Source organism: Streptomyces luteosporeus (genome assembly GCF_039532865.1).
Taxonomy (GTDB): Bacteria; Actinomycetota; Actinomycetes; order Streptomycetales; family Streptomycetaceae; genus Streptomyces; species Streptomyces luteosporeus.
Genome location: NZ_BAAASL010000010.1, coordinates 6428 through 64098, shown reverse-complemented (window position 1 = coordinate 64098; position 57671 = coordinate 6428). Strand labels below are relative to the sequence as shown.

47 protein-coding genes (1 of these 47 cut by a window edge) are annotated in these 57671 nt (G+C 73.1%); 26 read left to right on the top strand and 21 right to left on the bottom strand.

Going from position 1 to position 57671, the window contains the following annotated elements:
* The 5 genes from ABD361_RS15120 to cutA form a co-directional block, all read right to left on the bottom strand.
* Window positions 1-527: the start of a CRTAC1 family protein gene (locus tag ABD361_RS15120; RefSeq protein WP_344435753.1), read on the bottom strand. 1420 nt of this gene lie to the left of the window's left edge; only the first 527 of its 1947 coding nucleotides appear in the window; it begins with the start codon at window positions 525-527; its stop codon lies beyond the left edge, outside the window.
* Window positions 528-764: 237 nt separating this feature from the next.
* Window positions 765-1718 (bottom strand): DUF1702 family protein, encoded by a 954-nt coding sequence (locus ABD361_RS15115; RefSeq protein ID WP_344435752.1) that lies wholly within the window; start codon window positions 1716-1718, stop codon window positions 765-767.
* Window positions 1719-2122: 404 nt separating this feature from the next.
* Window positions 2123-2782: a winged helix-turn-helix transcriptional regulator gene (locus ABD361_RS15110; protein ID WP_344435751.1), complete on the bottom strand. Its 660-nt coding sequence runs from the start codon at window positions 2780-2782 to the stop codon at window positions 2123-2125.
* An 88-nt stretch (window positions 2783-2870) separates the two neighbouring features.
* On the bottom strand, window positions 2871-4526 hold the full coding sequence (locus ABD361_RS15105; protein WP_344435748.1) for an MFS transporter: 1656 nt from the start codon (window positions 4524-4526) through the stop codon (window positions 2871-2873).
* Window positions 4527-4614: 88 nt separating this feature from the next.
* Complete coding sequence (gene cutA / locus ABD361_RS15100; protein WP_344435747.1) at window positions 4615-4977, bottom strand: divalent-cation tolerance protein CutA; 363 nt, start codon at window positions 4975-4977, stop codon at window positions 4615-4617.
* 56 nt (window positions 4978-5033) lie between these two features.
* Here cutA and ABD361_RS15095 point away from each other — a divergent pair, with 56 nt between their 5' ends.
* The gene (locus ABD361_RS15095) at window positions 5034-5345 is read left to right on the top strand and encodes a hypothetical protein (RefSeq protein WP_344435746.1); all 312 of its coding nucleotides are present in this window, start codon (window positions 5034-5036) and stop codon (window positions 5343-5345) included.
* Window positions 5346-5369: 24 nt separating this feature from the next.
* Here the strand turns inward: ABD361_RS15095 and ABD361_RS15090 are convergent, their stop codons facing one another.
* From ABD361_RS15090 to ABD361_RS15065, 6 genes are all read right to left on the bottom strand, one after another.
* A complete protein-coding gene (locus ABD361_RS15090; protein ID WP_344435745.1) occupies window positions 5370-5600 on the bottom strand; it encodes an EF-hand domain-containing protein in 231 nt (76 codons plus the stop codon).
* Window positions 5601-5656: 56 nt separating this feature from the next.
* Window positions 5657-6172: an N-acetylmuramoyl-L-alanine amidase gene (locus ABD361_RS15085; protein ID WP_344435744.1), complete on the bottom strand. Its 516-nt coding sequence runs from the start codon at window positions 6170-6172 to the stop codon at window positions 5657-5659.
* Window positions 6173-6460: 288 nt separating this feature from the next.
* Window positions 6461-6967 carry an ATP-binding protein gene (locus ABD361_RS15080; protein WP_344435743.1) on the bottom strand — a complete coding sequence of 169 codons (507 nt, stop codon included), beginning with the start codon at window positions 6965-6967 and terminating at the stop codon, window positions 6461-6463.
* 289 nt (window positions 6968-7256) lie between these two features.
* A complete protein-coding gene (locus tag ABD361_RS15075; RefSeq protein WP_344435742.1) occupies window positions 7257-8024 on the bottom strand; it encodes an enoyl-CoA hydratase/isomerase family protein in 768 nt (255 codons plus the stop codon).
* Window positions 8025-8112: 88 nt separating this feature from the next.
* Window positions 8113-9321 carry a L,D-transpeptidase gene (locus ABD361_RS15070; protein WP_344435741.1) on the bottom strand — a complete coding sequence of 403 codons (1209 nt, stop codon included), beginning with the start codon at window positions 9319-9321 and terminating at the stop codon, window positions 8113-8115.
* 245 nt (window positions 9322-9566) lie between these two features.
* A complete protein-coding gene (locus tag ABD361_RS15065; protein ID WP_344435739.1) occupies window positions 9567-10790 on the bottom strand; it encodes a L,D-transpeptidase in 1224 nt (407 codons plus the stop codon).
* Between the two features lie 77 nt (window positions 10791-10867).
* Between ABD361_RS15065 and glgX the strand changes: the two genes are divergently transcribed.
* The 4 genes from glgX (at window position 10868) to ABD361_RS15045 (ending at window position 19448) form a co-directional block, all read left to right on the top strand.
* Window positions 10868-13288 (top strand): glycogen debranching protein GlgX, encoded by a 2421-nt coding sequence (glgX, locus tag ABD361_RS15060; protein WP_425583211.1) that lies wholly within the window; start codon window positions 10868-10870, stop codon window positions 13286-13288.
* Window positions 13272-15095, top strand: coding sequence for an ABC transporter ATP-binding protein (locus ABD361_RS15055; RefSeq protein ID WP_344435734.1), 1824 nt, complete (start codon window positions 13272-13274; stop codon window positions 15093-15095). Before glgX ends, ABD361_RS15055 begins: the two co-directional genes overlap by 17 nt.
* Complete coding sequence (locus ABD361_RS15050) at window positions 15092-16885, top strand: ABC transporter ATP-binding protein (protein WP_344435732.1); 1794 nt, start codon at window positions 15092-15094, stop codon at window positions 16883-16885. The genes ABD361_RS15055 and ABD361_RS15050 overlap by 4 nt, the downstream gene beginning before the upstream one ends.
* Before the next feature lie 277 nt (window positions 16886-17162).
* Window positions 17163-19448: a M4 family metallopeptidase gene (locus tag ABD361_RS15045; protein ID WP_344435731.1), complete on the top strand. Its 2286-nt coding sequence runs from the start codon at window positions 17163-17165 to the stop codon at window positions 19446-19448.
* An 85-nt stretch (window positions 19449-19533) separates the two neighbouring features.
* Here the strand turns inward: ABD361_RS15045 and ABD361_RS15040 are convergent, their stop codons facing one another.
* Both ABD361_RS15040 and ABD361_RS15035 read right to left on the bottom strand, forming a co-directional pair.
* On the bottom strand, window positions 19534-20022 hold the full coding sequence (locus tag ABD361_RS15040) for a hypothetical protein (RefSeq protein WP_344435730.1): 489 nt from the start codon (window positions 20020-20022) through the stop codon (window positions 19534-19536).
* 65 nt (window positions 20023-20087) lie between these two features.
* Entirely contained in the window at window positions 20088-22715 is a 2628-nt protein-coding gene (locus tag ABD361_RS15035; RefSeq protein WP_344435729.1) for a glycosyltransferase family 1 protein, read from the bottom strand.
* Window positions 22716-23111: 396 nt separating this feature from the next.
* Here ABD361_RS15035 and ABD361_RS15030 point away from each other — a divergent pair, with 396 nt between their 5' ends.
* The 5 genes from ABD361_RS15030 to ABD361_RS15010 all read left to right on the top strand — a co-directional run bounded on the left by ABD361_RS15030 (window position 23112) and on the right by ABD361_RS15010 (window position 31476).
* A complete protein-coding gene (locus ABD361_RS15030; protein ID WP_344435728.1) occupies window positions 23112-25106 on the top strand; it encodes an alpha-1,4-glucan--maltose-1-phosphate maltosyltransferase in 1995 nt (664 codons plus the stop codon).
* Window positions 25103-26818, top strand: a complete 1716-nt coding sequence (gene treS, locus ABD361_RS15025; RefSeq protein ID WP_344435727.1) for a maltose alpha-D-glucosyltransferase — start codon at window positions 25103-25105, stop codon at window positions 26816-26818. The genes ABD361_RS15030 and treS overlap by 4 nt, the downstream gene beginning before the upstream one ends.
* Window positions 26819-27067: 249 nt before the next feature.
* Window positions 27068-28561 (top strand): maltokinase N-terminal cap-like domain-containing protein, encoded by a 1494-nt coding sequence (locus ABD361_RS15020; protein ID WP_344435725.1) that lies wholly within the window; start codon window positions 27068-27070, stop codon window positions 28559-28561.
* A gap of 53 nt (window positions 28562-28614) precedes the next feature.
* The gene (gene glgB, locus ABD361_RS15015) at window positions 28615-30936 is read left to right on the top strand and encodes a 1,4-alpha-glucan branching enzyme (protein WP_344435724.1); all 2322 of its coding nucleotides are present in this window, start codon (window positions 28615-28617) and stop codon (window positions 30934-30936) included.
* A gap of 63 nt (window positions 30937-30999) precedes the next feature.
* Entirely contained in the window at window positions 31000-31476 is a 477-nt protein-coding gene (locus ABD361_RS15010) for a RidA family protein (protein ID WP_344435722.1), read from the top strand.
* On the opposite strand, the gene ABD361_RS15005 is transcribed toward ABD361_RS15010, so the two are convergent.
* The 4 genes from ABD361_RS15005 to ABD361_RS14990 all read right to left on the bottom strand — a co-directional run bounded on the left by ABD361_RS15005 (window position 31445) and on the right by ABD361_RS14990 (window position 37114).
* Window positions 31445-32287, bottom strand: a complete 843-nt coding sequence (locus ABD361_RS15005; protein WP_344435720.1) for a PhzF family phenazine biosynthesis protein — start codon at window positions 32285-32287, stop codon at window positions 31445-31447. The two genes, ABD361_RS15010 and ABD361_RS15005, sit on opposite strands and share 32 nt — an antisense overlap.
* 18 nt (window positions 32288-32305) lie before the next feature.
* Window positions 32306-32977 carry a 2OG-Fe(II)-dependent halogenase WelO5 family protein gene (locus ABD361_RS15000; RefSeq protein WP_344435719.1) on the bottom strand — a complete coding sequence of 224 codons (672 nt, stop codon included), beginning with the start codon at window positions 32975-32977 and terminating at the stop codon, window positions 32306-32308.
* A gap of 449 nt (window positions 32978-33426) precedes the next feature.
* Window positions 33427-36333: an alpha/beta hydrolase gene (locus ABD361_RS14995; RefSeq protein ID WP_344435718.1), complete on the bottom strand. Its 2907-nt coding sequence runs from the start codon at window positions 36331-36333 to the stop codon at window positions 33427-33429.
* A 169-nt stretch (window positions 36334-36502) separates the two neighbouring features.
* Complete coding sequence (locus tag ABD361_RS14990; RefSeq protein ID WP_344435717.1) at window positions 36503-37114, bottom strand: TetR/AcrR family transcriptional regulator; 612 nt, start codon at window positions 37112-37114, stop codon at window positions 36503-36505.
* Between the two features lie 91 nt (window positions 37115-37205).
* Between ABD361_RS14990 and ABD361_RS14985 the strand changes: the two genes are divergently transcribed.
* A complete protein-coding gene (locus tag ABD361_RS14985; RefSeq protein WP_344435716.1) occupies window positions 37206-38885 on the top strand; it encodes an MFS transporter in 1680 nt (559 codons plus the stop codon).
* A gap of 187 nt (window positions 38886-39072) precedes the next feature.
* On the opposite strand, the gene ABD361_RS14980 is transcribed toward ABD361_RS14985, so the two are convergent.
* Window positions 39073-40398: a cation:dicarboxylate symporter family transporter gene (locus tag ABD361_RS14980; protein ID WP_344435715.1), complete on the bottom strand. Its 1326-nt coding sequence runs from the start codon at window positions 40396-40398 to the stop codon at window positions 39073-39075.
* Window positions 40399-40519: 121 nt separating this feature from the next.
* On the opposite strand from ABD361_RS14980, the gene ABD361_RS14975 reads away from it, so the two are divergent.
* The 7 genes from ABD361_RS14975 (at window position 40520) to ABD361_RS14945 (ending at window position 47778) form a co-directional block, all read left to right on the top strand.
* Complete coding sequence (locus ABD361_RS14975; RefSeq protein ID WP_344435714.1) at window positions 40520-42184, top strand: sensor histidine kinase; 1665 nt, start codon at window positions 40520-40522, stop codon at window positions 42182-42184.
* The gene (locus tag ABD361_RS14970; RefSeq protein ID WP_344435713.1) at window positions 42181-42861 is read left to right on the top strand and encodes a response regulator; all 681 of its coding nucleotides are present in this window, start codon (window positions 42181-42183) and stop codon (window positions 42859-42861) included. The genes ABD361_RS14975 and ABD361_RS14970 overlap by 4 nt, the downstream gene beginning before the upstream one ends.
* Before the next feature lie 83 nt (window positions 42862-42944).
* On the top strand, window positions 42945-44303 hold the full coding sequence (locus ABD361_RS14965; RefSeq protein ID WP_344435712.1) for an extracellular solute-binding protein: 1359 nt from the start codon (window positions 42945-42947) through the stop codon (window positions 44301-44303).
* Window positions 44300-45145 (top strand): carbohydrate ABC transporter permease, encoded by an 846-nt coding sequence (locus ABD361_RS14960; RefSeq protein ID WP_344435711.1) that lies wholly within the window; start codon window positions 44300-44302, stop codon window positions 45143-45145. The genes ABD361_RS14965 and ABD361_RS14960 overlap by 4 nt, the downstream gene beginning before the upstream one ends.
* On the top strand, window positions 45142-45858 hold the full coding sequence (locus ABD361_RS14955) for a histidine phosphatase family protein (protein WP_344435710.1): 717 nt from the start codon (window positions 45142-45144) through the stop codon (window positions 45856-45858). The genes ABD361_RS14960 and ABD361_RS14955 overlap by 4 nt, the downstream gene beginning before the upstream one ends.
* 190 nt (window positions 45859-46048) lie before the next feature.
* Window positions 46049-47263 carry a threonine--tRNA ligase gene (gene thrS, locus ABD361_RS14950; protein WP_344435709.1) on the top strand — a complete coding sequence of 405 codons (1215 nt, stop codon included), beginning with the start codon at window positions 46049-46051 and terminating at the stop codon, window positions 47261-47263.
* Between the two features lie 71 nt (window positions 47264-47334).
* The gene (locus tag ABD361_RS14945; protein WP_344435708.1) at window positions 47335-47778 is read left to right on the top strand and encodes a ricin-type beta-trefoil lectin domain protein; all 444 of its coding nucleotides are present in this window, start codon (window positions 47335-47337) and stop codon (window positions 47776-47778) included.
* A 166-nt stretch (window positions 47779-47944) separates the two neighbouring features.
* Here the strand turns inward: ABD361_RS14945 and ABD361_RS14940 are convergent, their stop codons facing one another.
* Window positions 47945-48526: an HXXEE domain-containing protein gene (locus ABD361_RS14940; RefSeq protein ID WP_344435707.1), complete on the bottom strand. Its 582-nt coding sequence runs from the start codon at window positions 48524-48526 to the stop codon at window positions 47945-47947.
* A 194-nt stretch (window positions 48527-48720) separates the two neighbouring features.
* Window positions 48721-49038, bottom strand: a complete 318-nt coding sequence (locus ABD361_RS14935; protein WP_344435704.1) for a hypothetical protein — start codon at window positions 49036-49038, stop codon at window positions 48721-48723.
* Between the two features lie 148 nt (window positions 49039-49186).
* Here ABD361_RS14935 and ABD361_RS14930 point away from each other — a divergent pair, with 148 nt between their 5' ends.
* A complete protein-coding gene (locus tag ABD361_RS14930; RefSeq protein ID WP_344435703.1) occupies window positions 49187-49999 on the top strand; it encodes a MerR family transcriptional regulator in 813 nt (270 codons plus the stop codon).
* Complete coding sequence (locus ABD361_RS14925; protein ID WP_344435702.1) at window positions 49999-50202, top strand: hypothetical protein; 204 nt, start codon at window positions 49999-50001, stop codon at window positions 50200-50202. The genes ABD361_RS14930 and ABD361_RS14925 overlap by 1 nt, the downstream gene beginning before the upstream one ends.
* 10 nt (window positions 50203-50212) lie before the next feature.
* Here ABD361_RS14925 and ABD361_RS14920 read toward each other — a convergent pair whose 3' ends face one another.
* The gene (locus tag ABD361_RS14920; protein WP_344435701.1) at window positions 50213-51001 is read right to left on the bottom strand and encodes a VOC family protein; all 789 of its coding nucleotides are present in this window, start codon (window positions 50999-51001) and stop codon (window positions 50213-50215) included.
* Between the two features lie 197 nt (window positions 51002-51198).
* On the opposite strand from ABD361_RS14920, the gene ABD361_RS14915 reads away from it, so the two are divergent.
* From ABD361_RS14915 to ABD361_RS14890, 6 genes are all read left to right on the top strand, one after another.
* Entirely contained in the window at window positions 51199-51621 is a 423-nt protein-coding gene (locus ABD361_RS14915; RefSeq protein ID WP_344435699.1) for a CBS domain-containing protein, read from the top strand.
* A 1-nt stretch (window position 51622) separates the two neighbouring features.
* Entirely contained in the window at window positions 51623-52042 is a 420-nt protein-coding gene (locus ABD361_RS14910; protein WP_344435698.1) for a CBS domain-containing protein, read from the top strand.
* Between the two features lie 45 nt (window positions 52043-52087).
* A complete protein-coding gene (locus ABD361_RS14905; protein ID WP_344435696.1) occupies window positions 52088-52846 on the top strand; it encodes a hypothetical protein in 759 nt (252 codons plus the stop codon).
* Window positions 52847-52920: 74 nt separating this feature from the next.
* Complete coding sequence (locus tag ABD361_RS14900) at window positions 52921-53778, top strand: carbohydrate ABC transporter permease (protein WP_344435991.1); 858 nt, start codon at window positions 52921-52923, stop codon at window positions 53776-53778.
* A gap of 187 nt (window positions 53779-53965) precedes the next feature.
* On the top strand, window positions 53966-54748 hold the full coding sequence (locus tag ABD361_RS14895) for an ABC transporter ATP-binding protein (RefSeq protein WP_344435694.1): 783 nt from the start codon (window positions 53966-53968) through the stop codon (window positions 54746-54748).
* A 43-nt stretch (window positions 54749-54791) separates the two neighbouring features.
* On the top strand, window positions 54792-57329 hold the full coding sequence (locus ABD361_RS14890; RefSeq protein ID WP_344435693.1) for an ABC transporter permease: 2538 nt from the start codon (window positions 54792-54794) through the stop codon (window positions 57327-57329).
* The last annotated feature ends 342 nt before the right edge of the window (window positions 57330-57671 follow it).

The following is a 57671-nucleotide window of genomic DNA, read 5'->3' as shown; positions in this document are numbered from 1 at the left end:
CGCAGGAACAGCACCGGGGAGCGGCCCCAGTAGTACACGAGCACGCCCGTGGTGCCGTCCTGGGCGAAGTCACCGGTGACGCAGCCCATCGGGGCCATGGTCCGCGGATCGAAGTCCAGCCCGCGGGGCACGAGGGCGAAGGGCGCGTACCGGCCGCCGGAACCCGGCAGCGGTCGCACGGTCACCGAGTCGTCGCGCGGATCGACCAGGCACACGTCCCCGTCCCGCCCGGTGCCCGCCACGTCCCCGACGGCGGCACTCGCACCGACCGCGGAGATCCACGCGGAGATCCGGCGCAGGCCGGGCTGTATGTGCCGCAGGGTGCGGGCGCCGGGCGGATCGCCGTTGAGGTACTGGGAGGAGAAACGGAAGCGGCCGGCGAGCCGCTCGCGTTCGCCGGCGGACGTGCCGGGCTGCGCGGCGACGACCCCCAGACTGGAGACGATCACCAGGGCGACGACGGGCGCGGCCAGAGCCCGCCACCACGCCCCGCGTTGCGGGGTGCCGCGAGTGTCGGTGCGGGGCATCTTCCCTCCGGGGGTACGGCGACGGGGCTGGTCGGGGGCGGGCTGGTCGGGGGCGGGGAGCGGGGCCCGCGGGGCGGTTGGTGGCGCTGGTCCTCGGGGCCGGTCCGGGAGGGCCGGCCGGTGGGCCGGTCGGTGGGGGCCGGTCCGCACGGCCGGGTCCCCGGCCCGGGTGGCCGGCCTTCGGCCGCCGGCGGGCCGCGACAGGGGCCCCGTGCACCGCCGGCTCCGCCGGCCGTGTCAGCGGGCCGCCAGGGCGCTGCCGCTGATCATGTCGCGCCAGGCGAGGTAGTCGTCCAGGGTGCCGTCGCCGTGCAGTTTGCGCTCGGCCGCCACCGTCCAGTCGGCGGCCGTCGCCATGTCGACGCCCGCCAGCCGCAGCACCCCCCGGTGCGTGTGCTCGGGTACGTGCCCGCCGCGGCGCCGGGCCTCGGCGGCGAAGGCCGCGCCCTGGGCGAGCTCGCCGCGGTGGGGGCCGGCGTGCTCGCGCAGCCGCTCCAGTTCGGCGTCGTCGGCCCCGCCCGCGTACGCCGCGGCCAGGCCCACGCCGCTCCACAGATGGCCGCGGCGGTCGGCCGGGAAGGTCTCGATCACGTCGGCGATCCGCTCCGGATCCGCCGACTCGACGAACCACAGGCTGCGCCCGAGCCCCTGGTGCCGCACGGCCCCGTACGGCGTCGGCGGGCCCGAACCCGCGAGGCGGGCCACGGCCCGGCGGCCGCCGAAGTAACCGCGGGAGAAGCCCTCGCCGTCCAGGGTCAGCCACTGCAGCAGCGGGTCGAGGCCCAGCCTGCCGCGGGCCCCGGGCAACGGCACCCGGGCCAGGGCCCACCCGGCGCCCACGTGCACCAGGTGCACGTACGGCCGGCCGGGCCCGGCGAGCAGGCCGGCCAGCCGGCGGCCCCGGGCGAACAGGAGGCTGTCCAGCAGCGCGCAGGCCATGCCCGCACCCTCGTAGGCGAAGCCCCGTTCACCGCCGTCCAGGGCGGACAGCCGCTCATGGACACGGTTGGTGCCCGTGCTCTCGACGGCCGTGTTGAAGCCGGTGAGGAAGGAGCGGGCATGGCGCTCCAGGACCTTGCGGCTCTCCGGTCTGCCGCAGTGGAAGCCCCGTACGGAGAAGTCGGCCATCTCCTCGGGCAGGCGCAGGCGGCGGGCCCAGCGTGGAGCACCGTCGGCGGGATTTCCGGACATGTGCGGCCCCCGTCCTGTCCTCAAGGGTGCTGCGACGCCGCGGAGTTCGACGGCGCGGGTCGTCGGCCGGACTCGAACACAGTGCGTATTGCTATCAGTTGCCGAAGTGACGGTCAACACACCCGGCGCGGTGTCCTTGAAGTTGCCCGGTGGGGCGCAGCAGCACCTCCCCGATCGCCACGCGCCGCGGAGGCGTCACCACGTGCGCGATCGCCTCCGCGACGTCCTGCGGCCGCAGCGCCCACCCGTCCGGCCCTGCGGGACGATTGCCCACAACCGCGTGCGCCATCCAGCCCGTCCGGCGTTTGAGGACACCGGGCGAAGCCCGGTCCGGGGGGCTGGGGGCTTGCCCCCGGTTTCGGGAAGGGGCGGGGTGGGGGAAAGGCCCGCCGCAGGCTCCCGTGTCACGGGCCCAGGAGGCCCATGAAGTCCACGCAGCGGCGTACCGCCTCCGGTTCGCCTTCGATGCGCAGGCGCCCCGACAGCAGTGCCTCGAACGGCGTGTGCATCTCCGCACCGATGCTCACGAACGTGTGCGCGTCCGTCGTGACGACCAGCGCCGGCTCCTGCGCGGGCCCGCGCCTCGTGACGGCGCGGCCGTCCGCCACCTCGATGTGGAACGTCTCGCCGTCCACCCGGAACTCGTACGCCTCCGCGACGTCCGGCACCGGACGGCCGTGGATCATCGCCTGGACGGCCAGGATGCCCCACGCGGCCCGTACCGTACCGCCGGCCGCGTCGGCCTCGCCGAGGAAGCCCATGCCCCAGCGGGCGAGGGAGAGCAGCGGCTCGCGGAGTTCCTCGCCGCGCGCCGTGAGCCGGTACTGCTTGCCGCGGCCGTCGCCGGGGACGGCGGCCGACTCGATCACCCCGCGCTCGGTGAGCGCCCGCAGCCGGTCGGAGAGCAGGTTGGGGCCGAGCCCGGGCAGGTTGCCGAGGATCTCGTTGAAGCGGGCGGGGCCGATGAGGAGCTCGCGCACGATGAGCAGCGCCCAGCGCTCGCCGACGACGTCGAGGCCGGCGGCGAGCCCGCAGAACTGTCCGTAATGGCGCTTGCCCTTCATGCGGAACCCTCAACTCGCGGCCGTCTCGCTTCACTTGATGGTAGCAACACCTGTGAGCAACCTGGGAGAAGGCGGGTCGCGCGGCCGGTCAGGCGCGGGCGGGCGCCGCCTCGGGGACGACCTCGTCCAGGCGCCGGCCGCGGGTCTCCGGTCCGAACGCGGCGAAGGCCACGGCGGCCAGGGCCAGCGGGACGGCGCCGAGCAACGCCGTGACGCCGAGCGGGGGCACGGTGACGGCGGCGGCCGACAGGGCGAGGATGAGCACGCCGCCGGCCTTGCTGGTGCCCGCGGACCAGCTGGAGCCCAGGGCGCGCAGCGGGGTGGGGTACGCCTCGGAGCTGTAGGCGGCCATGACGGCCGCGGTGGCGCTGATGCCCCACAACGGGACGAGCAGCAACAGCCGCAGACCCAGGCCGTGTCCGGCGGCGGTGGGGCCGAGGGCGGCGAGCGCCACCAGGGCGCCGGCGGTCAGCGCGGACAGGGCGATGACGGTGCGCCTGCTGCTCCACAGCCCGTACAGCAGGGCGGTCAGCACGTTCAGGGGCAGGCTGATCAGGGCGCTGTCGCGCAGGACGCGGTCGGAGGAGACCTCGGTGATGCCGAGCCGGCCGAGGTTGGTGGGCAGCCACATCTGGAAGCCGTACGCCATCAGGCCGGCGCCCAGGGCGAGGACGGTCAGGGCCAGCGTCGGGCCGCGGAAGGCGGCGGCGAACAGCCGGCGGTAGCCGCGGACGGCGCCGGCCGCCGCCTCCTTCGGGGCCCGGTCGGGGGCCCGCACCACGTCCTGCGGGCCCGTCCCCGCCGTGGCGCCGTAGCGGGCCAGGACCTGCCGGGCCTGCTCGGTGCGCCCGGTGGCCAGCAGGTAGCGGGGGGACTCGGGGATCCAGCGGTTGAGAACGATGAGCAGCAGGCCGGTCGGCAGCCCGACCAGCCACAGGATGCGCCAGCTGTAGGTGGGGGTCAGGGTGGCGGCGAGCCAGCTGGTCAGGACGTAGGCGACGGTGACGTTGCCGCCGATGAGGACCATGAGCCAGCCGCGGTGGCGCTGCGGGACGGTCTCGGCGAGGAGGGTGAAGGCGATGGGGATCAGGCCGCCGGCGGCCGTGCCCATCACGAAGCACATGGCGACGTTCCAGGCGAAGCCCGGCATGGCGCCGCACACGGAGGTGGTCGCGAACAGCACGCCGGCCAGCAGGATGGAGCCGCGCCGGCCGATGCGGTCGCCGAGCGGGCCCCACAGGAACGAGCCGGTCATGGTGCTGGTGATGCCGGCCAGCGGCAGCCAGGCGACGGGCACGTCGCCGCCGGGGTGCAGCGGGGAGGCCAGGCCGTACTCGGCGGCCACGCCGGGGGCGACGAAGGACAGCGTCATCGGCTTCATCACGTCGATGGTCACCGCCAGGGACAGCACGGCGAGCAGCGCGGCGTGGGCGGGGCGCAGCGGGGCGTCGTCGAGGGCCCGGACGCGGACGGAGACGACGCGGCGGCGCAGGGCGGCGGCCTGCCGGGGCAGCAGTCCGGCGGTGACGGCGGCGAGGCCGGCCAGGACCAGGCCCATGCCGGTGAGCATGGCGGCGTCCATGGGCATGCCGGCCATGCGGTAGCCCATGTGCCGGGCGTGCAGGTACATGGGCAGGTGGAGCAGGGCGCCGGTGGTGCAGGCGGCGGCGCCGGCCCAGAAGAGCACGGGCCGCGGGAAGCCGCCGCCCGTACCGTACGACCGGTCTCCTCGCGCGTCGGCCATGCCTTCTCCCTTCGCGGCAGCCGTATTCCTAGCAGCGGCCCGGGGCTCCGACAAGGGGTGGCGCCCCGCAGGGGCGCGCGGCGGGAGGTCAGGAGCCGGGGGCGGTCTCCTCGCGCAGCCACGCCAGGTACTCGGCACTGCCGGTGACGACCTCGGTGGCGACGACCTCCGGGACGTCGTAGGTGTGTTCGGCCTTGATGTGTGCTTCCAGGTCCCGGTAGCGGGCGGCGGTGGTCTTGTAGAGCACGCGCCACTCGGTGGCGGTCTCGATCGCGCCCTGCCAGCGGTAGACGCTGGTGAGGGGGCCGTCGATCTGGGCGCAGGCGGCCAGGCGCGCCGCGACGGCGCCGGCGGCCAGGGCCCGGGCCCGCTCGGCGCTGTCGGTGGTGGTGGCGACGAGGAGGAAGGACTCTTCGGGCACGGACTCTTCGGGCAGGGACTCTTCGGACATGGCGCCGACCGTACCGGCCGGGGGCGCTGTCAGTGGTGCCGCGTAGGCTCGCGAGCATGGGTTACGCAGAGCTGCGCGAGTTGCAGAACGCGCTGAGCACCGCCTCGGACATCGCCTTCTCCCTGGGCGCCGAGCCGGCTCCCCATGAGACGGAGCCGCTCATGGAGGCGCTGCGCCGGGCCGTGGCCGCGGCCGGGTCCCTGGGTGCCGGCGCGGGGCCCACGGGCTGCCCGGAGCACCCCCGCGGGCCGGTGGACCCGCTGTACGGGGACAAGGAGGATCCACTGCCGCCGGGCTGGGGCAAGTGCCTGCTGTGCAACGACCGGCGCCGGCGGGCCGGCGGCCGGCGCCGCGGCGGCCGGCACTGACCCGCCCGGCGCCGGCGCGGGGGCTCAGTGGGCGAGGGAGGCCCAGAACTCCTCGAAGGACAGCACGCCGTCGCCGTTGGCGTCGCGCTTGTTGATCAGCGCCTGGGCGACGGTCTCGGTGACGTTGAAGTCGCCGAGCTCGGCCATGACGTGCTTGTACTCGGCGGCGGTGATGAAGCCGTCGCCGTCGACGTCGAAGCGGTCGAACGCCTTGCGCGCCTCGGCCTTGCGGGTCTCTTCGGTGATGTCGGCCATGTGGAGCCTCCCCTTGGATGTGCGAGTGACCGGCACAGATTACTCACGCCGCCTGCTCAGCTCCGCACCAGGCGCAGGTAGCGGTCCCAGTCCCAGTGCGGCCCGGGGTCGGTGTGGGTGGCGCCGGGCACCTCGCTGTGACCGATGATGTGCTCGCGGGTCGCGGGGATGCCGTAGCGGGCGCAGACGGCGGCGGTGAGCCGGGCGGAGGCCCGGTAGAGGGCGTCGGTGAAGTACTCGGGGCGGTCGGTCCAGCCCTCGTGCTCGATGCCGATGCTGCGGGTGTTGTAGTCCCAGTTGCCGGCGTGCCAGGCGATGTCCTTCTCGCGCACGAACTGCCCGATGTAGCCGTCGGCGGAGGCGACCATGTAGTGCGCGGAGACCTTGGCGCGGGGGTCGCGGAAGATCCGCATGGCGTCGCCGAAGGTCTCCTCGGTGACGTGGACGACGACGAACTCGACGGGGTGGGCCGCGGGCCGCGCGGAGACGGTGTAGTTGGCGCTGCTGGCCGGGATCCAGTGGGTCGTGGGGTAGCCGGTCGCCTCGGTGAGGGGGCCCGGGGTCTGGTCCATGACGATGCCCTTTCGCTGGCTCCTGCATAAACATAAGACCTACCGGTCGTTAATTCATGGAATGCAAGGTCCGTGGCGCACCTCACCTTGGAATGCGGAGGTCTCGCTTTGGTCCCGGCGTATTCCTCATGACATAGTCGACGCCAGCGACCCCCATTGACCCGGGCCAGGTCGTGATCGTCGCCGCGCGGGCACACCCCTATTCCCACGCGGCACACCGAAGGGGCCCCGTCCCGCTGCGCCGGCGGACGGGGCCCCTTCGCATGCGCACCGCTCGGCTGCGGACGCTCAGCGCTCGGCCACCCTCATCTCGAACCACGTCGTCTTGCCGCGCGCCAGCAGGTCCACGCCCCACCGGTCGGAGAGGGTGTCGACGAGGAACAGTCCACGCCCGCTGGTGTCCAGCTCGCGCACCGGCAGCAGGCAGGGCAGCCCCCGGGAGGGGTCGCGCACCTCGATGCGCAGCCAGCCGCGCCGGCGCAGCATCCGCAGGCCGAAGAAGCGCGCCCCGGTGTGCCGTACGGCGTTGCCGACGAGCTCGGAGACGAGCAGCACGGCGTGCTCCGCGGTCCGCTCGGACAGGCCCCAGTGGCGCTGGACGACCAGCTGGGTCAGCCGGCGGGCGCCGGCGGCGGACCGCGGGCGCGAGGGCAGCCGGATCTCGCCCAGCGCAGGGTTGCCGTAGAGCTCGAACATCTTGAGCACCGGTTCGTCCGCGACGATCGGCATCGAGCCCGCGGGGTCGGCCGTACCGACGCCCCGACGTGGCTGTTCCGTTCCCTCCAGGCCCGCCATGCCCCCCATCATGGCCGCCCACGCCGCCCGCGGGAGGGGAACACCGGGATTCGATTCCACGGAGGTGACCCTTCCGGGGCCCCTCGGTGACATATGCCAGTGGCCCTGGACCACCCGGCACATCCGGGCTGACCTGCAGCCGAAGGCGCCCCGGAAAAGATCCACAGGGCGCCCGGTCACAGTCGTTCAGAGGGTGGTGCGCCGTGGACGGAATTCCCCCACAAGAGGCAACTTCCCGGGGAACATCCGGTCCGGGCACACCACCCAACAGTCAGCAGTTCAGCCGAAGTCAGACGAATTTTGCCTTCCCCGGACCGTCCTCGACAAAGCTGCGCATTCCGATCTCCCGGTCCTCGGTGGCGAACAGCCCCGCGAACCAGTTGCGCTCGATGGCCAGTCCGGTGTCGATGTCGGTCTCCAGCCCGGAGTCCACCGCCTCCTTGGCGGCGCGCAGCGCGATGGCCGGACCGGCGGCGAGCCGGGCCGCCCAGGCGTGGGCGGCCCCGTGGACCTCCGCCGCGGGCACCACGCGGTCGACGAGGCCGATGGCCAGTGCCTCGTCCGCCTTGACCTGACGGCCGGTGAAGATGAGGTCCTTGGCCTTGGACGGGCCCACCAGCCGCGCCAGCCGCTGGGTGCCGCCCGCCCCGGGGATCAGACCGAGCAGGATCTCGGGCTGGCCGAGCTTGGCGTCCTCGGCGGCGATCCGGTAGTCGGCGCACAGCGCCAGCTCGCAGCCGCCGCCGAGCGCGTAGCCGGTGACGGCGGCCACGACGGGCTTGGGGATGCGGGCGACGGCCGTGAAGGAGTCCTGGAGCCCGCGCGAGCGCGCCACCATGCCGGCGTGGTCCATGTGCTGCATCTCCTTGATGTCAGCACCGGCGGCGAAGACCTTCTCGCCGCCCCACAGCACCACGGCCCGCACGTCCTCGCGGCGCGTGACCTCCTCGGCCAGCTCGCGCAACCGGTCCTGGGTGGCGATGTCCAGCGCGTTCATCGGCGGGCGGTCCAGGCGGATGGTGCCGACGCCCTCGGCTACCTCAAGGTGCACAGTCATGACGCAAGGTTAGCCACGGTTAACGCCGAGCGGCCCGGTGCGTTCGGTCACAGCACCGGGCCGCTCGGCGGCTGGAAGCAGGGTTGCGTCAGGCGGGGTCCTTGACCCAGTCCGCCCAGGGCATGTTCCAGCCGTTGAGGCCGTTGTCGGGGTCGATCGTCTTGTCCTTGGAGTTCTTGACGACCACGACGTCACCGATGAGGGAGTTGTTGAAGAACCACGCGGCGGGCGTGGAGGGGTCGCCGCCGCCGCGCTCGTCGTACAGGCCGACGCAGCCGTGGCTGACATTCTCCGAGCCGAAGGTGGACTCGCCCGACCAGTAGTTGCCGTGCAGGAAGGTGCCGGAGCTCGACAGGCGCATCGCGTGCGGCACGTCCGGGATGTCGTACTCGCCGCCGAAGCCGACCGTGCGGCCGTCCATGCGCGTCACTTCGTACTTCTCGCTGATGACCATCTGACCGTTGTAGGTCGAGTGGCCGGGGGCGCCGGCGGATATCGGCACCGTCTTCAGGGGCTTGCCGTCGCGCTCGACCGACATCTGGTGGGTGGCGGCGTCGACCGTGCTGACCTGGGAGCGGCCGATGGTGAAGTGCACCGTCTTGTTCTGGGTGCCGTAGACGCCCTCACGGCCCTGCACGCCGTTGAGGTTCATCTGCAGCGTGACCTTGGTGCCCGGCTTCCAGTAGTGCTCGGGGCGGAAGTCCAGGCGGTCGTTGCCGAACCAGTGGCCCTTGACCTCCACCGCCGGCTCGGCCGTCACCGTGATGGCGCGCATGACGGCCTTGGGGTCGGTGATGCCGCGGCTGAAATTGAGCGACACCGGCATGCCGACGCCGACCGTGCTGCCGTCCTCCGGCGTGAAGTAGCCGACGAAGGTGTTCTCGGGGGTGAGGGTCGTGAACGTCGCGTGCTTCGCGGACGTACGTCCCTTCTTGTCCTTGGCGATCGCGTCCACCGTGTACTTGGTGGAGGCGCCCAGGTGACCGGTCGGCTCCCACGAGGCGCCGCCGCCGGCGATCTTGCCGTCGACGACGTTGCCCTTGCCGTCGGCGACCTTCACGGACGTCAGGGTGCCCTGCTGTGCCGTCACCTTCAGCGCCCCGCTGGTCGCCACGTCGGTGGCGCCGTCCTTCGGAGCGATGGTCACCACCGCCTGGGACGGGCCGTCGGCGGCCTTGTCGTCCCCGCCCTTGTCGTCCCCGCTGCAGCCGCTGACCAGCGTCAGCACGGCTCCCAGCAACAGGGCGGGCAGCGCACCCCGGCGCACCCGGCGCCCCGATATGGGCTGCACCTTCATGTACGGATCGTCTCCCCTCGAACGGCCCGCAACTGCGCGGCGCCGGAGCGCGGCACACGCGCTTCATCGATAGATAACCACACGCCACCGACCGCGCTGACCGTGCGATTGTCACCGTTCGGTCCCAATGGGACAGGGTGCTGCGAACCGTGCGTCCGCGGTGAAGGCAGTGACCGAAGTGAAGCGTTAGTTTCCGGCCAGGTCAAACTCGCGTTCGCCCCTGTCGCGCCGGGCCTGTCCCGGCGTCAGTCCCCGGCGATCCGGGGGCCGAGCGCCGAACCGGCCCGCCACTGCTCCCAGGTCAGGTTCCAGCCACCGAGGCCGTTGTCCGGCGCGACCACCCGCTCCGGCGAACCGACGACCTCCACCACGTCCCCGACCAGCGTGGATGCATAGAACCACCCCGCCGGGGTGTCCGCGCCGCCGCCCTGGACGTCACGCAATCCGATGCAGCCGTGGCTGGTGTTGCGCGCGCCGAAGGCGTCGGGCGGGGCCCAGTAGTTGCCGTGCAGGAAGGTGCCCGAGCCGGTCAGCCGCAGGGCGTGCGGTACGTCCGAGATGTCGTACTCGCCGCCGAACCCGACGGTGTCCCCGTTCATCCGCGTCACCGGGAACTTGTCGGTGACGACCATCCGCCCGCTGTACGTGTCGGTGCCCGCGGCGCCCGTCGTGACCGGCACCGTGGCCACCGTCCGGCCGTCGCGCACCACCCGCATCGTGTGCGCGGTCGCGTCGACCCGGCTCACCTGCGAGCGCCCGATGGTGAACGCGACGGTCTTGCGCTGGATCCCGTACACCCCCCGCGCGGCGCGCACGTCGCGCAGCCGCAGGTCGAGGGTGACCTGCGTGCCGGGCCGCCAGTAGGTGCGCGGGCGGAAGTCCAGCCGCGAGGGGCCGAACCAGTGCCCCACCACCTCCACCGGCGGCCGGGAGGTGACGCGGATGGCGCGCTCGACGGCCGCCCGGTCGGTGACGGGCCGGCTGAAGCCGAAGGAGACGATCATGCCGGTGCCGACCGTGCTGCCCGGCTCGGGCGCGAAGTAGCCGACGAAGCGGTGCTCGGGCACGTACGTGGTGAAGGTGGTGTGCCGCGCGGTGCGCCGGCCGGTGGCGTCGACGGCCACCGCGTCGACGGTGTAGCGGGCGGCGAGGTCGAGCCGCGGCGCGGCGGGCCGCCAGGCGTGCCCGTCGGCCGACACCGCCCCGGCCACGGGCCGGCTGACGCCGTCGCGCACCTCGGTGACGGTCACCTGCGTCAGCCGGCCGCGCGGCGCCCGCACTTCGAAGGGGTCCCCGGCCAGCACGCCGCGCGCCCGGTCGTGGGGGCTGATGCGCAGGAGCTCGCGCGTCGCCGGGCGGGCGTCGTCCATGAGGGCGGTCTTCGGCGTCACGGTGGCGCACCCGGCGAGCGCGGCCAGCAACGCCGGCAGGGCCAGTCCCCGTGCCGCGCGCGTGAGGGCAAGTGTCACACCGGGCCCAACGACGCGCCCCCCTTGGGGAAACGTCCCTGCACTCGCTTGCTGCGGCCGATCACACGTGTGAGCGCATGGGCGGATCAGGGAAGAACAGGGGGAAGGACCCGGTCGCCGGGCACCCGGCCCAGGGGCCGGCCGGGTGCCCGGCGCGCTATTCGAGAGCCGCCGGAGGCGACAACGTGTCGAGCGCAGCCGAACGAGTGCCGTCCGTCGTCTGGCCGGGCGGCCCCGAGCCGCTGGGCGCCCGCTTCACCGAAGGCGCCGACTCCCCTGGCGGCGTGCCGGGCACCAACTTCGCGCTGTGGGCCGGCGGGGCCGAGGCGGTGGAGCTGTGCCTGTTCGACGACGACGGCCACGAGACGCGGCACCTGCTGACCGAGCTGACCCACGAGGTCTGGCACGGCTTCGTGCCCGGCGTGCTGCCGGGCACGCGCTACGGCTACCGCGTCCACGGCCGCTGGGACCCGTGGACCGGGGCCCGCTGGAACCCCGCCAAGCTGCTGCTGGATCCCTACGCCCGCGCAGTCGACGGCGAGTTCGCCGGCACCGCGGCCGGCGGCAGCCGCGGCGGGCTGCCGGCCGAGGTGTACGGACACGTGCGCGACTGGCCCCAGCAGCACGTCGCCGACACCGTCCGCGACGAGCGGGACTCCGCCCCGCACGTCCCCAAGGGCGTGGTCGTCGGCCGCACGGCGCAGGACCCCGGGGCGCCCCGGCCCGGCACGCCCTGGCCCGACACGGTCATCTACGAACTGCACGTGCGCGGCTTCACCATGCGTCACCCCGGCGTGCCAGAGCCGCTGCGCGGCACGTACGCGGGCCTGGCCCACCCGGCCGCGATCGAGCACCTGACGCGGCTGGGCGTGACGGCCGTCGAGCTGCTGCCGGTGCACCAGTTCGCCAGCGAGGACCACCTGCTGCGCCGCGGCCTGCGCAACTACTGGGGCTACAACTCCATCGGCTACTTCGCCCCGCACGCCGGCTACGCGGCCTGCGGCACCCGGGGCGGCCAGGTCGCCGAGTTCCAGCGGATGGTGCGGGCCCTGCACGAGGCCGGCATCGAGGTCGTCCTCGACGTCGTCTACAACCACACCGCCGAGAGCGGCGAGCACGGTCCCACCCTCTCGCTGCGCGGCATCGACAACCGCCGCTACTACCGGCTGCAGTCCGACCCCCGCCGCTACGCCGACTACACCGGGTGCGGCAACACCTTGCACGTCGTCCAGCCGGGCGTACTGCGCCTGATCACCGACTCGCTGCGCTACTGGGTGACGGAGATGGGCGTCGACGGCTTCCGCTTCGACCTGGCCGCGGCCCTGGCCCGGGCCATGCACGACGTCGACATGCTCTCGCCCTTCCTCGCCGTCATCGCCCAGGACCCGGTGCTGCGGCGCGTGAAGCTGATAGCCGAGCCCTGGGACGTGGGCTCCGGCGGCTACCAGGTCGGTGCCTTCCCCCCGCTGTGGGCGGAGTGGAACGACCGCTACCGGGACGCGGTGCGCGACTTCTGGCGCGGCGCCCTGCCGGACGTGCGGGACCTGGGCTACCGCCTGTCCGGCTCGTCCGACCTGTACGCCTGGGGCGGGCGGCGGCCGTACGCCTCCGTCAACTTCGTCACCGCGCACGACGGGTTCACCGTGCGCGACCTGGTGAGCTACGAGCGCAAGCACAACGAGGCCAACGGCGAGGGCAACCGCGACGGCAGCGGCGACAACCGCTCCTGGAACTGCGGCGCCGAGGGCGAGACGAACGACGGGCGCGTCAAGGCGCTGCGCCGGCGGCAGGTGCGCAACCTGCTCACCACGCTGCTGCTGTCCACGGGCGTGCCCATGCTGGTGGCGGGCGACGAGATGGGCCGCACCCAGGGCGGCAACAACAACGCCTACTGCCAGGACAACGAGACCGGCTGGATCGACTGGTCGCTGGCCGCCGACCCCACCTGGCGGGCCGTCACCGACCTGTGCTCCCGGCTGCTCGCCCTGCGCCGCGCCCACCCGGTGCTGCGCAGCCGCTCCTTCTTCTCGGGCCTGCCGCGCGACGCGGACGGGCTGCGCGACCTGGCCTGGTTCACGCCGGAGGGCACCGAGATGACGGAGGCCGACTGGTACGCGCCGACCGCCACGCTCGGGATGTACCTCTCCGGCCGGGACATCCCGCAGCGGAGCCCGACGGGCGCACCGGTGGTGGACGACAGCTTTCTGGTCGTGCTGCACGCCGGTGCGCGCTCCCTGCGCTTCACCCTGCCGGGGCCGCCCTGGGCGAAGGCGTACGAACTGCTCGTCAACACCGCCCTGGAGGACCAGAGCGGCGCTCCGGGCCTGCTCCGGGAGGCGGGCACCCGCCTCTCCCTGCGCCCCCGCTCGGTGCTGCTGTGGCGGGTGGTGCACACAGCGGACGACCGTGCGGATCCGGACGGAAAACAGGAGACGGCAAACGGGGTGAGCGGACCGGTGGTCGGTCGTACTCTCCCCACTGATGACCGCGACCAGTGAACCGACGGGTGCACCACCGCGCAGGCACCGGCAGGGACATCGCTCCACCGTGCGCTCGCTGCTGCGGCTGTGGCCGTACGTGCGCCCGGTGCGCGGCACCCTGGCCCTCGCCGCCGGCGTCACGGTCCTCGCCTCGTGCCTGGTGCTGGTCATCCCGCTGACGCTGAAGTGGATCGTGGACGGGCCGGTGGCCGCCCGCGACCCCTCGGGCGTGTGGCTCGGCGGGCTGGCGCTGCTGGTGCTGGGCTTCACCGAGGCCGCCCTGTTCGGGGTGCGCCGGGTGGTGGTGGCCCGGCCGCTGGCCCGGGTGGAGGCGGACATGCGGGCCGCGCTCTACGCCCACCTGCAGCGGCTGCCGGTGGCCTTCCACGACCGCTGGCCCTCGGGGCAGTTGCTCTCCCGGGCCACCACCGACCTGATGCTGCTGCGCATCTTCCTCGCCTTTCCGCTGACCTTCCTGCTGGTCAACAGCGTGACCATCGTGGTGGGCTTCGCGATCCTGCTGCAGCAGGACGTCCGGCTGGGCCTGGTGCTGCTGGCGCCGGTGGCCCCGCTGGTGGTGCTGTGCTCGCTCTTCGAGCACCGCTACTCGCGCGCCGCCCGCTCGGCACAGGACCTGATCGGCGACCTGACGACGCTGGTGGAGGAGAGCGTCCTCGGCATCCGCGTGGTCAAGGGCTTCGGCCGGCACCGCAGCAAGCAGCAGGCGTTCACCGCGCTGGCCGAGCGCCTGCGCGGCACCGAACTGCGCAAGGCGGCGCTGCTGGGCGGCCTGTGGGCCGTCATCGTCGTCCTGCCGGAACTGGCCATCGGGGCGACCCTGCTGCTGGGCGTGGTGCGGGTCGGCGAGGGCGATCTGTCGGCCGGCACGCTGGTGGCGTTCCTGTCGACGGCGCTGGCCCTGCGCTGGCCGGTGGAGTCCATCGGCTTCCTGCTGGCCGTCACCAACGACGCGGCCAGCGCCACCGACCGCTACTTCGAGGTGATGGACACCCCCGCGCAGGCCGACGCGCCGGTGCCCGCGGCCCGCCGGGCGCAGCCGCGGCGGCCGGACGGGCTGCGCCTGGAGGGCGTCACGTTCCGCTACCCCGACGCGCCGCCGGCCGCCCCGCCCGTGCTGCGCGGGGTGGACCTGCACGTACGGCCCGGCGAGACCATGGCCCTGGTGGGCGGCACCGGCAGCGGCAAGACCACGCTCACCGCTCTGGTCCCCCGGCTGTACGAGCCCACCGCCGGCCGGATCACGCTCGACGGCCGCGACAGCGCGAGCATGCCCCGCGAGCAGCTGCGCGCCCTGGTCGCCGTGGCCTTCGAGGACCCCACGCTGTTCTCCGCCACCGCCGCCGAGAACGTCCTGATGGGCGCCCGTGGCGCCACGGAGGACGACCTGCTGCGCGCCCTGGAGGTGGCCCGGGCCGGCTTCGTCCACGAGCTGCCGCAGGGGCGCCGCACGCAGGTCGGGGAGCAGGGGCTGAGCCTGTCCGGCGGCCAGCGCCAGCGCCTCGCCCTGGCCCGGGCCATCGTCGGCCGCCCCCGCTTCCTGGTCCTCGACGACCCGCTCTCCGCGCTCGACGTGCACACCGAGGCGCTGGTGGAGGCGGCCCTGCGGGAGGTGCTGGCCACCACGACCGCGCTCGTCGTCGCCCACCGTCCCTCGACCGTCCTGCTCGCCGACCGGGTCGCCCTGCTGTCACGGGGCCGCATCGCGGCGGTGGGCACCCACCAGGACCTGCTGCACACCAACGAGGAGTACGCCCACCTGATGTCCGGGCCCGCACCCGGTACCGACGGCCCGGAGGTGCCATGACCGACCCCGCCGAACGGGACCTGCCGCCCGCCCCCGCGGGCGCCTCCCGCGCCCTGCTGCGCTCGCTGCTGGCGCCCCGGCGCGGCCGGGTCCGCCTCGCGGCGGTGCTGCTGCTCGTCCAGCAGGCCGCGGTGCAGGCCGGCCCGTTGCTGGTGGCGTACGCCATCGACCGCGGCGTGCCCGCGGTGCGCCGGGGCGAGGACGGCCCGCTCGTCGCCGTCGCCGCCGGCTACCTGGCCTGCGCGCTGGCGTCGGGGCTGCTGCAACTGGTCTTCGTGCGGCTGGTCGCCCGCATCGGCCAGGACGCCCTGCTGGACCTGCGCGGCCGGCTCTTTCGCCACGGGCAGGCGCTGAGCATCGACTTCCACGAGCGCTACACCTCGGGGCGGCTGATCTCGCGCGCCACCACCGACGTCGAATCGATCCGCGAGCTGCTGGTCGACGGACTGCAGGAGCTGATCGGCGTCGCCCTGTCGGTGCTGTACGTCTCGGCGATGCTGCTGTACCTGGACGTGCCCACCGGCATCGCGGCCCTGCTGTCCTTCGCCCCGCTGGCCGTGCTCGTGCAGTCCTACCGGCGCCGCTCGATCGTCGTCCACCGGCGCCGCTCCACGGCGATCGCGGCGGTCATCGTGAAGTTCACCGAGACCATGAACGGCATCCGGCCCGTGCAGGCCTTCCGCCGGGAGGCCGTCAACGACGCCCACTTCGAGGAGCTCAACCGCACCCACCAGCGGGCCAACACCGCCACCTCGCTGGCCATGGCCCGCTACGTCGTCTCCTCCCGCCTGGTGGCCAACGCCGCGGTCGCCGCCATCGTCGTGTGGGGCGCCCACCGGGTCGCCGGCGGCTCGCTGGCCCTGGGCGTCCTGGCCGCCTCCGTGCTCTACCTGCGGCGGCTGTACGACCCCATCGACCGGCTGGGGATGTTCCTGAACTCCTACCAGTCCGCGGCGGCCTCCCTGGAGAAGATCGCCGGGCTGCTCGCGCAGCGCCCGTCGGTGCCCGAGCCGGCCGCTGCGCTGCCGCTGCCGCCCCGCCCGGCCGGCCGGCCCGGGCGCGAGGTGGTCTTCGAGGCCGTGGCCTTCGGCTACCGCACCGGCGGCGAGGTGCTGCCCCGCTTCGACCTCACCCTGCGGGCCGGGCAGACGGTGGCGCTGGTGGGCGAGACGGGTGCCGGCAAGTCCACGCTGGCCAAGCTCCTCGCCCGGTTCTACGACCCCACGAGCGGCCGGGTGCTGCTGGACGGGGTGCCGCTGGACCGGCTGGCGGGGGCCGAGCTGCGGCGCGGGGTGGTGATGGTGACGCAGGAGGCGTTCCTGTTCTCGGGCACGGTCGCCGACAACATCGCCCTGGGCCGGCCGGACGCCGGCCGGGCCGAGGTGGAGCGGGCGGCCCGGGCGATCGGCGCCCACGACTTCATCAGCGCGCTGCCCGAGGGCTACGACACCGACGTCCGCAAGCGCGGCGGCCGCATCTCCGCCGGTCAGCGGCAGCTCGTCTCGTTCGCGCGGGCCCTGCTCGCCGATCCGGGGGTGCTCGTCCTGGACGAGGCGACGTCCTCGCTGGACATCCCCGGGGAACGGGCGGTGCAGCAGGCCATGCACACCGTGCTGCGCGGGCGTACGGCACTGGTCATCGCGCACCGGCTGTCCACCGTGCAGATTGCCGACCGGGTCCTGGTGATGGCCGGCGGCCGGATCGTGGAGGACGGCAATCCGGCCGAACTGGCGTCGGCGGGCGGACACTTCGCCGGACTGCACCGTGCCTGGCGGGACAGCCTGGTCTGAGCGCCCGCTATACGAACACCGATCTTTCGCCAACGGACATATTCCGGCCAAGTTGTTGACGCGCTCCTGACATCGGACACATGGCGGTGGCACTCTTCAGCTCACCTGACGCGGGCTCCCCCACATTCCCCACCTCCCCGCGGCGGACAGCTCTACCCACTTTCCCCTGGTGACCTTCCCCCCTCCTTTGTTCTGCCGTGTTCTGCCCGGCCGGTCCTCGCCGTCCGGTCGCCCACCGGCCACGCCCACCGACGTGGCCACCGCAGAAGGAGTCAGAGTGAGACCCACCCCCCATCGCCGCGCCACCGCGACCGGCGCGCTCGTCGCAGCCGCCGCCCTGCTCGCCGTGGGCGTGCAGGCCGGCAGCGCCACCGCCGGCACGGCCACGGCATCCGCCGACACGGGCCGCCAGCTCGTCGCGAAGGCCGACAACGGCGCCCTGCCCGCGAAGCTGACGCCCTCCCAGCGCGCGGAGCTCATACGCCAGGCCAACGGCACCACCGCGCAGACCGCGAAGAAGCTGGGCCTCGGCGCCAAGGAGAAGCTGGTCGTCCGCGACGTCAGCAAGGACGCCAACGGCACCCTGCACACGCGCTACGAGCGCACCTACGACGGCCTGCCCGTCCTCGGTGGCGACCTGGTGGTCGACTCCGCCCCGTCGGGCACGGTCAAGACGGTCGCCAAGGCCAGCAAGGCCCGCCTCGCCGTGGCCACCACCGCGCCCTCGTTCGCCGCCGCGGCCGCCGAGAAGGACGCCGTGAAGTCCGCGCAGGCGCAGGGCTCGAAGGACACCAAGGCCGACCGCGCCCGCAAGGTGATCTGGGCCGCGAACGGCACCCCGGTCCTTGCGTACGAGACCGTGGTCGGCGGTCTGCAGGAGGACGGCACGCCCAACGAGCTGCACGTCATCACCGACGCGAAGAGCGGCAAGAAGCTCTTCGAGTTCCAGGGCATCAAGGAAGGCATCGGCAACAGCCAGTACAGCGGCCGCGTCACCATCGGCACCTCGGGCTCCAGCGGCAACTACCAGATGACCGACACCTCGCGCGGCGGCCACAAGACGTACAACCTGAACGGCGGCTCCTCCGGCACCGGCACCCTGTTCACCGACGCCGACGACGTCTGGGGCAACGGCACCACCAGCGACAAGGCCACGGCCGGCGTGGACGCCGCCTACGGCGCCCAGCTCACCTGGGACTACTACAAGAACGTGCACGGCCGCACCGGCATCCGCGGCGACGGCCAGGGCGCGTACAGCCGGGTGCACTACGGCAACGCCTACGTCAACGCCTTCTGGTCCGACGACTGCTTCTGCATGACCTACGGCGACGGGCAGAACAACGCCAAGCCGCTGACCTCGATCGACGTGGCCGCGCACGAGATGACGCACGGCGTCACCGCCGCCACCGCCAACCTCACCTACAGCGGCGAGTCCGGCGGCCTGAACGAGGCCACCTCCGACATCATGGCCGCCGCCGTCGAGTTCTGGGCCAACAACCCCTCCGACCCGGGCGACTACCTGGTCGGCGAGAAGATCGACATCAACGGCAACGGCACCCCGCTGCGCTACATGGACAAGCCCAGCAAGGACGGCCGCTCCAAGGACGCCTGGTACTCCGGCCTCGGCGGCATCGACGTGCACTACTCCTCCGGCCCGGCCAACCACTGGTTCTACCTGGCCTCCGAGGGCAGCGGCCCCAAGGACATCAACGGCGTGCACTACGACTCGCCGACCTCCGACGGGCAGCCCGTCACCGGCATCGGCCGCGACAACGCCGCGAAGATCTGGTTCAAGGCGCTGACCCAGCGCATGCAGTCCAACACCAACTACACGGGCGCCCGTGACGCCACGCTGTGGGCCGCCGGCGAGCTGTTCGGCGTCGGCAGCGAGACGTACAACAACGTCGCCAACGCCTGGGCCGCCATCAACGTCGGCAGCCGCCTGTCGACCGGCGTCTCGGTCACCAGCCCCGGCGACCAGACCTCGATCGTCAACACCGCCGTCTCCCTGCAGATCAAGGCGAGCAGCTCCACCAGCGGCGCCCTGACCTACACGGCCACCGGCCTGCCCGCCGGCCTGTCGATCAACTCCTCGACCGGCCTGATCTCCGGCACCCCGACCACCACCGGCACCTCCAGCGTGACCGTGACGGTCAAGGACTCCGCCGGCAAGACCGGCACCGTCTCCTTCAAGTGGACGGTCAACGCCACCAGCGGCGGCAACGTCTTCGAGAACACCACCCCCGTCGCCATCCCGGACGCCGGCTCGGCCGTCACCTCGCCGATCACCGTCACCCGCAGCGGCAACGGCTCCGCCGCCCTCAAGGTGGACGTCAACATCAGCCACACCTACCGCGGTGACCTGCAGATCGACCTCGTCGCCCCGGACGGCAGGACGTGGCGCCTGAAGGACGCGGACTCCTGGGACTCGGCCGCGGACGTCAAGGAGACCTACACGGTCGACGCCTCCGCCGTCTCCGCCCCCGGCACCTGGAAGCTCCAGGTCCAGGACCTCTACGCCCAGGACGAGGGCACCATCAACAGCTGGAAGCTGACCTTCTGATCCCCTGATCTTCCGGCTCCTGTGGTCCGGGCGCCGTCCGGGGTGAGCACCGACTCCCCCGGGCGGCGCCTTCTTCATGCGACCTTCATGCGACCTCGAAGACCACCGCGGCGGCCGCGCACACCGGCACCGCGATCAGGAAGCCCCGCGCCAGGCGCAGCGGCAGCCGCAAGCCCGCGGCCCCCTTGCGGGCGGCGGCGCCGAGGGCGAGCATCGGGGCGCCCACGCAGGCCAGGGCGGCCGCGAAGCAGTCCAGCCCCAGCCAGCCGAGGAACGCCTGCGGCGTCACCGAGTAGTACGCGCCCCCGCTGCGGGTCACCGCCACGCGCTCGCCGGGGTCGTACTCCGTCGCGATGCTCGCCCGCACATCGGCGGGCCCGCCGGCGGCGGGACGGAAGGTGCCGCGGCACACCGTCCGGGTGCCGCGGCCGTAGCCGGAGGTGCCGCAGATCTGCACGGCAAGAGTGCCGCGCGTGCCGGCCAGGCCCGTCGAGCGGACCAGGCCGGGCACGGCGAACGCCCCCAGCAGCACCGCCAGCCCCACACAGAACGCCCCGGCGACGCGCACCTTCATCAGTCGTTCCCCGCTTCCCTCGTCCGGACCGCAGGTCACCCTAGAGGGCGCGGGGAACGGCTCCGTCAGCGCATGAGCACGCCCGCCGCCTCGCCCGTGGCGTGGGACGGCACCGCGACCAGGCCGAGCTCCGCGCCGCAGGCCAGGAGGCGGTGCGAGGGCAGGATGCGCACCGTGTAACCGAAGGGGCCGGTGCGGTCCAGCGTCAGCGGGCCCTCGTACAGCCGCCGGCCGTCCAGGCCGGGGGCGCCGGTGGCCTTCAGCGGGAAGGTGACCGTGTGCGCCAGCCGGTCGGCCTCGTCCACCCGGCCCGCGACGGCCTGCACCTCCACGTCGGCGGGGTCCAGCTCGCCGAGGGTGACGCTCACCCGCAGCGAGAGCGTCGCGCCCAGTTCGGCCGTGCCGCCCAGCGGGCCCTCCGAGACGGCCTCGACGTGGTCGACGGCCACCGCCGGCCACGCCGCGCGCACCCGGGCCTTCCAGGCGGCCAGCTCCCGCGAGGCGGCCTCGTCCAGCGCCCGGTGCGCCTCGGCGGCGGGGGCGTAGAGCCGCTCGACGTAGTCGCGCACCATGCGCCCGGCGAGCACCTTGGGCCCGAGGCCCGCGAGGGTGTGCCGGACCATCTCGATCCAGCGGCCGGGCAGCCCGTCGGCGCCGCGGTCGTAGAAGCGCGGCGCCACCCGCTGGGCCAGCAGGTCGTACAGCGCCGCCGCCTCCAGGTCGTCACGGCGCGCGTCGTCCACGGCGGCGCCGTCGGCGGTGGGGATGGCCCAGCCGAAGTCCGGCTCGTACCACTCGTCCCACCAGCCGTCCAGGACGGAGAGGTTCAGGCAGCCGTTGAGGGCGGCCTTCATGCCCGAGGTGCCGCACGCCTCCAGCGGCCGCAGCGGGTTGTTGAGCCACACGTCGCAGCCGGGGTAGAGCTTCTGGGCCATCGCCATGCCGTAGTCGGGCAGGAAGACGATGCGCTGGCGCACCCGGGGGTCGTCGGCGAAGCGGACGAGCTCCTGCACCAGGCGCTTGCCGCTGTCGTCCGCCGGGTGGGCCTTGCCCGCCACGACGATCTGCACCGGGCGCTCGGGGTGCAGCAGCAGCTCGGTCAGGCGTTCGCGGTCGCGCAGCATCAGGGTCAGGCGCTTGTACGACGGGACGCGCCGGGCGAAGCCGATCGTCAGCACGTCCGGGTCGAGGACCCCGTCGATCCAGCCGAGCTCGGCGCTGCCGGCCCCGCGCTCCCGCCACGCGGCGCGCAGCCGCGCCCGCACCTCCTCCACCAGCTGTTCGCGCAGGGTGCGGCGCAGCTCCCAGATGTCGGCGGCGGGGATGTCGGCGACGGTGTCCCAGCGCTGGGAGCCGCCCACGGACAGGGCGTCCTCGGCGCGCCCGGCGCCGATGCGCCGGGCGCCGAGGCGGAAGACCTCGGGCGCCACCCAGGTGGGGGCGTGCACGCCGTTGGTGACGGAGGTGATCGGCACCTCCTCGGCGTCGAAGCCCGGCCACAGGCCGGCGAACATCTCCCTGCTGACCTGCCCGTGCAGGACGGAGACGCCGTTGGCGCGCTGGGCGAGCCGCAGGCCCATGACGGCCATGTTGAACAGGGCGGCGTCGCCGCCGGGGTAGTCCTCGCGGCCCAGGGCGAGCACCCGTTCGGCGTCGATGCCCGGCAGCTCGCCGTCCTCGCCGAAGTGTCGGGCCACCAGGTCGGCCTCGAAGCGGTCGATGCCGGCCGGCACGGGGGTGTGGGTGGTGAAGACGGCGCCGGAGCGCACGCGTTCGAGCGCGGCGTCGAAGTCGGCTCCCTGCACGACCAGTTCGCGGATGCGTTCGAGGCCCAGGAAGCCGGCGTGGCCCTCGTTGGTGTGGAAGACCTCGGGCTCGGCGTGCCCGGTCAGCCGGCAGTACGCCCGCACGGCACGCACGCCGCCGATGCCCAGCAGCATCTCCTGCAGCAGGCGGTGCTCGCTGCCGCCGCCGTAGAGCCGGTCGGTGACGTCGCGCTCGCCGGGCCCGTTCTCCTCGGTGTCCGAGTCGAGCAGCAGCAGCGGCACCCGGCCGACCTGCGCCTTCCAGATGTGCGCGTGCACCGAGCGGCCGCCGGGCAGCGCGAGGGTGACCCGGGCGGGTGTGCCGTCGGCCTCGCGGAGCATGGTCAGCGGCAGCTCGTTGGGGTCGAGCAGGGGGTAGTGCTCCTGCTGCCAGCCCTCGCGGGAGAGGGACTGGCGGAAGTAGCCGTGCCGGTAGAGCAGGCCGACGCCGACCAGGGGCACGCCCAGGTCGCTGGCCGCCTTCAGGTGGTCGCCGGCCAGGATGCCCAGGCCGCCGCTGTACTGCGGCAGGGCGGCGGTGATGCCGAACTCCGGCGAGAAGTAGGCGACGGCGGCCGGCAGCCCGGGCGGCTGCTCCTGGTACCACCGGCGGCCGGTCAGGTAGTCCTGCAGGTCGTCCGCGGCGGCGGCGAGGCGGCGCAGGAAGCGGCGGTCCTCGGCCAGGGCGGCCAGCCGCTCGGCGGGCACCGACCCCAGCAGCCGCAGCGGGTCGCCACCGGTGGCCCGCCAGCCCTCGGGATCGACGGACTGGAACAGCTCACGGGTCTCGGGGTGCCAGGACCAGCGCAGGTTGCGCGCGAGGTCGCTGAGCGGTCGGAGGGGCTCGGGAAGGACGGGACGCACGCTGAATCGACGAATGGCCTTCACGGGTCGAAGGTAGCGGTGCGCGCGCCTTTGGCGGTGGACCTTTCCCCAACCTCGCCCTTCGGCCGTTTCCGAGAGGGCTCCGCAACGAGCCGACCGGGCCGCACAATCGGTGTGCACCGCAGGCGGATTGGCCGCGCCCGTAACTACGCGCGAGTAGTTCACGCCACCGCCGCATGCCGGGCCGGGGCCCGTGGAAGGCTCATCCGGTATACCGAGCAGACCGTCCGTCACCCAGCTGATCGCGTCATATTCCTTTCCTTCCCGCCGCCCGAGTGAACGCGGACAGGAGCCCTCGTGCCCGCACCGTCGCGACCGCAGAGACAGCCGGAACAGCCGATAGAAAGTACAGAACGCGCCAGAGTCGTCCACGGTCCCCCAGCGCCTCCAGGTGATCCCATGATCGGTCGCATTCCCGTCCTCGATCCCGGCCCGCTCGTCGACTGCGGCAGGCGCCCCGTGAAGGCGGTGGTGGGCGAGACCTTCGAAGTGACCGCGACGGTGTTCCGGGAGGGGCACGACGCGGTGGGCGCCAATGTGGTGCTGCGCGGCCCGGCGGGCCGGGGCGGCCCGTGGACGCCGATGCGCGAGCTGGCCCCCGGTACGGACCGCTGGGGGGCCGAGGTGACCCCGGACGCGGCCGGCCGCTGGACGTACACGGTGGAGGCCTGGGCGGACCCGCTCGGCACCTGGCGGGACCACGCGCGCATCAAGATCCCGGCCGGCATCGACACCGAGCTGGTGCTGGAGGAGGGTGCCCGGCTGCTGGAGCGGGCGGCGGCGGGCGTGCCGAAGAACGAGGGCCGGCAGGCGGTCCTGGGCGCCGTCGATGCGCTGCGGGATGCCGCCCGGCCGGCCGCGGCGCGGCTCGCGGCGGCCCTCGCCCCGCAGGTCACCGGGGTTCTCGCCCGGTATCCGCTGCGCGAACTGGTCAGTGCCTCGCGTCCGGTGCCGGTGCTGGTGGAGCGGGAGCGGGCGCTGTTCGGGTCGTGGTACGAGTTCTTCCCGCGCTCGGAGGGCGCCCAGGTGCGCCCGGACCGGCCGCCGCAGAGCGGTACGTTCCGCACGGCCGCCCGGCGGTTGCCGGAGATCGCGGCGATGGGCTTCGACGTGGTCTATCTGCCGCCGATCCACCCCATCGGAACCACCCACCGCAAGGGCCCCAACAACGCGCTGACCGCGGGCCCTTACGACGTGGGCAGCCCGTGGGCGATCGGCTCGGCGGACGGCGGGCACGACGCCGTCCACCCCGACCTCGGCACCCTGGAGGACTTCGACCGCTTCGTGCGCCGGGCCCGCGAGCTGCGCCTGGAGGTGGCGCTGGACTTCGCGCTGCAGTGCTCGCCGGACCACCCGTGGGTGGGCAAGCACCCGGAGTGGTTCCACCACCGCGCGGACGGCAGCATCGCATATGCGGAGAACCCGCCGAAGAAGTACCAGGACATCTACCCCCTGGCCTTCGACGAGGACTTCGAGGGGCTGCTCGCCGAGAGTCTTAGGGTGCTGCGCTTCTGGATGGCCCGGGGCGTGCGGATCTTCCGGGTGGACAATCCGCACACCAAGCCGGTGGTGTTCTGGGAAAAGGTGCTCGCGGACATCGGCCGCACCGATCCGGACGTGGTGTTCCTGGCGGAGGCCTTCACCCGGCCGGCGATGATGCGCACCCTCGGCGCGATCGGTTTCCAGCAGTCGTACACGTACTTCACCTGGCGCAACGGAAAGCACGAGCTGACGGAGTACCTCACGGAGCTCTCGCGGGAGACGGCCGCGACGATGCGCCCGAACTTCTTCGTCAACACCCCCGACATCCTGCACGCCTATCTGCAGGAGGGGGGCCGGGCCGCCTTCGCGGTGCGGGCCGTGCTGGCCGCGACGTTGTCGCCGTCGTGGGGGGTATACGCCGGTTATGAACTGTGCGAGAACACCCCGGTGCGGCCCGGGAGCGAGGAGTACCTGGATTCGGAGAAGTACCAACTGCGGCCGCGCGACTGGGCGTCGGCCGAGCGGGCCGGGCAGAGCCTGGCACCGCTGATCACGACGCTGAACCGGTTGCGGCGACGGCACCCGGCCCTGCGCCGGCTGCGGAACCTGCGTTTCCACCACGTGGACAACGACGCCGTCATCGCCTATTCCAAGCGCACCGGTTCCTCGTGCGTGCTCGCGGTCGTCAACCTCGACCCCCACCACACCCAGGAGGCGACGGTCTCGTTGGACATGCCGGAGCTCGGCCTGGACTGGCACGACTCCGTGCCGGTGCGCGACGAGCTCACCGGAGAGACCTACCACTGGGGCAGGGACAACTATGTGCGCCTCGATCCGGGTCGTTCCCCGGCGCCGGCGCACGTGTTCTCGCTGCGACCGTCCTCACAGATCGGAGGGTCACCCACACCATGATCGTCAATGAACCCGTCCCCGACACCTTCGAGGACACGCCCGCCAAGGACCTGGATCCGGACTGGTTCAAGCGGGCCGTGTTCTACGAGGTCCTCGTGCGTTCCTTCCAGGACAGCAACGGCGACGGCATCGGCGACCTCAAGGGCCTCACCGCCAAGCTCGACTATCTGCAGTGGCTGGGCATCGACTGCCTGTGGCTGCCGCCGTTCTTCCAGTCACCGCTGCGCGACGGCGGCTACGACGTCTCGGACTACACCTCGGTGCTGCCGGAGTTCGGCGACCTCGCCGACTTCGTGGAGTTCGTCGACGCCGCGCACCAGCGCGGCATGCGCGTCATCATCGACTTTGTCATGAACCATACGAGCGACCAGCACGAGTGGTTCCAGCAGTCGCGCACCGACCCCGACGGCCCGTACGGCGACTACTACGTCTGGGCCGACGACGACAAGCAGTACCAGGACGCGCGCATCATCTTCGTCGACACCGAGACCTCGAACTGGACGTTCGACCCGGTGCGCAAGCAGTACTACTGGCACCGCTTCTTCTCCCACCAACCGGACCTGAACTACGACAACCCGGCGGTGCAGGAGGAGATCCTCGCCGCCCTGCGGTTCTGGCTGGACCTGGGCATCGACGGCTTCCGGCTGGACGCGGTGCCGTACCTGTTCGCCGAGGAGGGCACCAACTGCGAGAACCTCCCGCAGTCGCACGCCTTCCTCAAGCGGGTGCGCGCCGAGATCGACGCCCACTACCCCGACACCGTGCTGCTGGCGGAGGCCAACCAGTGGCCGGAGGACGTCGTCGACTACTTCGGCGACTTCGAGGTCGGCGGCAACGAGTGCCACATGGCCTTCCACTTCCCCGTCATGCCGCGCATCTTCATGGCCGTGCGCCGCGAGTCGCGCTACCCGGTCTCGGAGATCCTCGCCAAGACCCCGGCCATCCCCGCGCGCTGCCAGTGGGGCATCTTCCTGCGCAACCACGACGAGCTGACGCTGGAGATGGTCACCGACGAAGAGCGCGACTACATGTGGGCGGAGTACGCCAAGGACCCCCGCATGCGCGCCAACATCGGCATCCGGCGGCGGCTGGCCCCCCTGCTGGACAACGACCGCAACCAGATCGAGCTGTTCACCGCCCTGCTGCTGTCGCTGCCGGGCTCGCCGATCCTGTACTACGGCGACGAGATCGGCATGGGCGACAACATCTGGCTCGGCGACCGCGACGCGGTGCGCACGCCCATGCAGTGGACGCCGGACCGCAACGCCGGCTTCTCCTCCTGCGACCCGGGCCGGCTGTACCTGCCGACCATCATGGACCCGGTCTACGGCTACCAGGTCACCAACGTGGAGGCGGCGATGAGCTCGCCCGCCTCGCTGCTGCAGTGGACCCGCCGGATGATCGAGATCCGCAAGCAGAACCCCGCGTTCGGCCTCGGTTCGTACACCGAACTGCAGTCCAGCAACCCCGCGGTGCTGGCCTTCCTCCGCGAACACGGCGACGACCTCGTCCTGTGCGTGAACAACTTCTCGCGCTTCGCACAGCCGACCGAGCTGGACCTGCGCGCGTTCAACGGCCGGCACCCGGTCGAACTCATCGGCGGGGTGCGCTTCCCCGCCATCGGCGAACTGCCGTACCTGCTCACCCTGGCCGGTCACGGCTTCTACTGGTTCCGGCTCCGGCACACCACGCCCCCCGCCGCCGCCACGTGACCGCCGCCTCGTGCGCGACGGGCCGGGGCGGTCCGGCGCGCACGGCGGTTTCCGCCCGCCACCCGTGGGCACTCGTACTATTCGTACCGCCGCTCACCGCACCACGTCGCACCGCACCGCCAGAGGGCCGTGGGCGCTGACCGTACGGACGATCCTCGCCCGACACGTCCTCGACCGCACACCGGCAAAACCCGCAATCCGGGACACTTTGCCCCATCCGTCGTGTGCCCCGGGGAAAGGACGCGACGCATGTCGGACGCATCACCCCTGCACCGCCCGGCGCCCGCGCGACCCGCGGGCAGCGGCGCCGGCGAGGCGCGCTCACTGATCGCCTCGCTCGCCCCGCTGCTCGAGGAGTGGCTGCCGCGGCAGCGCTGGTTCGCCGGCAAGGGCCGCCCCCTGACCGGCTTCGCCCCCGTCGCCGTCACCGAGCTGCTGCCGCCCGGCCGCGCCGAGAGCCCCGCCTCGCCGGGCCTGCTCCACCTGCTCGTCCGGGCCCGCCAGGGCGCCCCGGGCCGGCCCGCCGGCCCCGGCGACGACTGCTACCAGCTGCTGCTGGGCGCCGCGGAGGCGCTGCCCCCGCACCTGGCCCCGGCCCGCATCGGCCGCCCCGAGCACGGCCCGCTGCGCGGACTGACCGTCTACGAGGGCCTGGCCGACCCCCGGCTGGCCACCCTCCTCCTCGAACGGCTGCGCGTGCCCGGCCGGCTCGGCCCGCTGACCTTCTCCCGCGAGGCGGACGCCGCCGTCCCCACCGGCCTCGCACCCCGGCTGATCGGCGCCGAGCAGTCCAACTCCTCCACCGTCTACGGGGAGCGCCTCATCCTCAAGCTCTTCCGCCGCGTCGGCCCCGGCGTCAACCCCGACCTCGAACTGCCCCGCGCCCTGGCCCGGGCGGGCTGCGCCCGCGTCCCGGCACCGGTGGCCTGGTTCGAGGCGGCTGCCGGCGAAGCGGCTGCCGACGGCACCGCAGAACCCATGACGCTCGGGGTCCTGCAGCCCTACCTGGCCGGCTCCACCGACGGCTGGCGCCTGGCGCTGGACTCCCTCGCCCGCGCTGCCGGCACCGGCTTCGCCGCCGAGGCCCGCGCGCTCGGCGCGGCCGTCGGCGAGGTGCACCTGGCCCTGGCCGAGGCGCTGCCCACGGTCGTGCTGCGCCGCCCCCAGCTGGAGCACCTGGCCGCCGCCATGGGCCAGCGCCTGGACGCCGCCGCGGAGGCCGTCCCCGCCCTGCGCCCGTACCACGCGGCGCTGCGCGAGACGTACGCGCTGCTGCCGGACCTCGGCCGGGCCGGGCGCACCTGGCGCGCCCAGCGCATCCACGGCGACCTGCACCTGGGCCAGGTGCTGCGCACGGCCGCCGACGGCCGCTGGTCCCTGATCGACTTCGAGGGCGAGCCCGCCCGGCCGCTGGCCGAGCGGCGCCGTCCGCAGCCCGTGGCCCGGGACGTCGCGGGCATGCTGCGCTCCTTCGACTACGCGGCCGCCGTCGGCGGCACGGACGGTGGCGCGGACGGCAGCGACTGGGCGACGAGTGCGCGCACGGCCTTCTGCGAGGGCTACGCCGCCGTCCACCACGACCCCGGCGAGGACGCCGGGCTGCTGCGCGCGCACGAGATCGACAAGGCCGTCTACGAGGTGCTGTACGAGGCCCGGCACCGCCCCGACTGGCTGCCCGTGCCGCTGGCCGCCGTCCGCCGCCTCGCCGCCGGACCCCGCGTCACGGGCGCGGCACCGGCATGAGGCGCGATCGTTTCGAACCGCACGAGCTCCACGGAACACCGGAGGGACCGCCCGTGACCGCACGACCGCCGTCCAGCACCCCGCCGCCCGGCCGGCGCGACGGGGTTCCCGCGACCTTCCTGCCCGGCCCGCAACGCCGGGCGGCCCAGCCCCGGCGCGGGCCGTCCGGCGGGGCCACCGTGCGCCGCCCCGAGCCGCTGGACGACGGCACGCGCGAGAAGCTGCTGCAGGGCGCCCACCACGACCCGCACGGCGTGCTGGGCGCCCACCCGGTGCCCGGCGGCGTGCTCTTCCGCGCCCTGCGGCCCTTCGCGCGCTCGGTCTCGGTGGTCACCAGGGGACTGCGGGCCGAGCTGTTCGACGAGGGGAACGGCCTGTTCGCCGCCGTGCTGCCGCTGATCGCCGTCCCGCAGGACTACCGGCTGCACGTCACCTACGACGACAACGAGCTCGAGATGCACGACCCCTACCGCTTCCTGCCCGCCGTCGGCGAGCTGGACCTGCACCTCATCGCGGAGGGGCGGCACGAGCAGCTGTGGCGGGCGCTGGGCGCCGAGCCGATGCGGCACCAGGGCGTGCCCGGCACCCGCTTCACCGTCTGGGCGCCCAACGCCCGCGGCGTGCGCGTGGCCGGCGACTTCAACTACTGGGACGGCACCGGCCACCCGATGCGCTCGCTCGGCGGAACGGGCGTGTGGGAGCTGTTCCTGCCGGGCGTCGGCGAGGGAGCCCTGTACAAGTTCGACATCACCCGCCCCGACGGCACGCACACCCTGCGCGCCGACCCGCTGGCCCGCCGTACCGAGGCACCGCCGGCCACCGCCTCGATCGTGCACGCCTCGCACCACGTGTGGGGCGACGCCGCCTGGATGGAACGGCGCGGCCGGCGGCCCGTGCACCAGGCGCCCTTCTCCGTGTACGAGGTGCACCTGCCCTCCTGGCGGCCGGGACTGACCTACCGGCAGCTGGCCGAGCAGCTCCCCGCGTACGTCAAGGACCTCGGCTTCACCCACGTGGAGCTGATGCCGGTCGCCGAACACCCCTACGGCGGCTCGTGGGGCTACCAGGTCACCGGCTTCTACGCGCCCACCGCCCGGCTCGGCACGCCCGACGACTTCAAACACCTCGTGGACGCCCTGCACCGGGCCGGCATCGGGGTGCTCATGGACTGGGTGCCGGCGCACTTCCCGCGCGACGACTGGGCGCTGGCCGAGTTCGACGGCCGCCCGCTGTACGAGCACCAGGACCCGCTGCGGGCCGCGCACCCCGACTGGGGCACGCTCGAGTTCGACTACGGACGCAAGGAGGTGCGCAACTTCCTCGTCGCCAACGCGGTCTACTGGTGCGAGGAGTTCCACATCGACGGCCTGCGCGTGGACGCCGTCGCCTCCATGCTCTACCTCGACTACTCGCGCGAGGCCGGCCAGTGGACGCCCAACGAGCACGGCGGCCGCGAGAACCTCGACGCCGTGGCCTTCCTGCAGGAGATGAACGCCACCCTCTACCGCCGCTGCCCCGGCATCGTCACCGTCGCCGAGGAGTCCACCGCCTGGGACGGCGTCACCCGCGCCACCCACCACACCGGCCCCGGCGGCTTCGGCGGCCTCGGCTTCGGCCTGAAGTGGAACATGGGCTGGATGCACGACTCGCTGGAGTACATGACCAAGGAGCCGGTGCACCGCAAGTACCACCACGGCGACATGACCTTCGCCATGGTCTACGCCTACAGCGAGAACTACGTGCTGCCCATCTCCCACGACGAGGTCGTGCACGGCAAGCGCTCCCTCGTCTCGAAGATGCCCGGCGACTGGTGGCAGCAGCGCGCCAACCACCGCGCCTTCCTCGGCTTCATGTGGGCCCACCCGGGCAAACAGCTGCTCTTCATGGGCCAGGAGTTCGCCCAGGGCGCCGAATGGTCCGAGGCCCACGGCCCCGACTGGTGGCTCCTCGACCCCTCCTACACCGCCGAAGCCGACCACCGCGGCGTACGCGACCTCGTCCGCGACCTCAACACGGGCTACTGCGCGATGCCGGCCCTGTGGGAACAGGACACCGTGCCCGACGGCTTCCAATGGGTGGCCGGCGACGCCGCCGAGGACAACGTCCTCGCCTTCCTGCGCCTGGCGGCGGACGGCACCCCGCTGCTGGCGGTGTGCAACTTCTCGCCGGTCGTGCGGCACGCGTACCGGGTGGGGGTGCCGGTGGAGTACGGGGTGTGGGAGGAGTGCCTCAACACGGACGACCTCCGGTACGGGGGCAGCGGCGTGACGAACCCCGACCCGGTCAAAGCGGACCGCGTCCCGTCGCACGGGCGCCCGGCCAGCCTGCCCTTGACGCTGCCGCCCCTGGCGACGGTGTGGCTGCGCCCGCTGTAGCCGCCTGCGGCGAGCTGGGGCGAACTCCCTCCGCGGGAGCGGCCGCGGTGGGAGAATCGGGCCGTGCGCGAACGACTCGCCTCCCTCGGCATCACGCTCCCCGCGGTGAGCCCGCCCAAGGGCGTCTACGTGCCCGCCGTCCGCAGCGGCCGGCACGTGCAGGTCTCCGGCCAGGTGCCCATGCGGGACGGCGAACTGATCGCCACGGGACGCGTGGGTGCCGAGGTCACCCCGCGGCAGGCCCGCGAGCTCAGCCGGCAGTGCGCTCTGGCCGCGCTTGCCGCGGTGGACGCGGTGGCCGGCCCGGTCGCCTCCGTGCGTGTCGTCAAGGTCGTCGGCTACGTGTCCTCCGCCGACGGCTTCCTCGACCAGGCCGAGGTCGTCGCCGGGGCCGGCGAGCTGTTCCTGACGGTCTTCGGCGACGCCGGCCGGCACGCGTGCAGCGTCGTGGGGGTCGGGCGGCTGCCGCTGGGCGCTCCGGTGGAGATCGAGGTGCTGTTCGAAGTGGTCAGCGCGGAAGCGGCACCGCGGTTCCGGTGACGGTCACCCCGCTGGAGCGCTGCTCCGGGATGCCGACCTCGATCGTGCTCGGGCGGCCCATGTCGTACCCCTGGTGCACCGTGACGCGCGCCGGTAGCGGCACGAGCCCGAGCTCCCGGAGGTAGCCGCCCAGGGCGGCAGCGGCCGCGCCCGTGGCGGGGTCCTCGACCACTCCCCCCGGGGGGAAGGGGTTGCGCGCGTGGAAGACGACCGGCGTCTGGCGCCAGATCAGGTCGACCGTTGCCCAGTCGTGGCGGGCCATCAGACCGGCGAGGGCACGCATGTCGTAGTCGAGTGCGGCGAGCCGATCGCGGGTGGCGGCGGCGATCACGGGGTGCCACGCACCGGCGTAGGCCGCACGCGGCGGCAGGGTGGGATCGAGGTCGGTGACGGGCCAGCGCAGGGCGTCCAGCAGGTCGGCCAGTGCCTCCTCGGAAAGGGGCGCCGTCTTGGTCGGCACGCTCACCAGGGTGGCGACCACACTGCCTGCCGGGGTGAGGGCGGTCGAGACGCACACCGGCCCGGCGTTCGTCCGCAGGCGCATCTCACCCACGCCGTGCCGCTCGGCGTAGGCGACCGCCGTGGCGATGGTGGCGTGCCCGCAGAACGGCACTTCGGTGCGAGGGCTGAAGTAGCGGATGCGCAGCGTTCCGTCGTCCAGCGGCACCACGAAGGCCGTTTCGGAGAATCCGACCTGCGCCGCGGTCGCCGCCATCGCCGACTCGTCGAGCCCCGTGGCGTCCAGGACGACTCCGGCCGGATTTCCACCGGCCGGGTCGGCGCTGAATGCGACATAGCGCAGGAGATCCATTTTTTCTTGTTGCATCGGTCAACCCCAGGTCAGCAATTCTCCGGTCAAGCTCAGCCCCACGGCGAATCCCAGCGCAATCCGCCGGGCACCCCGGCTGGGCCGTACGGCATGGAAACATCGGGGGTTGATCAGAACAGCTTCGCCCACTTCGGGTGCGAGTTCGACGAATTCGGCGTCCCCGACCACTGCCTCGTCATATCCGTACGAACCCGGGATTCTGAACGCCTCGTCCTCCGGATGCCACAGATGGCGCCAGATCACCGTCTCGCCGCCCGCGCTCGGCACGCTGAGGTAGGCGTTGAAGGCGAACTGGGAGACAAGGGTCGCATCCAGCAGGTCACCGGAGAACTCTCGCAGTGCGTCGTCGAAATGCACCTGGAAGCCCTGATTCGGTTCCCGGGCGACACCGGCGCCCATCGATCGGCCGCCTCGGGTGCCCACCCTGATGCCGCCGGGCCAGTCGGCCCCGAGAGCGGCGCGGCACGTTTCGAACGGGTCGAAGGACAGGCCGAGGGCCGCCCAGTCCTTGCGATGCCGCTCCAGTGCCGTCCAGTAGTCGTCCGTGACCAGGCCGTTCCTGCAGTGGTCGCTCACGCCGACGCCGAAGCGCATGACCGGGGGGTCCACCCGCTTCCTTCCGTAGGCTTCGAAGGCCCTGGTCTCGAGCGCCCCGATCGTCTCCTCGACCACAGGTCGAGGCAGGAAACCGGGAACACGAACGGCAACACAGCGTCCGGCCGCGAGATCCGCGATCCTTTCCCGGGTGAATGCCGTGGCCGTGACAACGCGGAAGAAGGGGTCGCGTAAGGCACCTGGAGTCATACGGATGCCCCGTTTCTCGGCAGTGGCTAGGCGGGGCTCGGGTCGTGCACGGCCCGGAATGCGGTCTTGGCGTCGATTTCCAGCGCCCGGCGATCGGCTCTCATGATTTGCTTGGCAATCCGTCGGGCGATCTCGGACTGCGCCTGCTGGAGCGCGCTCCCCGGGGCACCCCACTGCGGCGTTCGATCGGTGACCGGCTCGGTACGGGACGGCGGCATTGCGGATCTCCCAGTGCTCGACATGTGCTGCATCACACAGAGTCGGGGTGGAGCCATGGTAAGCGCAATCCCCCCTTCGGCGTACGGCTTTCGGCCAGCTCAGCTCTGACCAGGCATTTGCCGCAGAATCTCGTCCAAGTTCTGCTCGACCCGTCGGGTCATGGGGCTCCCCGGCTTCACCCTGCGCAGGTCCTCCAGCAGGTCTCGGAACTCCTGCACCGCCTCGGGCGCGCGTCCCAGTGCGAGGAGGACAGTGGCGAGGGTGTCGCGCAGGTGCATCATCCGCTCCGAGTCCCGCGGCCGGTCGTCGTCCCGCAGCGCGCCGCGGATCTCCTCCTCGGCCTCCTCGTAGCGGTCCTGCTCCAGCAGACTGCGGGCCAGCGTCGAGCGGACGAAGAGCGTCTCGGACGTGGTGGGCGGCCAGTTGTGGCGCCGGCTGATCTCAAGGATGCTCCTCGCCTCCTGCTCCGCCTCCGCCGCGCGGCCGAGCGCGAGCATCGTGCGGGCCAGAGTGTGCCGGACCACCAGGGTGTCCGAGTGCTCGGCGCCCCGTACGTGGTTCTCCACCTGGACGATCGACCGCAGCAGCGGCTCCGCCGCCTCCCAGCGGCCCTGCTCGCAGACGGCCCGCGCGTGCTTGTGCCGGCTCGCCAGGGTGTCGGGATCACTCTCGCCCAGGACCCGCTCGCGGGCGGTGACGACCTTCGCGAACTCCCGCTCCGCGGCCGCGTGGTCCTCGCGCTCGAGCGCGATGCGTCCCTTCTCGTGCCGCAGGGCGAGGATCTCCCGGTCGTCCTCGTGGAAGCCGAAGCGGGCGCATGCGTCCACGACCGGCACCACCAGGTCGTGGGCCGGTACGAGCAGCCCCCTGGTGATGAGGAACCTGGCGGTGAGACGGGTCAGTTCGAGCGCGCCGGAGACCACGCTGCGGTCCTTCAGACCCACTGGTCCCAGCAGGCACGCCCGGGCCACCGCCCTGGCGTGCGGTGCGATCGCCGTCCACAGCGGCCAGCTGGAGGGGTGGTCGGGGTCCCTGCCCTCGGCCGCGTGCAGCAGCATGCGCACGGCCAGGCCGTAGTACTCGGTACGCCGCTGCTGAACGTCCTGGTCCTCGCGGAGCACTCCGTGGACGACCGGGTGCAGCGTCAGCACGTGGGACAGGTCGGGATCGGCCACGTCCTCGCGTTCGTCCGCGTCGACGAGGGCGAAGTCCTCCAGTCCGCGCAGCACGGCCGTGCGCTGCGCCGGGGAGAGACCGGGGAAGAGGGGTGAACGGGCGAGCACCGCGCCGTCGACCAGGCAACGGTAGGGAATCGGCGCGATGTTGAAGCAGGCGAAGACCTTGAGCAGGGGTGCCGCCTGCGGGAGGTCCTGGCGGATCAGCTGGCGCAGGGCGATGCCGTACACCTCCTCGACGATCTCGCGGCCGAGCAGTTCGTCGAGGTCCATCCCGGCGCGGGTACTGCCCGGCGCGGACTCGAAGCGGCGCTTGACCGCCTTGCAGTAGCTGTCGAAGTCACGGACCTCGCCGTCGTCCAGGGACACCTTCCTCCCGGCCTTCCCGCTGACCGCCTTCACCGTGGCCGCCGCCGTCAGGAGGGCGAGGGGCAGCCCGCCCAGCGCCGCCGACAGCCTTCTGGCCTGCTCATTGGTGCCGCCGACGCCCTCCGTGCGCTCCAGCAGCATCGACGCGCCGTCCTCGTCGTCCAGCGGGAAGACCCGGTGCACCCGGCTCCACGGGCCCCACGTCTCCTGGCTTCGCACCCGGCTGGTGACGACGACCAGCCCGTGCTCGCTCTCCGGCTCGCGCAACCACCCGGTGCCGTCGGACACCGGCCCTTCGACGGGACCGAGCTGCTGGGGGTCGTCGGCGTTGTCCAGGACGAGCAACCAGGGTTCCGGTGCGCTGTTGAGCAGATCCCACAGCAGGTCCGTGGCGCTTCCGGGACCGTGCCAGGCACGGTCGAGCTGTGCCTCCGAGGCCCCCAGCTGGCTCGCCACCGCCCGCATGCGGGAACTGATCTGGGAGACGGAGACCCACCAGACCCGTCGGCCCGCGCGGTGGGTGCGGTCGGCGATCTCCAGGGCGAGGCGGCTCTTGCCCGTACCCCCCAGGCCCGCCAGGACGTGCACCTTCTGCGGCCAGGCAGGAGAGGTGATCTGGGCGACGAGACGGTTGTGCTGCTCACCCTTGAGGTTGCCCTCCAGCTTGGCGAAGGGGGGCGCGACCGAGTGCCCGCTGCCCCTCGGCGGGGCCGTCTGCACGGCGGACACCGTGCGGGACTCGGGCCGGGGGCTGCCGGCGGACTGCAGGGCCTTGCGGACGACGAGGTAGACGGCGGCGTCGCGGTCCGCGGGCTGCACGATCGAGGAGTGGTCGCCGGCAATCACGCTGCCGTCGGGGAAGACTCCCCGGGCGACGTAGGGCGGGACGACGTTGTCGCTGGTCCCACCGTATGCCTTCACCGGGATGGGGCATTCCTGCTCGCTGTACCGGCGGGCATGGACGATCCCGGTCAGCACAGCGCGCTGGGCCTCCAGTACATAACGGTCGAACGGGCGCAGCTGACGTTCCTGGGGGTGGCGCCACACGGAGAAGAGCTTGCGCATGGTCAGGAAGAATCCGGAACCCGTATTGGGGCAGGAGAACATCAGGAAGTGCTTGATGCGGGTGAGTTCACGCCCCTTGCCGGCGGCCAGCTTGCGGGAGAGGAACCGCTGGACGACCAGACCACCCTGGCTGTGGGTGACCAGCACGATCGCCTCGGCGTCGGCGAGTGCGGTGTCCAGGTAGGAGCCCAGCTGATCGGCGATGTCGTCGAACTCGCCGATCCGCTTGGTGAGGCTCAACTGCACGACCTTCGAGTCGTATGCGAAGCAGTGGACATCGACCCGGTCCGTGAGCTCGGGGTCGGTGGTGATCAGTTGCCGGAACGCCGACCACGTCTTGGCCGACGAGAACAAGCCGTGCACGAACACCAGGTGAACGCGTATCGGTGCCGCCATCGCAAACCTCCACTGTCGGGCTGCCGTTGATGCGGTGTCGAGCGCAGGGGAGAGCAGTACGGACAGTGGGATCAATCATGCACGAGGGCCGGGTCAAGCGGACCGGAAACCGGCTTGCGGAGCACCCCGTGCGCCCCCTGGCGGTGCTCCTGTCACCCCGGGGAGCGGGTCAGTCGGTGCCGGTGATGCGGGCCACGAGCGCCCTGGCGTCCGTCGCGCGGACGCCCGCCGCCGTCAGTGCCGTGACGGCGGCGCTGCGCCCCGCCTCCGCCGGCGCCAGCACGCCGTCGTTGACGGCCTGCATCAGGCCGAAGAGCACCTGTTCCCGTACGTACGCCAGCGCCACCGCCGGCAACGGTGAGGTGAAGAGGCCCTCGTCCAGCCCCCGCTGCAGCATCGCCGCGCATTCGCGCCGTACCGGTTCCAGCCGCCGGTGGATGCCTTCGACGGTGACGCTGCGCTGGGCCAGGGAGATCAGCAGGCGGTAGCCGTCGGCGATCTCCCATGCCGCCAGCATGGAGCGGGCGAGCGCTTCGGCCGGGTCGGCGGCCGCGCGCAGCGCGTCGGCCTGGGCGGCGGCGACGGTTTCGGCCGCGTCGTCGACGAGGGCGCCGATGAGGGCGTCGCGGCTGGGGAAGTGCCCGTAGACGGTGCGGCGTACGACTCCGGCCGCGCGCGCGATCTGGTCCATGCTCGCGTCCGCGTCGCGCAGGAGCTCGGCGAGCGCGACGTCCATGATGCGTCGGCGATTGGCGTCCGCCCTGCCGGGCCTGGTCTTCATGCCCTCATTTTGCACACTGCCGTGCAGTCCCGTAATTTGCACACCAGTGTGTAATTGCACAGTCGTGTGCAAGTTCCGAAAGGGGTGGCCGATGGGCCTCGGGTTGTCGACTCCGGTCGACGAGATGGACGGTCCGTACAAGCGGCGCTGGGCGGCGCTCGGTGTCCTGTGCATCAGCCTGCTGATCATCGTCATGGCGAACACGTCGCTGACGGTCGCGGCGCCGGACATGGTCCAGGACCTGGGTCTGGGCAGTTCCGACCTGCAGTGGGTCATCGACGGCTACACCGTGCCGTACGCGGCGCTGATGCTGATCCTCGGCGCGGTGGGCGACAAGTACAGCCGCCGCGGCGCGCTCGTCCTGGGTCTGCTGGTCTTCGGCGCGGCGTCCGTGGCCGGTTCGCTGGTGGACAGCGGCAACGGCGTCATCGCGGCGCGTGCCGCGATGGGCATCGGCGCGGCCATGATCATGCCGGCCACGCTGTCGCTGCTGGCGGCGACGTTCCCGCGCGCGGAGCGGGCGAAGGCGATCACCATCTGGACGGCGACCGCGGGTCTGGCGATCGCGGTGGGTCCGCTGGTGGCCGGTGCGCTGCTGGAGGACCACGGCTGGGCCTCGACGTTCCTGATCAACGTGCCGATCGCCGCTCTCGGCATCGTCGGCGCGCTGCTGCTGGTGCCGCCGTCCCGGGCGGCCGGCGAGAAGAAGATCGACTACGTCGGTGGTCTGCTGTCCGTGCTGTGGGTGGGCTCGCTCATCTACATGATCATCGAGGGGCCGCACTTCGGCTGGGGCGCCAAGGCGATCACGGCCGCGGTCGTGGCGGGCGTGGGCTTCGTCTGCTTCGTGCTGTGGGAGCTGCGTCACCCGAGCCCCGTGCTGGACGTGCGCCGCTTCACCCAGCGGGCCTTCGCCGGCTCGACGTCGGCCGTGGCGCTGTTCTTCCTCGCCGTCTTCGGTGCCTTCTACTACCTGACGCAGCACCTGCAGTTCGTCCTCGGCTACTCGCCGCTGGACACCGGTGTGCGCATGCTGCCGCTGGCGGGCGCGGTGTTCGTCGGCGGTGCGCTGACGGCGCTGCTGACGCCGAAGGTGGGCATGAAGGTCACGGTGGCCTGCGGCATGACCGTCGGTACGGTCGCCATCGCCCTGCTGGCCCGGGTCGACGAGCACTCGACGTACAACGACTTCGTGCTGCCGCTGATCATCCTGGGTCTGGCGATCGGCCTGTCCCTGTCCCCCTGCACCAACGCCATCATGGGCTCCTTCCCGGAGGACCAGCTGGGCGTGGGCGGCGCGGTCAACAGCACGTCCATCGAGATGGGCGGTTCGCTGGGCATCGCGATCCTGGGCACGGTGCTGGCCAAGACCTACTCCTCCAACCTCGGTGACGCCGCCGCGAAGGCGGCGGCCGCGGGGGGTCCGAAGCTGCCGGAGAAGGCGCTGTCGGCCGCGCAGGACTCGGTGGGCGCGGGCCTGTACGTGGCCAAGGAGGTCGGCAAGCAGGTCGCGGCGCAGGCCGCGCCGAAGCTCGGCCCGGAGAAGGCCGCGGCGCTGGGCGCCCAGCAGGCGCACACCGTCGTGGAGGCCGTGCACAAGGCGTTCGCGGACGCGGTGGCGCACACCAGCGTCGTCGGCGCGGTGATCCTCGGCGTCGGCACGGTCGTGGTGGCGCTCCTGCTGCCGGGCCGCAAGGCCGCGGCGGCGGCCGCCGCCACCGGCGGGGCCGCGGTGTCCGAGCGCGAGCCGGAGCCGGCCGCCCGCTCCTGACCCGTACGCATCCCGAACCCGGCGCGCCCCCTGACCATGCCCCGACCGTCAGGGGGCGCGTCGCATGCCCGGCCCTCCACCGGTCCACAGGGAAACCCCCACGGCGGGGACCCGGCGGTGCCTTACCGGGTCCCGAAGGGCCGCCGTGGGGGCGTCGGCCCTCGCCGTGGGGGTGGTCTCTACGGGGTCAGTGCGCGTCCGCCCCCAGCGTCGCCTCGTCGAACGGCAGGCGGCCGGAGAGCACGTCCTGCATGCGTCCCGCGTCGATCTCCTTCACCCATGTCCCCACGAGCACCGTGGCCACCGCATTGCCGGCGAAGTTCGTCAGGGCGCGGGCCTCGCTCATGAAGCGGTCGATGCCGACGATGAGGCCGACGCCGTCGACGAGTTCGGGGCGGTGGGACTGGAGGCCGCCGGCGAGGGTGGCGAGGCCGGCGCCGGTGACGCCTGCGGCGCCCTTGGAGGCGACGATCATGAAGAGGAGGAGCGAGACCTGCTGGCCGAGGGACAGCGGCTGTCCCATCGCCTCGGCGATGAAGAGCGAGGACATGGTCAGGTAGATGGCGGTGCCGTCGAGGTTGAAGGAGTAGCCCGTGGGCACCGTGATGCCGACGACCGGCTTGCTCACTCCGAGGTGTTCCATCTTGGCGATGAGCCGGGGCAGCGCGGATTCGGACGAGGACGTCGAGAGGATCAGCAGGAACTCCCGGCCCAGGTACTTCAGCAGCGCGAGGATGTTCACGCCGGCCACCACCCGCAGCAGTGTCCCGAGGACCACCACGACGAACAGCAGGCAGGTGGTGTAGAAGCCGATCATGATCACGGCGAGGGACTTGAGCGCGTCGACGCCCGTGGCGCCGACCACGGCGGCCATCGCGCCGAACGCACCGACCGGCGCCACCCACATGATCATCGCCAGCACCTTGAACACCAGCCGCTGCAGGTGTCCGATGCCGTGCAGCACCGGCTGCCCGCTCTCCCCCAGGGCCTGCAGGGCGAAGCCGACGAGCAGGGCGACGAGCAGGGTCTGCAGGACCTGGCCGCCGGTCAGGGCGGAGACGAGCGTGGTGGGGATGACGCCGAGCAGGAAGTCGGTGGTCGAGGTGTGGGCGCCCTTGGCCTGGGCCTCGCCGGCGTGGCGCAGGCTGTCGGTCAGGTGCAGTCCGCTGCCGGGTTCGAGGATGTTGCCGACGAGCAGTCCGATGGCCAGGGCGACGGTGGACATCAGGACGAAGTAGCCGAGGGCCAGTCCGCCGACCGCGCCGACCTTGGCCGCCCGGCGCACGGAGCCGATTCCGAGCACGATCGTGCAGAAGATGACCGGCGAGATCATCATCTTGATCAGGTTCACGAAGCCGGTGCCGAGCGGCTTGAGCTCGACCGCGACGCCCGGCGCCAGCAGGCCGACCGCGATGCCGGCGAGCACGGCGGCGATCACGGCGAGGTACAGGTAGTGCGTGCGGTCCGGCCGGCGGGTGCCGGCCGCTGTCGCCGGGGGTGACTGCGCTGTCACTTCGGTCTCCGTCCGGTCCGGGTGCGGTGGGGGGTCGCGGAGACTATGCACGGCTGTTGTGACGGCGGTCACCGTTGCGTGCATTACGTTCACAAACAGGCCACCCGGCACACTGTCGGCCATGACCCCCCGCATACGCCTTCCCCGCAGCCTGGCCGGCCGGCTCTTCGCCGTGCAGATCGTGCTGGTCACCGCCGTGGTGGCCGGCTGTGCGGCGCTCGCGTACCTCTCGGACCGCGCCGAGGCGAAGGAGACGGCCCGGCGCCAGGTGACGGCGACGGCCACGGCCGTCGCCGCGTCCCCGGCCGTGGGGGCCGCGGCCCTCGCGCCGGACCCCTCCGGTGCCCTGCAGGCGTACGCCGAGCGGGTCCGGCGCGACACCGGCGTGGACTTCGTGACGATCATGTCGCCGGGCGGTGTCCGCTGGACGCACCCGGACCCGGCCCGCATCGGCGAGCGCTTCCTCGGCCACACCGCCCCGGCCCTGGAGGGCCGCACGTTCTCCGAGACGTACACCGGCACGCTGGGCCCGTCCGTACGGGCCGTGGCGCCGGTGCGGGACGCGGGCAGCGGGCAGGTGGTCGCGCTGGTCAGCGCCGGCATCACGGTGGACGCCATCAGCGCGCAGGTGCGCCGCCAGGTGGTCGTGCTGCTCGCGGTGGCGCTGGCGGTGCTGGCGGTGGGCGGCGCAGGCACGTACGCGCTGGGGGCGCGGTTGCGCCGGCACACCCACGGGATGAACGCCGCCGAGCTCGGGCGGATGCACGACTACCACGAGGCCGCGCTGCACGCGGTGCGCGAGGGGCTGTTGCTGCTGGACGGGCAGCGCCGGCTGGCGCTCGCCAACGACGCCGGCCGGGAGCTGCTCGGCCTGCCGGCCGGCGCGGTCGGGCGCCATGTGACCGCGCTCGGGCTGCCGGACGGCCTCACCGAGGTCCTGCTGGCCCCCGGCCCGCGCGTGGACGAGGTGCACCTGACCGCCGAGCGGATCGTGGTCGTCAACACCTCGCCGGTCTCCAGCGGCGAGCGCCGCGGCACGGTCGTCACCCTCAGGGACCACACCGAACTGCTGGCGCTCTCCGGGGAGCTGGACTCGGTGCGCGGCTTCGCCGAGGCCCTGCGCTCGCAGGCGCACGAGGCCGCCAACCGGCTGCACGCGGTGGTCTCCCTGATCGAACTCGGGCGCGCCGCCGAGGCGGTGGAGTTCGCCACCGCCGAGCTGGAACTCGCCCAGGCCCTCACCGACCGGGTCGTGGCGGCCGTCGCCGAGCCCGTCCTGGCCGCGCTGCTCCTGGGCAAGGCCGCCTGGGCCAACGAGCACGGCGTCGTGCTGGAGCTGACCGACGACACCCGCGTCGACGACGGCCTGCTCCCGCCCGGCCTGCCCGCCCGCGACCTGGTCACCATCCTCGGCAACCTCGTCGACAACGCCGTCGAGGCCGCCACCGGCAGCGGCGCCCACCATGCCGGGCGCGTCACCGTGACGGTGCGCACGGACGCCGCCGCGGGCGAGCTGCTGCTGCGCGTCGGCGACAACGGCCCCGGCATCGCCCCCGAGGCGGTGGCGGAGGTCTTCCGCCGCGGCTGGTCGACGAAGGAGCCGCCGCCCGGGGCGACCCCGGGGCCGTACGGGCGCGGGCTCGGCCTGGCGCTGGTGCGGCAGGCCGCCCGGCGCCACGGCGGCACGGTCGGCGTCGGCAGCTCCCCGTGGGGCGGTGCCGAGTTCACCGTCCGCCTGCCGCTGCGGGCCGCGGCGGGCGCCGCGCGCGAGGAGGTGGGGGCATGAGCCCGATCCGGGTCCTCGTCGTCGAGGACGATCCGGTGGCCGCCGCGGCGCACGCGCTGTACGTGGGGCGGGTGAGCGGGTTCACGGTCGCGGGGGTGGCCCATACGCTCGCGGACGCCGCGCAGTTCCTCAAGCGGTCGGCGGTCGACCTGCTGCTGCTCGACCTCTTCCTGCCCGACGGGCACGGCCTGTACCTGCTGCGCTCGCTGCGCGCCGCCGGTCACGGCGCGGACGTGATCGCCGTGACCTCCGCCCGCGACCTGGCGGTCGTGCGCGAGGGCGTCTCGCTGGGCGTCGTGCAGTACGTGCTCAAGCCCTTCACCTTCGCGACGCTGCGCGACCGTCTCGTGCGCTACGCGGAGTTCCGGGCGGCGGCCGGCGAGGCCAGCAGCCAGGACGAGGTCGACCGGGCGCTGGCCGCGCTGCGCGCCCCGCAGCCGGCGGCCCTGCCCAAGGGGCTGGCCGGGGACACCCTGCAGTCGGTCATCGCCACCCTGCGCGACGCCGGCGAGGAGGGGGTGACCGCGACGGGCGCGGCCGCCTCCCTGGGCATCTCCCGTATCACCGCCCGCCGTTACCTCGAACACCTCGTGAGCACCGGCTGTGCCGTGCGTGCCCCGCAGTACGGCCAGATAGGCCGTCCCGAGCTGCGCTACCGGCGGCTGCCCGGGCGCTGAGCGCGTGCCGTGCGGCCGCGAGGGGAACGTAAGCCTCGACGCCCCGTACGTCCCGGGGCCCCGTACGTGCAGGAGGTCGTGCCGTGCGTACCACCGCCCCCGTGCTCCTCGTCGCCCTCGGTGCCCTCGCCGCCGTCGCCTCGTGCGGGAGCGGGGGCGCGGGGGGCGACCCGGACACCGTCAAGGTCGCCTACCAGCGCAGCACGGACAACAAGGTCCGGCATATGGACGACTTCCTCGCCGCGGTCAAGAAGCAGTTCGAGAAGGAGCACCCGGGCAAGAAGCTGCAGTTGCTGCCGATCCAGGCGTCGGAGAACGACTACGCGGCCAAGATCCAGCAGATGATGCGCTCGGCGAGGACCGCCCCCGACGTCGTGCGCGAGGACACCTTCCGCATCGAATCCGACGTCACCAGCGGCTACTTGAGACCGCTGGACGACAAGCTCGCCGCCTGGCCGTCCTGGGCCCGGTTCCTGCCGGCCGCCAAGGAGTCCGCCCGCGCGGAGGACGGCAGGACGTACGGGGTGCCGGACGGCACCGACACCCGCGGCCTGTGGTTCGACAAGGCGCTCTTCGCGAAGGCCGGGCTGCCCGCCGACTGGGCGCCGCACACCTGGAAGGACGTCCTGGACGCCGCCCGCACCCTCAAGGCGAAGGTGCCCGGCGTCGTCCCGCTGAACGTCTACACCGGCAAGGCGGCCGGCGAGGCCGCCACCATGCAGGGTTTCGAGATGCTGCTCTACGGCACCGGCCCCGACCCGCTGTACGACCCGAAGGCGAAGAAGTGGGTCACCGGCAGCAAGGGCTTCAGGGACTCCCTGGACTTCGTGCGCACCGTCTTCGCCGAGAAGCTCGGCCCCGCCCCCTCCGACGCCCTCGACCCCAACGTCTCCACCGTGGTCGCCGGCGACTGGCTGCCCCACGGGCGGCTCGCCATCGCCCTGGACGGCTCCTGGCTCGGCAAGACCTGGCAGCCGCAGGGCGCCGCGCCCTGGCCGCAGTGGCCGCAGGTCATGGGCCGGGCCGCCTTCCCCACCCAAGGCGGCCGGGCCCCCGGCCGGGTGAGCATGTCCGGCGGCTGGAGCTGGGCGATCGGCGCCAAGTCGGCGAAGGCGGACCTCGCCTGGCAGGTGATCGAGACCCTGCAGACCACCGCCAACGCCACCGCGTGGACGGTGCGGGACGCCCAGATCGCCGTACGCGACGACGTGGCGGCCTCCTCCGCGTACCGCACCGCCCTGCCCGGCACCGACTTCTTCACCGAGCTGGTGCGCGACACCCACCACCGGCCGGCGCTGCCCGTCTACCCGCAGGTCTCGGCCGCGATCCAGGAGGCCATGGAGGCGGTCACCACCGGTGACGCGGACGCGGCGACCGCCGCGCGGCGCTACGACGCACGCCTGAAGGAGATCGTCGGTGCGGCGGGCGTGATCACGCGATGAGGCGCTGGCTGCCCCTGGCCCCGGCGACCACGCTGCTGCTGCTCTTCCTCGCCGGCCCCGTCGGCTACTGCGTCTACCTCGCCTTCACCGACACCCAGCTCACCGGCCAGGCCACCGCCTCCTTCACGGGCCTCGCCAACTTCCGGCGCGCCTTCGGCGACCCGGACTTCCGCAACGCGGTCCTGCTCACCCTCGTCTTCACGCTGCTGTCGTCCGTCGTCGGCCAGAACGGCCTGGGCTTCGCCCTCGCCGCCCTGATGCGCCGCGCCTCGAGGCCCGTACGGACGGCCACGGGCACCGTCGTCGTCGCGGCGTGGGTGGTGCCGGAGATCGTCGCGGGCTTCCTGCTGTACACGTTCTTCGCCCGCCGGGGCACGCTCGACGCGGTCCTGGCCCAGCTCCATCTCCCCGAGCAGAACTGGATGTTCACCCTGCCGATCCTGGCGGTCTCCTTCGCCAACGTCTGGCGCGGCACGGCCTTCTCCATGCTGGTCTACTCCGCCGCGCTCGCGGAGATCCCTGCGGAGGTCACCGAGGCGGCCGAGGTCGACGGCGCCGGCGGCCTGCGCCGCTTCTGGCACATCACCCTGCCGATGCTGCGCCGCTCCATCGGCACCAACCTCATGCTCAACACCCTGCAGACGCTCTCGGTCTTCGGCCTGATCTGGGCCATGACCCGCGGCGGCCCCGGCAACCGCAGCCAGACCCTGCCGGTCTTCATGTACGACCAGGCGTTCTTGAAGTCGCTGATCGGCTACGGCACGGCGGTGGCCCTCCTGCTGCTCCTGGTCGGCGCCCTGTTCTCGGCCGTGTACGTGCGCCTGCTGCGGGAGGACGTGTGAGGGAAACCCCCCTGGTCCCGCGCTGCCGGCTCGGCGAACTCACCGTCGTCCGCCACGGCCAGAGCACCGCCAACGCCGCCTTCGCGGCCGCCGGCGAGGACGGCCGGGCGCCGCGGGCGCTGCGCGAGGCCGGCGACGCCGCCGTGCCCCTGTCGCCGCTCGGCGTGCTGCAGGCCGAGCGCTGCGGCACCCTGCTCGCGGGCCGGGTGCCCGGAGCGGACCTCGTCCTGTGCTCGCCCTACCGGCGGGCGCAGGAGACCTGGCAGATCATGGCCGCGCAGGTGGCGCGCCTGGGCCGCAGCATCCCGCCGGTCCTGGTCGACGAGCGCGTCCGCGACCGCGAGACGGGCGTCCTGGAGCTGATGACCCCGGCGGACGTGCGGGCCGAGGCGCCCGAGGAGGCGCGGCGGCGCGCCCGTACCGGCGAGTGGTGCTACCGCCCGCCCGGCGGCGAGTCCCTCGCCGACGTGGCACTGCGCGTCCGGGACGTGCTCGCCGAGCTGGGCGCCGCCGTCCCCGGCGCCCACGTGCTCGTGGTCGCCCACGACGGCATCGCGGTGACGGCCCGTCACGTCCTGGCCGGCATCGGCTCGCCGGCCGATCTGCAGCGGGTCGGCAACGCCTCGGTGTCGTCGTGGGAGGGCGACGGCCGGCGCCTGCGGCTGGTGGCCTTCGGCGCGACAAACCATCTGGAGGGGCTTCCCGTTGCATGAATCACAGCTGCGCTCGCGACGATCGGCTGTTAAGGTCACGGCCATGAAGCGCGCCGCCATGTTCATGGCCTCCACGACGACGCCGGAGAGTGTCCCGGCGCGCTGACAGCTGTCCTTGTCGAAAGCCCCGGGGCGAGTGCCCCGGGGCTTCGCCGTGTGGTCACTCGCCTCACCACCCGAGGAGACCACGATGCACGACCACCGCAGGCTCGGCCGCGAACTCGACCTGTTCGACACCGACCCCCTCATGGGCGCGGGACTGCCGTACTGGCTGCCCGACGGGGCCGCCGTGCGGCACGCGCTCGAAAGTTACATCCGCGAGAGCGAACGCCGCGCCGGCTACCGGCACGTCCACTCCCCCGTCCTCGGCAAACGGGAGCTGTACGAGATCTCCGGGCACTGGGAGCACTACAGCGAGGACATGTTCCCGCCCATGGACCTCGGCGGGGAGCAGGTCGTCCTGCGCCCCAGCCTGTGCCCGCACCACGCGCTGATCTACCGCTCCCGCGCCCGCAGCCACCGCGAACTGCCGCTGCGGCTCGCCGAGCTCGGCGGCATGTACCGCGCCGAGCTGTCCGGCGTGCTCGGCGGCCTCACCCGCGTACGGTCCATCCAGCTCAACGACGCACACATCTTCTGCTCCCTGGACCAGGTCGCCGAGGAGGCGCGGGGCGCGCTCGCCCTGATCCGGCGCGCGTACGAGGCGATGGGCATCGAGGCGGCCCGCTACCGCCTGTCCCTGCCCGGGGCGGGCGGCAAGTACGTCACCGACCCGGCCATGTGGCAGCGGGCCGGCGCGCTGCTCGTCGAGGTGCTCGAAGCCGAGGGCATCCCGTACGAGGCGCAGGAGGGCGAGGCCGCGTTCTACGGGCCCAAGATCGACGTGCAGATCGCCGACGGCGCGGGCCGCGAGGCCACCCTGTCGACCGTCCAGGTCGACTTCCACCAGCCCGCGCGCTTCGACCTGAGCTACATCGGCGCCGACGGCGCGAAGCACCGGCCGGTCATGGTGCACCGCGCCGTCATCGGCAGCGTGGAGCGGGCGGTCGCCCACCTGATCGAGGTGCACGGCGGCGCGTTCCCCGCGTGGCTGGCCCCCGTGCAGGTGGCGGTGCTGCCGGTCTCGGACGCCGAACTGCCGCAGGCCGAGGAGCTGGTACGGCGCTGCGTGGAGGCGGGCCTGCGGGCCGAGGTGGCCGCGCCCGTCCAGGGCACCCTCGGCGCCCGGATCCGCGCGGCCCGGCTCGTGCCCTACCAGGCCGTGATCGGCCCCGCGGAGGCGGCCGGCGACCAGGTGTCCGTACGCCTGCGCGACGGCCGGCGCCCCGTCGCGCTGCCGGCGGCCGAACTGATCGCCCGCGTCGGCGCCGTGGTGGGCGCGCAGGGGGCCGAACTGTGGCCGTGACGGGGAAGGAGTGCTGATCCGAACGGGTGAGGGGGTGTGTGCGGGGCGAGCGGGGCGGAAAGGTCGCCCGCATGCGTCCGCGTACCTTCTTCGCCGCCACTGCCACCGTTTTCGCCCTCGCCCTCGCCCTTGCCGGGGCCACGGGGCCGGCCACCGCCCAGTCCCCCGCGCAGGACTGGGTGGTGAACAACCCCCGCGCCGTCGTCGTCCACCGCACCACGGGCATGTGCCTGACCGGCACGGGCGGCGCGGGCAGCCCGGTGACCACGCAAGGGTGCCGGAACGCGCCCGGCCAGCAGTTCGTCGCCGAAGGCGGCGAGATCTACCAGCGCACCGCCGACCTGTGCCTGACCGCGGCCGCCTCCGGCGGCCCCGCGACCCTGCGCCGCTGCGACGGCTCGGCAGGGCAGCGGTTCGGCGTCCAGGGCGCGACCATCCGCCAGGCGGACGGCGACCGCTGCCTGACGGCCACCGGCGCAGGCCGGCCGGTGGTCCTGACCCGGTGCACGGCCTAGCCGGGGCATGTCCGGCGCCCCGTAGGGGCGCGGGGAACTGCGCGACAAGCCACAGCGCGCCCGCAGGTGAGGTGCCGCGCTGCGCCGGACCTCGCCGGCTGCAGGCCGCCGGTGGCTGATCGCGCCCACGCGGCGGCAGCCGCAGATCGACACGGCCCCGCGCCCCTCATGGGGCGCTCCGCCGGCGGGCGATGCGGCCGCCCAGGGCCTGGGCCGCGCCCGCCGCCACCGGCAGCAGGGCGAGCCCGAGGGCCGGGGAGCCGGCCGGCACACCGGCCCGGCGCAGCCGGGCCAGGGCCCAGACGCTGTAGGGCACGACGACCGTCGGGGACGTCGCCACCCCCGGCGTGTAGCCCCGGTAGGCGGCGGACTGCCCCATGTGCACCAGGCCGTGCAGGCCGAAGCCCGTCAGGACCGTACGGAAGAAGGCGCTGCGCCCCCGAGTGCGCGCGCCGTCCGCCGCGGCCGCGGCGATGAACAGCGCCATCAGCCCGATCGCGACGTTCACCTGCGGCTGGGTGACCTCCACCTTCGACCACACCCGCCGGGGCACGCGCGGGAAGCGGGCCGCCAGGCGCGGGACGGCCCCCTTGGACCAGGGGGCCATGGCGAGGAGCTCCTCCAGGTCGTTGGCCGCCCAGGCGGCGAACAGCCCCCAGTAGACGGCCGCGGGTATGGCGTCGCGGGCTTCCTTGTCGGGCGTGCGGTCCATCGGCTGCTTCTCCTCCGTGCCGTCGTCGATCACCACAGCGCGGACTGTCGCACGGGCGCCGGCGGGGCGCACCCGTTTTACGGGCAGCCCCAAAGGGGCGCGGGGAACTGCGCGATCAGCCACGACGCGCCCGCAGATGCCGTGCTGCACCCGGCCCCCGCCGGTGGCGCGGCGGCAGCCGCAGATCGACACTGCCCCCGCGCCCCTGACGGGGCGCCGTGGAGGCCGCCCTAGCGCGGGTTGAAGACGACGCTGGCGAAGTGCGCGCCGCTCGGCGCGGACTGCCCCGGCGCGAGCCGCGTCGCGGACCCCTTGCACCGCTTGTCGCTGTAGACGACGACGGGCCCCTTGGTCGCGTTCTGCGCGCCGCGGGCCTCCTGGCCCATGTCGTAGCACTTGTTGTCGGGCGGGTTCTGGATGGAGTACGCCTTGTTCTTGGGCCCCACCCAGGCGAACGTCCCGCTCGCGGCGGTCGCCGTACCCGCGGTGGTGGCCGTGACGAGAGCGAGCCCGCCGAGTACGACGGCGAGCGAACGGCAAAGACGCATGTTCTGTCCTTCGTGAGCGACGAGGGCTACCGACACCCGGACCAACGGTCGGGCCGTTGGGAAGGAAACGGCCCGAAACCGGATAGGCCGGGTGAACGGCTCGCCACCGACTTGAACCTCACGCCGCGTCAGGAGGCATCGTGACGGCATGACCTCCTCTGCTTCCCCGCCCTGGAAGGTCGGCCGGCTCGCCGAGGCGAGCGGGCTGACCGTCCGTACGCTGCACCACTGGGACACCATCGGACTGCTCACCCCCTCCCTGCGCACAGCGGGCGGCCACCGGGAGTACACGGAGGACGACCTGGTCCGCCTCTACCAGGTGCTGGCGCTGCGCAGCCTCGGGCTGGGACTGGAGTCCATCGCGGCGTGCCTCGACGCCGGCGTCGACCCCGTACGGCTCGTACGCGACCATCTCGCGGACGTCGAGGGGCGGATCGCCGCCCTCGACACGCTGCGCCGGCGTCTTCGGCAGCTGGAGGCCGGGCTGTCCGGCGAGGACCGCGACAACGCAAACTCTGACCTCCCGGCACCCGGTGACCTGCTGGAGGCCCTGCGGGCGGCCGGCGGTGGCAGCGGCCCGGAGGCGGAGGCGGTGCTGCGCCGCCACCTGGACGCCGACGGCCTGGCCGTGCTGCGGGCGGGCGCCACGGCCGCCGGGCCCGCCGCGCACTACCTGCTGCACGTCGAGTGGCCGCAGCTCTACCGCCGCGCGCAGGAGTTGCGCGCGGCGGGCGTTCCGCCGACCGACCCGCGCGTGCGCAAGCTGGTGGCGCGCATGGACGAACTGGGCGCGCTGTTCTCGGGCGGCGACTCCCGTGTCTCCGCCGGGGTGCGCGACGCCTGGCGGGACGACCCGGCGGCCGTCTCCGGCGATCCGCAGGCGCCCGCGGACACCTGGCGCGACCTCGCCTCGTACCTGGACGCATCCCGTCGCCCGGAAGCACCGGAAGGAACCTTGTGATGAACCGTCTGGACATCACCGCCGCCCTCGCCCCGGCGCTGCCCCTGCTCATGGCCCTGCCGTTCTGCGCCGTCCTGGCCTCGATCGGCGTGGCCCCGTGGGCGGTCGTGTGGTCCGTGCCCGTGGCCGCGGCCGTGTACGCCGCCGTCGGCTACCTGCGCATCAGCCGGGACCGGCGCCGGCGCGGGCCCGGCCCCGGCTGAGCGGCGCGCTTTACGCCGCCTGCACCGGCGGGTTCGGCTTGATGACGGCGAAGGGGGCGCCGTGGCCGTCGGCCAGCCACGCCATGCGGCCGACGTCGGGGACGTCGGAGGCGGGCATCAGCACCGAGCCGCCCGCGCCCTGCGTCACGCGCACGACCGTGTCGACGTCCTCGACGGCGAAGTACGGCAGCCAGCGCGGCTTCTCCGATTCCTCGCGCAGCGGCACCACGCCGCCGAAGGCGGCCTGCTGCTGGTCGCCCTCGGCGGTCGCCAGCACGGTGTAGGTCATGCCGGGGACCTTCAGGTCCTCGGAGCGCCAGCCGAAGATGCCGCGGTAGAAGGCCTTGGCGGCGGTGGGGTCGCCGGTGTGCAGTTCGGCCCAGCACAGGGCCCCGGCCTCCGACGCCTTTTCCAGGCCCTGGACGGCGGCCGGCTGCCACAGGGAGAAGTCCGCGCCGCCGGGGTCGGTCAGGCAGGCCATGCGGCCGGCGCCCATCACGTCGAAGGGTGCGACGCGCACGCGGCCGCCGCCCTGTTCGACGGCCTTCGTCGTGGCGTCGGCGTCGGGGGTGCGGAAGTAGACCGTCCAGGCCGCTTCGGCGCCGTCCTCCGTGAGGGGGCCGACGGCGGCGACGGTGCTGCCGTCCTTCCTGAAGAACGCGTAGCCCCCGGCGTCCGGACCGGCGGACTCCGTCTCCCAGCCGAAGACCGTGCCGTAGAAGGCGGCGGCCGCGTCCGTGTCGGGGCTGCCGAGGTCGAGCCAGGTGGGAGATCCGGTGACGAAGTCGGTGGTGAGCATGGTGGTGTGCTCCCTTCAACGGGTTCCGCCGAATGTCCCCGCCCGTACCCGTATCAGTCTGGCACCGGGCACCGGGCCGCGCCCGGCCAGGCCCTCACTCGAACGGAGTAGCCCTCCGATCGCAGGGCGCGCGACCGAGGCGCACGATGAGAGGTGCTGGCAGAACAGTGATTCGCGTTCCCGATCAGGAGCAGATCATGACGACAGCCAAGGAAATCATGCACCCCGGCGCCCAGTGGATAAAGAAGACCGACACCGTGCTGCGCGCCTCCCAGCTGATGCGCGACCTCAACGTCGGCGCGATACCCGTGGCCGACGAGAACGAGCGGCTGTGCGGGATCATCACCGACCGCGACATCACCGTGAAGTGCGTGGCCGAGGGCCTCGACGCCTCCCGCTGCCAGGCGGCCGAGCTCTGCGAGGGCACCCCGCGCTGGATCGACGCCAACGCCGACGTGGAGGACGTCCTGCACGAGATGGAGAACCACCGCATCAAGCGGCTGCCGGTCATCGAGAACAAGAAGCTCGTCGGCATGATCAGCGAGGCCGACCTGGCCCAGCACCTCACGGACGACCAGATCGCCGAGTTCGCGGAGATGGTCTACGCCCGGGGAAGCTGACATGAAGGCCAGGGACATCATGCACAAGGGCGCCCAGTGGATCACGCGCGACGAGACGCTGTCCCGGGCGGCCCAGGTCATGGACCTGATCGGCGTGGGGGCGCTGCCCGTCAGCGACGCGAACGGCAAGCTGTGCGGGATCGTCACCGACCGCGACATCGTGGTCAAGTGCGTGGCACGCGGCCGCGACCCGACGAAGGTCACGGCCGGCGACCTGTGCGAGGGCACCCCGCGCTGGATCGACGCCGACGCGGACGTCGACGCCGTGCTGCACGAGATGGAGACCCACCGCATCCGGCGCCTGCCGGTCATCGAGCACAAACAACTGGTCGGCATGATCAGTGAGGCGGACGTGGCCCGGCACCTGTCCGACGACCGCGTCGCCGAGTTCGCGAGCCACATCTACGCCGACGCACCCTGACGCGTTTCCCGGCGGCGCGGCCCCCGCCGCGCCTAGCCTGGCGCCATGAGGGGCGACAGCGGGGCCGGCGTACGCCGTGTGGAACGGCGCCTGCGCCGGGGGCGCGTGCTGGCCGGGGGCGGCGCAGTGGTGTGCGGCGGGGCGCTCGCACTGGCGGCGGGTACGGACGGGGCACCGACCACGCTGCTGGTGTGGACGGCGGTCGCGGCGGTGTGCCTGGCGGCGGCGACGCTGCTGCCGTGGCAGCGCGGGCGCCCGGTGCGGCGGCCGGACAAGCCGGTGCCGATACCGCCGGGGCAGCCGCAGCCCCGAGCTCCCATGCCCGCGAGCGGCAGCCCGGGGCAGCCCCGCACGCCCAACGCGCTCCCGACGCCACGCCGCTCGCACACCCTCGGGTGGGTCGGTCTGGCGGTCGTGCTGCTGGCGGGCCTGGGGGTGTTCCTGCAGCTGTCGCTCGGCGACTCCCCTCCGCATGGCAGCGGCTCCAGCCCACCGCAAGGGACGCCGCCGGTCGGCTCGGCCGCCCCGGCCACCCCCACCCCCGGCACGACCACCGCTCCGTCCGCCCCCGTCACCGCGGCCCCGCCCGAGCAGGTGCCCGCCAACCCGAACGCGGGTGCCGGCGTGGGCGTCGGCGCCGGTACGGGCACGACCGGGGGCCAGGCCCCCGGGCCGTCCGACACCGTCGCCCTCATCACCGCCCTCGGCGGCCTGCTCACCGCCGTCGGCGGATGCGTCACCGCGGCCGCCGCGGTGATCCAGGCCCGCGCCGCCGCGCGGCCCGCACCGCCCTCCGCGGAGTGACGGCGCCCTCCCTGCCCCGGGCGGGCCCGCGCTACGCTCCCGCCGTACGCGCCGCCGCGCCGCCCGGAGGTGCCATGCGCCCGCTCGCCGCCCGCCGCCGCTTCCGCCTCTCGCGTCCCGTCCGGCAGCGTCTGGCGGCCGATGCCGCGCTGCTCGTGCTCTTCGCCGCCTTCGCCGTGCCGCTGCTGTGGCTGCTGCTCGCCTCCGTGGATGCGGGTGCGGGGCTTCGGGTGCAGGTGCCCTCGGAGCCGACCCTGGAGAACTTCTCGGCCGTCCTGACCGACGAGATCACCTTCCGGCCCATGCTCAACAGCGTGCTGCTGTGCGGCAGCGCGACCGCGGTGACGGTCGTGTGCGCCGCGCTCGCCGCGTACCCGCTCTCCCGTTACCGCTCGCGCCTGGCGCGGCCGTACCTGCTGGGGGTGCTGTTCGCCACGTGCCTGCCGATCACGGCGGTGATGGTGCCGGTGTACGGGCTCTTCGTGCGCATCGACCTGATCGACACCCTGTACGGCACCGCGCTCTTCCTGGCCACCGCCCAATTGCCGTTCGCCATCTGGCTGATGAAGAACTTCATGGACGGCGTGCCGGTGATGCTGGAGGAGGCCGCCTGGACGGACGGTGCGAGCCGCGCCCAGGCCCTGGTGCGGGTGGTCCTGCCGTTGATGGGCCCCGGGCTGGCGGTGGTGACGATCTACTGCTTCATCATGATGTGGGGCAACTTCTTCGTGCCCTTCATGCTCCTGCTCACGCCGGACCGGCTGCCGGCGTCGGTCAGCATCTTCACGTTCTTCGGCAACTACGGTCAGGTGGCCTACGGTCAGCTGGCGGCCTTCTCCGTGCTGTACTCCACCCCCGTCGTCCTCCTCTACGCCCTCATCGCCCGCCGCCTGGGCGGCGGCTTCGCGCTGGGGGGTGCGGTGAAGGGGTGAGGCGGGCCCGGTGTGGCTCTTGGGGAGGATGCCGTACGTCTGAAGTGCTACGCCGCGCCGGTATCACGGTCCCGCAGGGTGACGGGGGATTCCGGTCTGGGGGCTGACGTCCGGGACGGGGGGCGGGCCAAGAATTGGAATCGCTGATTCCAGCACTGTTCCAGGCCCCACTCCCCGGAGGAGACCCGTGTCGTACGCGGCTGCCCGTCCAGCTCCCCCCGCATCCACCCCCACCGTCGCCGCGCGCGCCGAGGGATTGTGCAAGGTCTACGGGCAGGGGGAGACGCGGGTCACCGCCCTGGACGCGGTCTCCGTGGAGTTCCGGCAGGGCGAGTTCACCGCGATCATGGGGCCCTCGGGGTCGGGCAAGTCCACGCTGATGCACTGCATGGCCGGGCTGGACACCGTCTCGTCCGGGTCCGTACGCATCGGGGACGTCGAGCTGAGCAGCCTGAACGACCGGCAGCTGACCCGGCTGCGCCGCGACCGGGTGGGGTTCGTCTTCCAGGCGTTCAACCTGCTGCCGACGCTGACCGCGCTGGAGAACATCACGCTGCCCCTGAGCATCGCGGGCCGCCGGCCGGACGCCGAGTGGATGCAGCGGATCGTGGAGACGCTGGGGCTGTCCGGGCGGCTGGGGCACCGGCCGAGCCAGTTGTCGGGCGGGCAGCAGCAGCGCGTGGCCGTGGCGCGGGCGCTGACCTCGCGGCCGGAGATCGTCTTCGCCGACGAGCCCACCGGCAACCTCGACTCGCGCTCCGGCGCCGAACTCCTCGGTTTCCTGCAGGAGTCGACGCGTGCCCTGCGGCAGACGGTGGTCATGGTCACGCACGACCCGGTCGCCGCCTCCTACGCGGACCGCGTCGTCTTCCTCGCCGACGGCCGCATCGTCGACGACATGCACGGACCCACGGCCGACTCCGTCCTCAACCGGATGCGCCTGTTCGACGCCAAGGGCCGTACGAACTGAGCCTGCCGCCGCCGTCCCCGCCCCACCACACCCAGGACCCCACGTGTTCCGTACCGCCCTGCGCAATCTCCTCGCGCACAAGACCCGGCTGATGATGACCGCCCTGGCGGTGCTGCTCGGCACCGCCTTCGTCACCGGCACCCTGATCTTCAGCGACTCGGTGGGCAGCGCCTACCGCAACCGGATGGCCAAGAGCCTCGACGACGTCGCCGTCTCCGTGACCGCGGACGGTCGCGCCGGCCCCGACGCCGGCGAGCGGGCCGTCCTCGACGAGCGGACGGCGCGGCGCATCGCCGCCCTGCCGGGCGTCGCCTCCGTCCGTCCCTCGGTCACCGGCATGCCGTTGATCGCGGACAGGAACAACGATCCCGTCGGCGGCTCCTGGGGCAGCGACGGCGCCAACTACGTCCCCGGCAAGGACGGCAAGGACAGCCGCTACCCGCTGGTGAAGGGCCGCGGGCCGGCTGCCGAGGGCGAGGTGGTCCTGGACGTGAAGACCGCGGGCAAGCTCGGCGTCACGCTCGGCGGCACCGTGCGCATGGCCGTCGACGGCCCGGTGGTGTCCAAGAAGCTCGTCGGCATCGTCACCACCGACAATCCGCGGGTGAGCGCGGGTGCCGGCCTGGCGCTGTTCGACACCCCGACGGCGCAGAAGCTCTTCGGCAAGCCCGGCGAGTACTCCGAGCTCGTCGTCTCGGCGACCCCCGGCACCGACCAGAGCGCGCTGACCGCGAAGGTCCGCGCGATGCTGCCCAAGGGCCTGGAGGCCACGAGCGGCACGGAACTCGCGGCCGCGCAGGGGAAGGTGATCGACGAGCAGACGCGCTCGATCCGCAAGACGCTGCTGGTCTTCGCGGGCATCTCGCTCTTCGTCGGCGTCTTCATCATCGCCAACACCTTCACCATGCTGGTGGCCCAGCGCAGCCGGGAGATCGCGCTGCTGCGCGCCGTGGGCGCCTCGCGCCGCCAGGTCGTGCGCTCGGTGCTGATCGAGGCCGGTCTGCTCGGCCTGGTCGCCTCGGCCGCCGGTTTCGTCCTCGGCATCGGCGTGGCCACCGGCCTGCACCCGGTGCTGAACGCGACGGGCGCGAGCCTGCCCGACGGTCCGCTGGTCGTGAAGCCGTCGGCGGTGCTGTCCGCCCTGGGCGTCGGCGTGGTCGTGACGGTGCTCGCCGCGTGGCTGCCGTCCCGCAAGGCGGCGCGGATCGCCCCGGTCGAGGCGCTGGCCGCCGTCGACCAGGCCCCGGCCCCGCGCGGCCTGGTCGTGCGCAATGCGATCGGCGCGCTGCTCACGACGGCGGGCGTGGCGCTGATGCTGTACGTGACGACGTTCAAGGACAGCAGCGGCATGCAGTACGCGATGGCGGGCTCGGCGCTCACCCTCACGGGCCTGATCGTGCTGGCGCCGCTGCTCTCCCGCCCGGTGGTGCGCCTCTTCGGCGGCCTCGCGATCCGGCTGGCCGGCGTCAGCGGCAAGCTGGCCCGGCAGAACGCCCTGCGCAACCCGCGCCGCACGGCCGCCACGGCGTCCGCGCTGATGATCGGCCTGACGCTGATCACGGGCCTGACGGTGGCCGCCGTCTCGGCGGACCGGGGCATGGCCTCGATGGGCAAGCAGGACATGACGGCGGACTACAAGGTGAGCTCCTCCAACTACCTCGGCCTCTCCCCCGACATCGCCCGGACGCTGGCCGGGCAGCCGGGCGTGGCGACGGCCGTGCCGCTGCGGTCGGCCGGCTTCCAGTCGGACGGGCGCCCGGCGCAGGCCACGGCGACGGACACCCGGGCCCTGGGCACGGTGGTCGACGTCCACGTCGTCAGCGGTTCGCTCGCCGACGTCCGGGGCACGGCCTCGGTGGCCGTCTCGGACAAGTTCGCGGCCGATCACCGTCTGACGACGGGGGCCACGGTGCCGATGTCCTTCTACGACGGCCAGAAGGCCGCCCCGCGCGTCGTCGCCGTCTACAAGGACAACGACGTGCTGTCCTCGGTCCTCGCCGCCCCCGCCCTGGTGGACCCGCACATGGAGAAGGTGCGCGACGAGCAGGTGCTGGTGAAGGCCGCGCCGGGCCGGGCGCAGGAGCTCCCGAAGAAGATCAAGGAGGCGCTCGGCGGCAACCCGCTGATCAAGGTCGAGAGCCAGGACGACCTGCGCCGCGCCGAGGCCGGCAACATCGACGACGTCCTGTACCTGATGTACGGGCTGCTGGGCATGGCCGTGGTCATCGCGGTGGTCGGCGTCGTCAACACCCTGGCCATGTCGGTCTTCGAGCGGACGCGGGAGATCGGGATGCTGCGCGCGATCGGCCTGGACCGGCGCGAGGTCAAGCGGATGGTGCGGCTGGAGTCCGTGATGATCGCGATGTTCGGCGCGGTGCTGGGCGTGGCGGCCGGTTGCTTCCTGGCCTGGTCCGGCGGCCACCTGCTGCGCTCGTCGTTCCCGCAGTACGAGATGGTCGTGCCGTGGGCGCGGATCGCGGTGTTCCTGCTGCTGGCGCTGGCGGTCGGGGTGCTGGCCGCGGTCTGGCCGGCCCGCCGGGCGGCGAAGCTGGACGCGCTGGAGGCGATCGGGGCGCCATAAGGGGCGCCCTGCGCGAGGGCCCCCGCCCGGCGGATGCCGGGCGGGGGCCCTCGCGCACGAACGGCGCCCCATAGGGGCGCGGGGAACTGCGCGACAAGCCACGACGCGCCCGCACCCGGGCCCCGGGGTAGTGCGTCGGCTGCGGGCCGTCGGTGGCCGATCGCGCAGTTCCCCCCGCCCCTACCGGGGGGGGGGGGGGGGGGGGGGGGGGGGGGGGGGGGGGGGGGGGGGGGGGGGGGGGGGGGGGGGGGGGGGGCGCCGGCGGCGGGCTGGCCCCAGCCCCGCCCTTTCACCGTTTCCCGGGGGCTCCGCCCCCGGACCCCCTTTCGGGGCTCCGCCCCG

Bases quoted from the DNA above. Each gene is read 5' to 3' on its own strand.
- ABD361_RS15090 (WP_344435745.1), bottom strand. From the start codon at position 5,600: ATGGCCGACATCACCGAAGAGACCCGCAAGGCCGAGGCGCGCAAGGCG.
- ABD361_RS15085 (WP_344435744.1), bottom strand. From the start codon at position 6,172: ATGGACCAGACCCCGGGCCCCCTCACCGAGGCGACCGGCTACCCCACG.
- thrS (WP_344435709.1), top strand. From the start codon at position 46,049: ATGCACGACCACCGCAGGCTCGGCCGCGAACTCGACCTGTTCGACACC.
- ABD361_RS15055 (WP_344435734.1), top strand. From the start codon at position 13,272: ATGACCGCGACCAGTGAACCGACGGGTGCACCACCGCGCAGGCACCGG.
- ABD361_RS15040 (WP_344435730.1), bottom strand. From the start codon at position 20,022: ATGAAGGTGCGCGTCGCCGGGGCGTTCTGTGTGGGGCTGGCGGTGCTG.
- ABD361_RS14995 (WP_344435718.1), bottom strand. From the start codon at position 36,333: ATGGCGGCACCGATACGCGTTCACCTGGTGTTCGTGCACGGCTTGTTC.
- ABD361_RS15080 (WP_344435743.1), bottom strand. From the start codon at position 6,967: ATGGCGGGCCTGGAGGGAACGGAACAGCCACGTCGGGGCGTCGGTACG.
- ABD361_RS14945 (WP_344435708.1), top strand. From the start codon at position 47,335: ATGCGTCCGCGTACCTTCTTCGCCGCCACTGCCACCGTTTTCGCCCTC.
- ABD361_RS15005 (WP_344435720.1), bottom strand. From the start codon at position 32,287: ATGGATCTCCTGCGCTATGTCGCATTCAGCGCCGACCCGGCCGGTGGA.
- ABD361_RS14975 (WP_344435714.1), top strand. From the start codon at position 40,520: ATGACCCCCCGCATACGCCTTCCCCGCAGCCTGGCCGGCCGGCTCTTC.
- ABD361_RS15105 (WP_344435748.1), bottom strand. From the start codon at position 4,526: ATGGCCGACGCGCGAGGAGACCGGTCGTACGGTACGGGCGGCGGCTTC.
- ABD361_RS15020 (WP_344435725.1), top strand. From the start codon at position 27,068: ATGTCGGACGCATCACCCCTGCACCGCCCGGCGCCCGCGCGACCCGCG.
- ABD361_RS15110 (WP_344435751.1), bottom strand. From the start codon at position 2,782: ATGAAGGGCAAGCGCCATTACGGACAGTTCTGCGGGCTCGCCGCCGGC.
- ABD361_RS15030 (WP_344435728.1), top strand. From the start codon at position 23,112: ATGATCGGTCGCATTCCCGTCCTCGATCCCGGCCCGCTCGTCGACTGC.
- ABD361_RS14900 (WP_344435991.1), top strand. From the start codon at position 52,921: ATGCGCCCGCTCGCCGCCCGCCGCCGCTTCCGCCTCTCGCGTCCCGTC.
- ABD361_RS15115 (WP_344435752.1), bottom strand. From the start codon at position 1,718: ATGTCCGGAAATCCCGCCGACGGTGCTCCACGCTGGGCCCGCCGCCTG.
- ABD361_RS14935 (WP_344435704.1), bottom strand. From the start codon at position 49,038: ATGCGTCTTTGCCGTTCGCTCGCCGTCGTACTCGGCGGGCTCGCTCTC.
- ABD361_RS14925 (WP_344435702.1), top strand. From the start codon at position 49,999: ATGAACCGTCTGGACATCACCGCCGCCCTCGCCCCGGCGCTGCCCCTG.
- glgX (WP_425583211.1), top strand. From the start codon at position 10,868: ATGGGCGGATCAGGGAAGAACAGGGGGAAGGACCCGGTCGCCGGGCAC.
- ABD361_RS14960 (WP_344435711.1), top strand. From the start codon at position 44,300: ATGAGGCGCTGGCTGCCCCTGGCCCCGGCGACCACGCTGCTGCTGCTC.
- ABD361_RS14990 (WP_344435717.1), bottom strand. From the start codon at position 37,114: ATGAAGACCAGGCCCGGCAGGGCGGACGCCAATCGCCGACGCATCATG.
- ABD361_RS15070 (WP_344435741.1), bottom strand. From the start codon at position 9,321: ATGAAGGTGCAGCCCATATCGGGGCGCCGGGTGCGCCGGGGTGCGCTG.
- ABD361_RS14985 (WP_344435716.1), top strand. From the start codon at position 37,206: ATGGGCCTCGGGTTGTCGACTCCGGTCGACGAGATGGACGGTCCGTAC.
- ABD361_RS15095 (WP_344435746.1), top strand. From the start codon at position 5,034: ATGGGTTACGCAGAGCTGCGCGAGTTGCAGAACGCGCTGAGCACCGCC.
- ABD361_RS14905 (WP_344435696.1), top strand. From the start codon at position 52,088: ATGAGGGGCGACAGCGGGGCCGGCGTACGCCGTGTGGAACGGCGCCTG.
- treS (WP_344435727.1), top strand. From the start codon at position 25,103: ATGATCGTCAATGAACCCGTCCCCGACACCTTCGAGGACACGCCCGCC.
- ABD361_RS14970 (WP_344435713.1), top strand. From the start codon at position 42,181: ATGAGCCCGATCCGGGTCCTCGTCGTCGAGGACGATCCGGTGGCCGCC.
- ABD361_RS14915 (WP_344435699.1), top strand. From the start codon at position 51,199: ATGACGACAGCCAAGGAAATCATGCACCCCGGCGCCCAGTGGATAAAG.
- ABD361_RS15075 (WP_344435742.1), bottom strand. From the start codon at position 8,024: ATGACTGTGCACCTTGAGGTAGCCGAGGGCGTCGGCACCATCCGCCTG.
- cutA (WP_344435747.1), bottom strand. From the start codon at position 4,977: ATGTCCGAAGAGTCCCTGCCCGAAGAGTCCGTGCCCGAAGAGTCCTTC.
- ABD361_RS14930 (WP_344435703.1), top strand. From the start codon at position 49,187: ATGACCTCCTCTGCTTCCCCGCCCTGGAAGGTCGGCCGGCTCGCCGAG.
- ABD361_RS15050 (WP_344435732.1), top strand. From the start codon at position 15,092: ATGACCGACCCCGCCGAACGGGACCTGCCGCCCGCCCCCGCGGGCGCC.
- ABD361_RS14910 (WP_344435698.1), top strand. From the start codon at position 51,623: ATGAAGGCCAGGGACATCATGCACAAGGGCGCCCAGTGGATCACGCGC.
- ABD361_RS14920 (WP_344435701.1), bottom strand. From the start codon at position 51,001: ATGCTCACCACCGACTTCGTCACCGGATCTCCCACCTGGCTCGACCTC.